General features: G+C 52.1%; 40 protein-coding genes, 2 pseudogenes and 1 riboswitch. Of the genes and pseudogenes, 6 read left to right on the forward strand and 36 right to left on the reverse strand.

The genetic code is table 11. The annotated features are described in order from the left end of the window. From TCARDRAFT_RS14690 to TCARDRAFT_RS10900, 4 genes are all read right to left on the reverse strand, one after another. A partial coding sequence (locus TCARDRAFT_RS14690; RefSeq protein WP_332248972.1) for an MASE3 domain-containing protein occupies positions 1-1,297 on the reverse strand: 1,297 nt, incomplete at its 3' end. A 152-nt stretch (positions 1,298-1,449) separates the two neighbouring features. Further along, complete coding sequence (locus tag TCARDRAFT_RS10895) at positions 1,450-2,523, reverse strand: threonine synthase (protein ID WP_456300348.1); 1,074 nt, start codon at positions 2,521-2,523, stop codon at positions 1,450-1,452. Next, entirely contained in the window at positions 2,502-2,657 is a 156-nt protein-coding gene (locus tag TCARDRAFT_RS15840; RefSeq protein WP_198003930.1) for a hypothetical protein, read from the reverse strand. Before TCARDRAFT_RS15840 ends, TCARDRAFT_RS10895 begins: the two co-directional genes overlap by 22 nt. Positions 2,658-2,730: 73 nt before the next feature. Then, a complete protein-coding gene (locus TCARDRAFT_RS10900) occupies positions 2,731-3,378 on the reverse strand; it encodes a helix-turn-helix transcriptional regulator (protein WP_007290043.1) in 648 nt (215 codons plus the stop codon). Between the two features lie 314 nt (positions 3,379-3,692). Between TCARDRAFT_RS10900 and TCARDRAFT_RS10905 the strand changes: the two genes are divergently transcribed. Continuing rightward, entirely contained in the window at positions 3,693-4,079 is a 387-nt protein-coding gene (locus TCARDRAFT_RS10905) for a RidA family protein (protein WP_040683354.1), read from the forward strand. A gap of 216 nt (positions 4,080-4,295) precedes the next feature. Then, positions 4,296-5,529: pseudogene (locus TCARDRAFT_RS10910) on the forward strand (LL-diaminopimelate aminotransferase). A gap of 253 nt (positions 5,530-5,782) precedes the next feature. Here TCARDRAFT_RS10910 and TCARDRAFT_RS10915 read toward each other — a convergent pair. From TCARDRAFT_RS10915 to dctP, 13 genes and pseudogenes are all read right to left on the reverse strand, one after another. Beyond that, complete coding sequence (locus tag TCARDRAFT_RS10915) at positions 5,783-7,069, reverse strand: diaminopimelate decarboxylase family protein (RefSeq protein WP_007290046.1); 1,287 nt, start codon at positions 7,067-7,069, stop codon at positions 5,783-5,785. Positions 7,070-7,191: 122 nt separating this feature from the next. Beyond that, positions 7,192-7,371, reverse strand: a riboswitch (Lysine riboswitch). Positions 7,372-7,474: 103 nt separating this feature from the next. Then, on the reverse strand, positions 7,475-8,788 hold the full coding sequence (locus TCARDRAFT_RS16035) for a ribonuclease R family protein (RefSeq protein ID WP_232199124.1): 1,314 nt from the start codon (positions 8,786-8,788) through the stop codon (positions 7,475-7,477). Continuing rightward, positions 8,754-9,749: an RNB domain-containing ribonuclease gene (locus TCARDRAFT_RS16040; RefSeq protein ID WP_007290048.1), complete on the reverse strand. Its 996-nt coding sequence runs from the start codon at positions 9,747-9,749 to the stop codon at positions 8,754-8,756. Before TCARDRAFT_RS16040 ends, TCARDRAFT_RS16035 begins: the two co-directional genes overlap by 35 nt. 17 nt (positions 9,750-9,766) lie before the next feature. Continuing rightward, positions 9,767-10,168 (reverse strand): PaaI family thioesterase, encoded by a 402-nt coding sequence (locus TCARDRAFT_RS10930; protein WP_007290049.1) that lies wholly within the window; start codon positions 10,166-10,168, stop codon positions 9,767-9,769. A 1-nt stretch (position 10,169) separates the two neighbouring features. Further along, positions 10,170-10,904, reverse strand: a complete 735-nt coding sequence (locus TCARDRAFT_RS10935; RefSeq protein ID WP_007290050.1) for an alpha/beta hydrolase — start codon at positions 10,902-10,904, stop codon at positions 10,170-10,172. 283 nt (positions 10,905-11,187) lie between these two features. Continuing rightward, a pseudogene (locus TCARDRAFT_RS10940) lies at positions 11,188-13,187 on the reverse strand (sodium-translocating pyrophosphatase). 87 nt (positions 13,188-13,274) lie between these two features. Further along, positions 13,275-13,505, reverse strand: coding sequence for a preprotein translocase subunit SecG (gene secG, locus TCARDRAFT_RS10945; RefSeq protein WP_007290052.1), 231 nt, complete (start codon positions 13,503-13,505; stop codon positions 13,275-13,277). Positions 13,506-13,982: 477 nt separating this feature from the next. Continuing rightward, on the reverse strand, positions 13,983-15,272 hold the full coding sequence (locus tag TCARDRAFT_RS10950; protein ID WP_007290053.1) for a TRAP transporter large permease: 1,290 nt from the start codon (positions 15,270-15,272) through the stop codon (positions 13,983-13,985). After that, positions 15,269-15,829, reverse strand: a complete 561-nt coding sequence (locus tag TCARDRAFT_RS10955; RefSeq protein ID WP_007290054.1) for a TRAP transporter small permease — start codon at positions 15,827-15,829, stop codon at positions 15,269-15,271. Before TCARDRAFT_RS10955 ends, TCARDRAFT_RS10950 begins: the two co-directional genes overlap by 4 nt. A 161-nt stretch (positions 15,830-15,990) precedes the next feature. Beyond that, positions 15,991-16,995: a TRAP transporter substrate-binding protein gene (locus tag TCARDRAFT_RS10960; protein WP_232199125.1), complete on the reverse strand. Its 1,005-nt coding sequence runs from the start codon at positions 16,993-16,995 to the stop codon at positions 15,991-15,993. Positions 16,996-17,270: 275 nt separating this feature from the next. Then, on the reverse strand, positions 17,271-18,560 hold the full coding sequence (locus tag TCARDRAFT_RS10965) for a TRAP transporter large permease (RefSeq protein ID WP_007290056.1): 1,290 nt from the start codon (positions 18,558-18,560) through the stop codon (positions 17,271-17,273). Further along, the gene (locus tag TCARDRAFT_RS10970) at positions 18,554-19,045 is read right to left on the reverse strand and encodes a TRAP transporter small permease (RefSeq protein WP_007290057.1); all 492 of its coding nucleotides are present in this window, start codon (positions 19,043-19,045) and stop codon (positions 18,554-18,556) included. Before TCARDRAFT_RS10970 ends, TCARDRAFT_RS10965 begins: the two co-directional genes overlap by 7 nt. Positions 19,046-19,168: 123 nt before the next feature. Beyond that, complete coding sequence (gene dctP / locus TCARDRAFT_RS10975) at positions 19,169-20,188, reverse strand: TRAP transporter substrate-binding protein (protein WP_007290058.1); 1,020 nt, start codon at positions 20,186-20,188, stop codon at positions 19,169-19,171. Positions 20,189-20,451: 263 nt separating this feature from the next. Between dctP and TCARDRAFT_RS10980 the strand changes: the two genes are divergently transcribed. Continuing rightward, positions 20,452-21,219: an SDR family NAD(P)-dependent oxidoreductase gene (locus TCARDRAFT_RS10980; protein ID WP_007290059.1), complete on the forward strand. Its 768-nt coding sequence runs from the start codon at positions 20,452-20,454 to the stop codon at positions 21,217-21,219. Between the two features lie 43 nt (positions 21,220-21,262). Here TCARDRAFT_RS10980 and TCARDRAFT_RS10985 read toward each other — a convergent pair whose 3' ends face one another. Further along, a complete protein-coding gene (locus TCARDRAFT_RS10985) occupies positions 21,263-22,126 on the reverse strand; it encodes a MurR/RpiR family transcriptional regulator (RefSeq protein WP_007290060.1) in 864 nt (287 codons plus the stop codon). Between the two features lie 242 nt (positions 22,127-22,368). On the opposite strand from TCARDRAFT_RS10985, the gene TCARDRAFT_RS10990 reads away from it, so the two are divergent. After that, complete coding sequence (locus TCARDRAFT_RS10990) at positions 22,369-23,322, forward strand: phosphoglycerate dehydrogenase (protein WP_007290061.1); 954 nt, start codon at positions 22,369-22,371, stop codon at positions 23,320-23,322. Between the two features lie 90 nt (positions 23,323-23,412). Here the strand turns inward: TCARDRAFT_RS10990 and TCARDRAFT_RS10995 are convergent, their stop codons facing one another. The 12 genes from TCARDRAFT_RS10995 to TCARDRAFT_RS11050 all read right to left on the reverse strand — a co-directional run bounded on the left by TCARDRAFT_RS10995 (position 23,413) and on the right by TCARDRAFT_RS11050 (position 39,631). Next, the gene (locus TCARDRAFT_RS10995; RefSeq protein ID WP_007290062.1) at positions 23,413-24,435 is read right to left on the reverse strand and encodes a zinc-binding alcohol dehydrogenase family protein; all 1,023 of its coding nucleotides are present in this window, start codon (positions 24,433-24,435) and stop codon (positions 23,413-23,415) included. Positions 24,436-24,714: 279 nt separating this feature from the next. Then, the gene (eno, locus tag TCARDRAFT_RS11000) at positions 24,715-26,007 is read right to left on the reverse strand and encodes a phosphopyruvate hydratase (RefSeq protein ID WP_007290063.1); all 1,293 of its coding nucleotides are present in this window, start codon (positions 26,005-26,007) and stop codon (positions 24,715-24,717) included. A 12-nt stretch (positions 26,008-26,019) separates the two neighbouring features. Next, the gene (gene gpmI, locus TCARDRAFT_RS11005) at positions 26,020-27,558 is read right to left on the reverse strand and encodes a 2,3-bisphosphoglycerate-independent phosphoglycerate mutase (protein ID WP_007290064.1); all 1,539 of its coding nucleotides are present in this window, start codon (positions 27,556-27,558) and stop codon (positions 26,020-26,022) included. Between the two features lie 14 nt (positions 27,559-27,572). Further along, the gene (gene tpiA / locus TCARDRAFT_RS11010) at positions 27,573-28,325 is read right to left on the reverse strand and encodes a triose-phosphate isomerase (RefSeq protein WP_007290065.1); all 753 of its coding nucleotides are present in this window, start codon (positions 28,323-28,325) and stop codon (positions 27,573-27,575) included. Positions 28,326-28,336: 11 nt separating this feature from the next. Further along, positions 28,337-29,521, reverse strand: a complete 1,185-nt coding sequence (locus tag TCARDRAFT_RS11015) for a phosphoglycerate kinase (protein WP_007290066.1) — start codon at positions 29,519-29,521, stop codon at positions 28,337-28,339. Positions 29,522-29,564: 43 nt separating this feature from the next. Then, positions 29,565-30,569 carry an ArsJ-associated glyceraldehyde-3-phosphate dehydrogenase gene (locus tag TCARDRAFT_RS11020; protein WP_007290067.1) on the reverse strand — a complete coding sequence of 335 codons (1,005 nt, stop codon included), beginning with the start codon at positions 30,567-30,569 and terminating at the stop codon, positions 29,565-29,567. Positions 30,570-30,623: 54 nt separating this feature from the next. After that, on the reverse strand, positions 30,624-31,649 hold the full coding sequence (locus TCARDRAFT_RS11025) for a sugar-binding transcriptional regulator (protein ID WP_007290068.1): 1,026 nt from the start codon (positions 31,647-31,649) through the stop codon (positions 30,624-30,626). Positions 31,650-31,930: 281 nt separating this feature from the next. Then, positions 31,931-32,596: an MgtC/SapB family protein gene (locus TCARDRAFT_RS11030; protein ID WP_007290069.1), complete on the reverse strand. Its 666-nt coding sequence runs from the start codon at positions 32,594-32,596 to the stop codon at positions 31,931-31,933. A gap of 331 nt (positions 32,597-32,927) precedes the next feature. Continuing rightward, positions 32,928-34,442, reverse strand: a complete 1,515-nt coding sequence (locus tag TCARDRAFT_RS11035; protein WP_040683352.1) for a glycosyltransferase — start codon at positions 34,440-34,442, stop codon at positions 32,928-32,930. Further along, positions 34,411-35,949, reverse strand: a complete 1,539-nt coding sequence (locus TCARDRAFT_RS14695; RefSeq protein ID WP_007290071.1) for a glycosyltransferase family 2 protein — start codon at positions 35,947-35,949, stop codon at positions 34,411-34,413. The genes TCARDRAFT_RS11035 and TCARDRAFT_RS14695 overlap by 32 nt, the downstream gene beginning before the upstream one ends. Further along, positions 35,946-37,664: a glycosyltransferase gene (locus TCARDRAFT_RS11045; RefSeq protein WP_007290072.1), complete on the reverse strand. Its 1,719-nt coding sequence runs from the start codon at positions 37,662-37,664 to the stop codon at positions 35,946-35,948. The genes TCARDRAFT_RS14695 and TCARDRAFT_RS11045 overlap by 4 nt, the downstream gene beginning before the upstream one ends. Continuing rightward, positions 37,661-39,631, reverse strand: coding sequence for a glycosyltransferase (locus TCARDRAFT_RS11050; protein ID WP_007290073.1), 1,971 nt, complete (start codon positions 39,629-39,631; stop codon positions 37,661-37,663). The genes TCARDRAFT_RS11045 and TCARDRAFT_RS11050 overlap by 4 nt, the downstream gene beginning before the upstream one ends. A 168-nt stretch (positions 39,632-39,799) precedes the next feature. On the opposite strand from TCARDRAFT_RS11050, the gene TCARDRAFT_RS11055 reads away from it, so the two are divergent. Then, complete coding sequence (locus TCARDRAFT_RS11055; RefSeq protein WP_007290074.1) at positions 39,800-40,486, forward strand: DUF6385 domain-containing protein; 687 nt, start codon at positions 39,800-39,802, stop codon at positions 40,484-40,486. A 149-nt stretch (positions 40,487-40,635) separates the two neighbouring features. Continuing rightward, positions 40,636-41,481 (forward strand): DUF6385 domain-containing protein, encoded by an 846-nt coding sequence (locus TCARDRAFT_RS11060; protein WP_007290082.1) that lies wholly within the window; start codon positions 40,636-40,638, stop codon positions 41,479-41,481. 72 nt (positions 41,482-41,553) lie between these two features. Here the strand turns inward: TCARDRAFT_RS11060 and lipA are convergent, their stop codons facing one another. From lipA to TCARDRAFT_RS11090, 6 genes are all read right to left on the reverse strand, one after another. After that, positions 41,554-42,438: a lipoyl synthase gene (gene lipA / locus TCARDRAFT_RS11065; protein ID WP_007290075.1), complete on the reverse strand. Its 885-nt coding sequence runs from the start codon at positions 42,436-42,438 to the stop codon at positions 41,554-41,556. 71 nt (positions 42,439-42,509) lie between these two features. Next, complete coding sequence (locus TCARDRAFT_RS11070) at positions 42,510-43,250, reverse strand: hypothetical protein (protein WP_007290076.1); 741 nt, start codon at positions 43,248-43,250, stop codon at positions 42,510-42,512. Positions 43,251-43,717: 467 nt separating this feature from the next. Then, positions 43,718-44,683, reverse strand: coding sequence for an NrfD/PsrC family molybdoenzyme membrane anchor subunit (gene nrfD / locus TCARDRAFT_RS11075; protein ID WP_007290077.1), 966 nt, complete (start codon positions 44,681-44,683; stop codon positions 43,718-43,720). Beyond that, positions 44,683-45,258, reverse strand: coding sequence for a 4Fe-4S dicluster domain-containing protein (locus TCARDRAFT_RS11080; RefSeq protein ID WP_007290078.1), 576 nt, complete (start codon positions 45,256-45,258; stop codon positions 44,683-44,685). The genes nrfD and TCARDRAFT_RS11080 overlap by 1 nt, the downstream gene beginning before the upstream one ends. Positions 45,259-45,276: 18 nt before the next feature. Continuing rightward, entirely contained in the window at positions 45,277-47,574 is a 2,298-nt protein-coding gene (phsA, locus tag TCARDRAFT_RS11085; protein ID WP_007290079.1) for a thiosulfate reductase PhsA, read from the reverse strand. A gap of 474 nt (positions 47,575-48,048) precedes the next feature. Next, on the reverse strand, positions 48,049-48,719 hold a 671-nt coding region (locus TCARDRAFT_RS11090; protein WP_007290080.1), incomplete at its 5' end, for an IS110 family transposase.

Raw genomic sequence — 48,719 nt, forward strand, 5'->3', positions numbered from 1 at the left:
TGCGTTTGGCAATATTTAATAACGCTTGCCGGATTTGATTTTTGTCCAGCATACATTTGGGTAACTTTTCCGGGCTGAAATATTCTACTACGATATTTTGCAAAAATGCCTGCCGCTCAATCACTTTTACAACTTCCTCAACGACAACACTCAACGACTGTATTTCCATCACCGGCGGCGCCGGGCGGGCGAGTTGCAAAAATTCGTCGATGACCCCGCTGGCCTGGTCGACTTCGGCGATAATGGAAGTCATGCAATCGACAAGCTTGCTGTCATGATTGCATCTTTTCTGCAAAAGCTGAGCATACCCACGAACCGTAGTTAACGGGTTTTTTATTTCATGGGCCATGCTGGCAACCATCTGACCGACAAGCGCCAATTTTTCTTTTTCCCGCAAGCCGCTTTTGGTCTGTTGCAACTCTTTAATATACGCTTGCAAATCCTGCTCGGCTCGCTTGCGTTCTTCAATTTCTTGCTTGGCAGCCCCTAACTTATAGTATAGAAGCTTATGAGGTACTTGCAAGTTGGTTTCAACCATGGCTTTATATGTAAAATAGAATGACGCAAACTTAAACAGATGGCCAAACATGTGTATTAGACCATAGACATCAGTGTAAATAATAAAACAAAATTCTGCCCCGAGTATAGCTATAAAAACCAACCATAAAAACGGCAATACCGTTGGCTGAAACTGCTGTTTGTGCGACCAGGTCACCGCAAGAGCCAATAAAACAATTGCCGAAATGATACATTCACTTAGTTTTTTAAAAACAGTAATTCCCAGCGAATCAATAAAACAATCAGGAAATATGCCCCAATAAAAAACAGATAATAAGAAAAAGGCCGAAACTGCCATATAGGCCGAGATAACTGCGGGCAGCCGCAGGCGCCGGTAAAAGTAAGCAGGGGCGATTAGCAAGGATAGGCTTTGCAAAAATCTTGCGATAATCCCGAGTTGCGTAAGAAGATTGTCCCCTCCCCGAGTAAAGACGCCCATTCCTTTGTCAGCCAAGGTATGAAGTAAGTCAAAACCGCCAACAAAACCATAGGCAATGCCTATAAACATAAAATAATTATTTTTAGCAAGGTCACGAGTATTTAGCGCAAGGATAAAAACACTGAAGGCAATGATGACCGTGGCTAACTCGATAAGACTGTGAAATAGCAAGTAGTTTTCTAAGCGGACATAAGCCGCTATTAAAATCAACGCAAGTAATATGGTTCCCGCTTTAACTAAATTTATCGGCCACTTTGGCGCCGTTGACATATTTTGTCCAATGGTAAAACTATCTTCCATATTAAGGTCGCTCCGATATCCACCATGCTAAATATTGGCAATTTTTTCGCGTATTACATATTATACTAAATACTACTGTCCGTCAATTTGAGAATTTAAAAATGCCCGCAGATTTGATAATTATCTACGGGCATTTTTTACAATCATCCCCGTTAAGCGACGGGAATATCTTCGTCCGGCTCTAGCGTGGGCACTTCCACCCGTACCGTGTCAGGATATTTAAGACCAGTACCGGTATTGAGCATAACCACTTTCTCATGCGGCTTGATCCAACCGTCGGCAAGCAGCTTTTTGGCCGCCGATAGCGTAGCTGCGCCCTCGGGACAAATGAAGAGACCTTCTTTGGCCGCAATTTCGGCCTGAGCTCTCAGGATTTCTTCGTCCGAAACAGCCACCGCGCAGCCGCCCGTATTATATACTGCTTCAAGGACAAGGAAGTCGCCCAGCGCTTTGGGCACCGTGATGCCGAAAGCCACGGTAGAAGCGTTGTTCCAGAACTCGGAGGCCGGCTTCTTCTCCGCGTAAGCCTTAACAATAGGCGCACAACCTGCCGCTTGCACAGCAACCAGCCGCGGCATTTTTTCGCCGATCCAGCCAATCGCCTGCAGTTCTTTCAGTGCTTTGTAGATGCCGATCAGGCCAACTCCGCCGCCAGTAGGATAGAGGATGACGTCCGGCACTTCCCAGTTCATCTGCTCGGCGATTTCCAGGCCCATGGTCTTTTTGCCTTCAATGCGGTACGGCTCTTTCAAAGTGGAGGCATCCATCCAGCCATGTTTAGCCACTGCCCGGCCGACAATCTTGCCGGCATCGCTGATTAAACCATTGACAAGGTAGAACTGGGCGCCGGCAATGGCGCACTCGTTGCGGGTAATAGCGGGGGCGTCAACAGGCATTACAATATAGGCTTTAATGCCCGCTTTGGCGCAGTAGATGGCCCAGGCGGCTCCGGCATTGCCATTGGTGGGCATCGCCAAGGCTTTAACGCCCAATTCTTTGGCGCGGGACACACCGACAGCAGCGCCCCGGGACTTAAAGGTGCCGCTGGGAATAATGCCCTCGTCTTTCAGGTACAGATTAGGAAGGCCAATTTCGCTCCCCAGCGTGTCACAGTGAATAAGCGGCGTCATGCCCTCGCCAAGCGACACTTTATTCTTTTCGTTCGACCAGCGGCAATAGTTCGCGGTACCGCCAGAGATCAGGTTTACGCCCCGATAAGGTCGGATTTTTTAAAGTTGGCTTTGACCTTATCCAGGTCATAGCGGACCAGGAGCGGTGAGCCGCAGGCGCAAAGCTGCGTCAGTTTGTGCGGATCATAGGTTGCTCCGCATTTGGGGCATTCTAAATGGCTCATGTACATGAAAATCACTCCTTGTCATCTAAATCATGCAGGTATCCGGGCCAACAGACCGGTAGAGGCCAGTAGCCGGGAATTAGTTCCGGCGAATTTTATGACTGCGAACCTCTTCCAGGTAGTTGTAAATCGAATACCTGGAAACACCAAGTGTCGCGGCAACCTGGTCAACTGCACCTTTCACCAAAAAAACACCTTTTTCGTCCAGCTGCTTGATAATATTGAGCTTTTCCTCACGGGGCAAACTGGCGACAGGAATATGGTAATTCTCCAGAATAGACTTTATAATGCCGTTAAGAGCCTCAGAAACGTCATTGCTAAAGGTTTCCTTTACGGCGCCGGTTTCTACGGCCAGGCTTTTTTCCAGAAAATACTTCCAGGACAACATGGGCGTCAAGTCTACATTGATACACAGGCACCCGATAATATGGCCGTCATCATCGCGGACAAAGGTGGTCGACGACCGCAGCGTCTTGCCATCCCGCGTCGTTGTGCCGTAATTTAAGATATCCTTGCAATCGTCGCCGTACTTGCGCAGATTTTCCAGAACCAGGTCGGTGAGCGGCGCGCCAACCTGGCGGTTAGTAACATTTCCTACGATGTACACTACTGACTGTTCCGGCCGAGTGACGTCGTGGATCACCACCTCGCTATAAACGCCGACGGTGGCATGAATAGCGTCAGCTACCGGTAGTAGAGCCTGTAATTTGGGATGCAGTGGTTGCAAGTTTCCACCCCTTATATAGGTTAATCCACTTTTTCTTAAGAAAAATTCCACAAAAAATTACCAATTCCTTTTCCCATTTCCTAATTTTAATAAAAAATTATTAAAAAAGTTGAGAACAAAAAATAATCTAATGGTTAAAATTTAACATAATCTGCGGAAAAACACCGGCTGCTCACGACAGTTCTGCGAAATAATTATAAAATCTATTAAAAGTTTTTAACCCGCTACGGTTGACAGATAATTTTTATCTGCCTAAACTTTATTTGGGGAGAAAAATGTTGGTTTTTGCCAACACAGACAAAGGAGAGGATAAAATGTTAACCGTTGTCAACACGGCCAATGCTCCAGCCGCGATTGGACCGTACTCGCAGGCAATTAAAGTCGGAAATCTCGTCTTTACATCCGGGCAAATCCCGATAAATCCGGCTACCGGGGAGCTTGTGACCGGTTCGGTGGAAGAGCAGGCCCACCAAGTTCTGAAAAACGTCAAAGCTGTCCTTGAGGCGGCCGGCGCAAGTCTCGCCAGCGTCGTAAAAACTACGGTCTTTATTAAGGACATGAACGATTTTGCGAAAATCAACGCCGTCTACGCCACTTACTTCACCGCCAACCCGCCGGCTCGTTCCTGCGTCGAAGTGGCCCGCCTGCCCAAAGACGTGTTGGTCGAAATTGAAGCAATCGCTTACGTCGCCGATAAATAAAACCCTTTTATGCTAAGCCTCCCTGGCTACTAGCCCGGGAGGTCTCGCATTTTCGAGGCTTTGCACCAACTCTGGGCGCAATCACACTAAATGAAATTCGGCAATATCTATGTTTCGCCAGGAATGACGCTAAAACTTTGGGGAAAAACTACCATTACTGGGAAAATCGGTGTATAATGTAGATTAACCATAGATTTCTGGTAAAGGAGAGCAAAGATGGCAAGGATTAATGAAAACTATCTGAAACTACCCGGCAGTTATCTCTTTGCCGAAATTGCCCGCCGGGTCAGCAAGTTTAAAACCGAAAACCCTGATGCCGACATTATTCGCCTGGGAATTGGCGATGTAACCCGCCCACTGGCGCCGGCTGTTATTGAAAGCCTGCATAAGGCGGTCGATGAAATGGGACAAGCCGCCACTTTCCGCGGCTATGGCCCTGAGCAATGCTACGAATTCCTGATTGAAAAAATTATCGAAGGCGACTATGCGTCGCGCGGCGTGAAGCTGGATGTGGACGAAGTCTTTGTCAGCGACGGCTCGAAAAGCGATGTCGGCAACATCCAGGAAATTTTCGGCATCGACAATGTCGTGGCCATCACCGACCCTGTTTATCCGGTCTATCTTGACAGCAATGTCATGGCCGGCCGGACCGGCGAGTATAAAGACGGCCGCTTTGAGAAAATCGTTTACCTCCCCTGCAATGCCGAAAACAATTTTGTCCCCGCCCTGCCTAAAGAAAAGGTGGACATGATTTATCTCTGCGTGCCCAATAACCCGACCGGTACTACCTTGTCCAAGGCCGAACTTAAGAAATGGGTAGATTATGCCCGGGAAAACGACGCGATTATTCTCTTTGACTCTGCTTATGAAGCCTATATCCAAGAGCCAGATATTCCTCACAGCATTTACGAAATCGAGGGCGCGAAAGAAGTGGCCATCGAGTTTCGCTCCTTCTCGAAAACAGCCGGCTTCACCGGCACGCGCTGCGCTTACACGGTAGTGCCCAAAACCGTCATGGCCTCCACCGCCGCCGGCGAAAAGTACCCACTCAACAAGCTGTGGAACCGCCGCCAGACGACCAAGTTCAACGGCGTGCCCTACATCGTCCAGCGGGGCGCCGAAGCTGTCTACAGTCCTGAGGGGCAAAAGCAAATCCGCGAAACCATCCAATACTATATGACCAATGCCAAAATCATCCGCGAAGGGCTTGAGAGCGTGGGCCTGCAGGTCTTCGGCGGCGTCAACGCCCCTTATATCTGGCTCAAAACGCCTAACAATCTTGACTCCTGGGCTTTCTTTGACAAACTGCTCAGCGAGGCCCATATCGTCGGCACGCCGGGCTCCGGCTTCGGTCCCTCCGGGTGAGGGCTACTTCCGCCTCACCGCGTTCGGCAGCCGTGAAAATACCGAGCGGGCCATCGAACGCATTAAAACCCGCCTCAAGCTGTAAAGAAAACCGAATATTGAACCACGGAGATAATCATGCCAATAAATTGGCACCACAAACCATGAACGCCCATTTTAACCACGGGAGGACGCAGAGAGCGCGATTTCATCGCGCTAAAAATTAAAATAAAAACTATTTCTCCGCGTCCTCTGCGGTTCCCTATATTCCCCATTTTGAAATTTATACATAGCTCCGTGTCCTCAGTGGTTCGTGCAAAGAAAAAAGTCCTGTCAGCGCATACGCTGACAGGACTTTTTTATTCGGTTGTCGACGCGGCCGCCAGGTTCAGTTCACACTGAGGAAAGTTAAGGGTAGCAAATAAGTCGGCCAGCGTCTCGGCACGGCGGATGAGTTTCACGCTGCCGTCAGGGCGCAGCAAGAGTTCGGCCGAACGCAGTTTGCCGTTGTAGTTGAAGCCCATCGCATGGCCGTGGGCACCGGTGTCATGGATAACGACAATATCGCCGATATCGATGCGGGGCAGCGGACGGTCGATAGCGAATTTATCGTTGTTTTCGCACAGCGAGCCGGTCACGTCGTAAATATGATCAAGCGGCCAATCTTCCTTGCCGGCCACAGTAATGTGGTGATAGGCGCCATACATGCCGGGCCGCATCAGATTGGCCATGCAGGCATCAAGCCCGACGTAATTCTTGTAAATTTCTTTTTTGTGCAGCACCCGCGCCACCAAATAACCATACGGACCGGTGATCATACGGCCGCATTCCATGGCCAGCTTGATCGGATGCAGGCCGTTAGCGACAATCTTAGCCTCATAGGCCTTGCGGATTTCTTCGCCCACATAGAAAAGGTCTACCGGTTGCTGCTCAGGGCGGTAGGGAATGCCAATGCCGCCGCCCAAGTCGATAAACTCAACTTTGATGCCGAGTTTTTGATAAATTTCAATGGCCAGGTCAAACATCATATTGGCCGTTTCGACAAAGCACTGCGGGTTGAGTTCGTTGGAAATGACCATGGTATGCAGGCCGAACCGCTTGACCCCTTTGGCCTGCACGATGCGGTAGGCGTCAAAAATCTGCTGGCGCGTCAAGCCGTATTTGGCCTCTTCCGGCTTGCCGATGATGGTATTGCCCTGCTTAAGGAGCGGTCCGGGATTATAGCGGAATGAGATAATTTCCGGCAGGCCGGCGTGTTTTTCTAAAAACTCGATATGACTGATATCATCCAGGTTGATAATCGCCCCAAGTTGTTTAGCTTTAACATACTCCTCAGCGGGCGTGTCGTTGGAGGAAAAGATAATTTCTTCGCCCGTAATGCCTACCATTTCGGCCAGAACCAGCTCGGCCATCGAACTGCAATCGGCGCCAAAGCCCTCTTCCCGCAGGATCTGCAGGATATACGGATTAGGCGTTGCTTTTACGGCGAAATATTCTTTGAACCCAGGCGCCCAGGCAAACGCGGCCGTCAACTTTCTGGCATTTTCCCTGATACCCTTCTCATCATAAATATGAAAAGGCGTCTTATGCTGGCGAATGATTTCTTCCAATTTTGCTTTAGTAAAGGGGAGCTTTTTCTCTGCCATGTCGAGATACCTCCTAATTAGAATAATGAATGCGGCCGGGAGCGCCTCAGCTAATATGAAAACGGCCTGCGAGTCCATCTCGCAAGCCGCTAAAAATGCTTATGCCAAGCCCTATACTAGCCGTGCAAGATAGCGCTCCACCCGAATTTGCTCGGATGACAGTCTTACCCTTATTTAGCGGCAAGACCAGCAGAAGGCCCTTGGCCATGACCTGCTGCTTCGGCGGATATTCCTTTCTGCACCCTTCATCGCCGGCCTGCTCATGAATGCATACTCTTAATAGCCGCACCTCTATCTCACCATATTTAATTATCGTTTCTAGTATACCGAAGCCAGGCAGGTGTGTCAACACTTTTCCTGCCCTTCCTCCTTCACGGCCGATCCTATTCCCCCAAGTTTGGAAGGCTATTTCAAGCGGCTTTTCGGTTTGGCGACCGCCTTGGCCTTGCCGCCGCTTTTCGCCTGGCGCTTAGTCCCCGTTTTACCCTTGGCCTTGTTTCCCTTCCGGCCGTTGCCGTTATCCGCCTTATCAGCTTCGCCGCGCCCCGGTTCGGCGACCCGGGCCTGGTCGATGGTGCGGTCGGCGGGATTAACGCGCACCACCCGCACGTTTACCGCATCGCCTAGGCGGTAGATGCGCTTACTGCGCTCGCCGATCAGGGCATACTGCTCTTCAATAAACTGGTAGTAGTCGTCATCCATGCTGGACACATGCACCAGACCTTCAACGCCGTTATCCAACTCAACAAACAGGCCAAAGGCGGTAACGCCGCTGATAATGGCGGGAAATTCGTCCCCGACGAACCGGGCCATGTATTCCACTTTCTTAAGGTCTACCGTCTCCCGCTCGGCCTCAGCCGCCGCCCGCTCCCGCTCTGACGAGTGCTGGGCCACGACGGGCAGCATCTTGGCCAGCTTTTCCCGCCGCTTGGCTGACAGTTCGCCGGTAGTGAATGTTTCGCGCAGAATGCGGTGGACGATCAGGTCCGGATAGCGGCGGATCGGCGAAGTAAAATGAGTATAATACCGGGCGGCCAAGCCGAAGTGGCCCAGGTTTTCCGCTTCATAGCGAGCCTGTTTGAGGGAGCGCAGCATAACCGTGCTGATAATCCGCTCTTCCGGCCGGCCGGCAATACGGGTAAGCACTTGCTGCAGGACAATCGGATGAATGTCATCGACCGTAGTTAACCGTTGGCCAAAATTATGGAGAAGAGCATTGAGCTTTTCCATCTTTTCCGTGTCCGGCTCCTCGTGCACGCGGTAGACGGCCGGCACGCCGAGCCGGTGCAGGTGTTCGGCCACCGTCTCGTTGGCCGCCAGCATGAACTCCTCAATGATGGACTCGGCGAGGCTGCGGACCCGCTTGACCAGCTCGACCGGCCGGCCCGCTTCGTCCAGCTTGACCTTTATTTCCGGGAAATCAAAATCGATGGCACCGCGGCGCATGCGCCGCTCCCGCAGGATATGGCACAGCCGCGCCATTTCCTCCAGGTGATCGACAAGGTCGGCATACTGCCGCCGCAAGTTTTCATCCCCGTCAACCAATATCCGCCGCACGATGTTATAGGACAGCCGCGTCTGGACGCGGATTACGCTGGGAAATATCTCGTAGTGGACAATGCGGCCGCCGGCGTCGATTTCCATATGGACCGACAAGGTCAGGCGGTCTTCGCCAGCATTGAGACTACAAATGCCGTTGGACAGCCGCGGCGGGAGCATCGGGCAGCACGCGGTCGACCAAATACACGCTGGTTCCCCGACGGCGGGCTTCAATGTCGAGCGGGGTGTTTTCCCGCACATAATAGCTCACATCGGCGATGTGGACGCCGAGCAGATAGCGCCCGGCGGGCAGCCGCTCAACATGGACGGCATCATCCAGATCTTTCGCGTCCTCTGCGTCAATCGTGACGATGGGCAAGTCGCGAAGGTCGCGCCGTCCCGCCAGTTCTGCCGCACTGATCTCTGCCGGCACGTCAGCCGCCGCCCGTTCTACCTCCGGCGGGAAGACCCGGGGCAGATTATGTTTGGTAATGATGGATAAAATTTCGATCCCGGGGTCGCCTTTTTGTCCCAGCACCTCCACAATCCGCCCTTCGGCACTTCGCTGCCGCTCCGGCCACTTGGTGATTTCCACCACTACTTTGGCATTGTCTTTGGCACCGTTTCTTTCGCCTTTCGGCACAAAGATGTCCCGCCCCAGGCGAGGGTCGTCGGGGACAACGAAACCATAGTGGCGACTGGCCGCAAAGGTGCCGACGATCCGGTGGTTGGCCCGCTCGACAATCCGGATAATTTCCCCTTCCCGTTTTTTGCCGTGGGCGGGAGTACGGCGATGGATACGGGCGACAACCCGGTCGTTGTGCATGGCCGTCATGGCAGCGTCGGCGGTAATATAAATATCCGGTTCTTCGGGGTTATCGGGGACAACGAAGCCGTAGCCTTTGCCGCTGGCATGAAAACGGCCCACGACGAGATTCATGCGCTCCGGCACGCCGTACTTGCCGTAACGGGTCTTGATAATCAAGGCTTCGGCTTCCAGTTCTTGTAATATCGACCAAAATTCGGTCAGTTCTTTGCCCTTAAGGCCCATTTCCTGCGCCAGATCTTCCGCGGTGAGCGGCCGGTAGGCGTCGTTGCGCATAAAATCGAGAATCTTATCTTTTAAGGCCGTTTTTGCCATGTTTTCCCATCCTTTATTTATACTTTCGCTTGGTCGACGACGGCGACGAGCGCCTTGCCTTCGGCCGTTACCGTGCCGTCCGGCAGGCGTACCTCGCCGGCCATTTCATAAAAGCGGCCCCGCTGAGCTACAATCCAGCCGGCAACCGTAAGGGCCTGTCCAATCGGGGTGGGCTGGCGGTACCGCACCTCCAGCCTGGCGGTCACGGCGTTTCCACCCTTGGCATATATGTAGCGGGCCATGATTTCATCAAGCAGGGTACTAACAATGCCGCCGTGCACGATGCCGTCATACCCCTGATGCTCCGGCCCGGCGGTAAAATTAGTGACATATGTGTTGTTTTCTTCCCGAAAAGTTAATTTCAGACCGATCGGATTTAGCCGCCCGCAGGCGAAGCACCACTGATTACGTTCCTCCATCTCACTCTCTCCTCAAAAATGCGTCAATCTGGGCAAAAACCTCGTCCCGTTCCACATCCAGCGTCACCACATGCCCTGACCGCCCGAGCCAGATGAGCCGTTTGTCGACGCTGCCCAGGCGGTTAATAATGTGGCGGGCGCTCTCGGGCCGCACGGTATGCTCGGCCTGGGACTGAATAACAAGCGCCGGCGCCGTGATCACCGGCAGCAGTTTATCAACATGCTTGATAAGCTCCAATAAACTGGTAAGACAATCAAGCGGCATGCGGTCATAGCCAACGGTGTAAATAGGGTCGACGTCATAGCGTTTGCGTTTCTTGGGAATATAGCGCCGAAAGAGCCGGTACGCCGGCAACAGGGGCAGCCGCCGGTCGGCTAAGTAGATCGGGGCGCTAAGGGAAACCACCTTGTCCACCGGATATTCGGCCGCCAATTTCAGCACCAGCAGGCCACCCATGGACAGGCCAACAGCCGCGACTTTGCGGCACAGCCCCCGCAGCAGATGATAGCCGTCCTCGACGGCGCTGTACCAATGCGGCCAAGCCGTCAAACGCATTTCCCGCTCATTTGTGCCATGGCCGCACAGACGGGGCGCCAGCACGGTATAGCCGCGGGCATGAAGGTACTGTCCGCCCAGGCGCATTTCGGCCGGCGAACCGGTAAAGCCGTGCACCAGCAAAACACCATAGTCGCCGCCCGGCAGCAAAAACGGCTCGGCGCCACGGATAATCGCCACCAGACCACCTCCCATATGTATTATCATTATACCATTATTAGGCAATTCTAAACACTGCCGCAAGAACAAAAGCGCTAACGCGCCTTTCTAATAAAACCGCAAAGATGATCATGTCAATAAATGGCGCCACAAGCAATAGAAAGCAACATCATTCCACCACTTACCTCATTCCTCATACTTCATACCTCATACTTCATACCTCATACTTCATACCACTTTCTACTTTCCGCTTACCATTTTCCATAGTTAAAAAGCGCCAGGGCTAGACCTGGCGCTTTCGTAATTAGAAGAACAGCATGGGAGCGATGATAAGGGAAATGGTGCCGGCAACTTTGATGAGCGGGTTCATTGCCGGACCGGAAGTATCCTTGAAGGGGTCGCCTACCGTATCGCCGATAACGGCGGCGGCGTGCGTCGGCGTACTTTGCCGCCATATTTGCCGGCTTCAATGTACTTCTTCGCATTATCCCAGGCGCCGCCGGCATTGGACATGAAGATGGCAAGCAGCACGCCGGTGGCGGTAGTACCGGCCAGGAAACCGGCCAGCGCTTTGGCGCCAAGCGCGAAACCAACGAGCAGCGGGGCGCCGACCGCGAACAGACCAGGGGCAATCATTTCGCGGATCGCCGCCTTGGTGCTAATGTCAACACACCTCGCATAGTCAGGACGGCCGGTACCTTCCATAATCCCGGGAATTTCGCGGAACTGACGGCGTACTTCGCCAATCATTTCAAAGGCCGCTTTACCGACAGCCTCCATGGTCAGGGCGCACACGATGAACGGCAGGGTAGCGCCAAGGAAGATGCCGATAATGACTCCCGGCTCGGTAAGGTTGACAACCAGCTTGCCGTCAACCAAGAGGCCAGTCAGTTTCGGGTTCTTGGCCACTTCTTCGCCGAACGCGGTAAACAACGCCAGCGCGGTGAGAGCGGCCGACCCGATAGCGAAGCCTTTGGCAATGGCCGCCGTGGTATTGCCGACCGAGTCCAGCTTGTCCGTTGTTTTACGGATTTCGGGGCCCAACTCGGCCATTTCGGCAATGCCGCCGGCGTTGTCGGCGACAGGACCGAACGAGTCAACGGCCACGACCATGCCGGCGGTGCACAGCATGCCCATGGCTGCCATGGCGATGCCGTAGATGCCGGCTTGGCTGTACGCCAGCCAGGTAGCGATGGCAAAGACAACCATCGGAATACCAGTGCTGCGCAGACCTGTAGCCACACCGGTAATAATATTGGTAGCCGGACCGGTCTGGGAAGCGTCGGCAATATGCTGGGTGGGCTTATGGGCATTCGAAGTATAGTATTCGGTAATTATGCCGACAAGGACATTGACAGCCAGGCCGGCCACAATAGCGATGAAAATACCAAATCCTTTGGCGCCGAAAATTTGCGTCGCCAAGCCATACGCGATAACGGCGGTGATGATATTGGTGCCCCACAAACCGCGGTTAAGGGCGGCTTGGGGATCGCCATCCTCACCAGTGCGGACGAAAAAGGTACTGATAATAGCAGCCGCGATGCCGGCCGCGCCGATGAGCAGCGGGAACAGAACGCCGTTTACACCGTAGATGCTGTTGCCAATCAGCATGGCGGCGATAGTCGTAGCAGCATAGGATTCAAACAGGTCAGCGCCCATGCCGGCCGTGTCGCCGACATTGTCGCCTACGTTGTCAGCGATAACAGCCGGGTTGCGCGGATCGTCCTCAGGGATTCCTGCTTCCACTTTGCCGACCAGGTCGGCGCCTACGTCCGCGGCTTTGGTATAGATACCCCCGCCGATCCGGGCAAAAAAGGCGATGGCGCTGGCGCCAAAGGCAAAACTGTTAATAACGACAGGATCGCCGAAAATTATGTACAGCATCGATACGCCTAAGAGACCAAGACCGGCCACCGACATGCCCATGACCGCGCCAGCGCGGAACGACACGCTTAGGGCTTTGTTAAGGCTGTGGCGGGCCGCTTCGGTCGTGCGGGCGTTGGACTTCGTGGTGGAACTCATGCCCACATAGCCGGCAATAGCCGAGCACACGGCGCCAACCAGGAACGATACGGCCAATTTATACCCGTCAACAAAGTATAAAATGAGAAAGATAGCAACGGTGAAAGGAATGAGTGTCTTGTACTGACGGTTAAGGAAGGCCATGGCTCCTTCAAAGATAGCCTGGGAAATTTCCTGCATCTTTTTGTTGCCGGGGCTTTCTTTCAGCACACTGCCTGCCAGGTAAGCGGCGAACAGCAGGGCCAGCAAGCCAGCGCCCGGCGCAATAAATAGCAAATCCATGTAGCTCTTGTTCCTCCTTATTTACCGCGGGTTGTCCCGTAAAAATGCTTAAAAAGACCCCAATGTAGGCCATTGAGGTGCAGAGAACTACTGCATAACTTTGACCAAGATCATCGTGACGATGCCGAACAGCCCAGCAAGAAACATAGTCGCCTTTGCCAATAGTTCGTCAAGGCCTTTCTTTTTACCGCCAAACAGCGTCTCAGCGCCACCGGCGATTGCTCCGCCCATGCCGGCGCTTCGCCCCGACTGCAGCACCACCGACGCAATCAAGAGAATCGACAGGATGGCTTCCAATATCATCAATGCCGTTACCACTTACCTCACACCCCCTACCCACCTTTGTACCATTTTATTTTATCACACCCCTTTTTACATTGACAATGTCTTACAAATATTTTTGTCCGCTCGTTATTCACCTACATTATTGCCAAATATTAGGCAAAGTAGTCTAGCCTACTAAAAAATAACCTAATCAATTGCCGTCTGTACCGTACCGCGACAGATGCACCACGCCCGCAAAGCGCGCTAGATATAGCAATTCAGAATAAACCCGCCTTACACACTATTGTTTTCGCCAAAACGCATCGTCATATTCGCCTGTAAACTTCATAAAATTGCCCTAGTACATTGATTGTGGCTCACCTGATGATTGCCTGCGCTACTGGTCGTAGCTATGATTATTGATAAATTAACAGCAAGTAAAAAAACTAACGGATGCGTAATCACCACATCCGTTCCACGTTTATTCGCATTAATTTTATAAGGACTAAGCTTAAGCAACAAAAACGCAAATTACGAACCAATAAACCAGCTTAGAGGAACCAGGACAAGCTGCGGGAAGAAAGTAAGCAGAAGCAACAAAAGAATTTCGACCCACATGTATGGCATAACACCTTTGATGATGGCATCCATTGAGACTTTCCCTACCCCGGCCGCTACGTTAAGTACTGTTCCGACCGGCGGAGTCAATAGACCGATCATATTGTTGAATACAAACATGAAACCGAAATAAATGGGGTCAATGCCTGCTTTTTGAATAATTGGCATTAGAACCGGTGTGAGAATAAGGATGGTGGGCGTTGCATCCATGGCCGTGCCGACAAGTAAAACGACGACGTTGATAGCAAACATCAACATGATTTTGTTTTCCATAACTGGGGCAAGTATTTGCGCAATTTGCGCAGGTATGTTTGCAACCGCGATCAGCCAGGACGATACCATAGCTGCTGCCGCCAAAAACATAATTATACTCGTTGTTTTTGCTGCCATAACCAAGGCCTCGATAATTTTATGTAAAGTCAGTTCACGATACACGACTACCCCGACGAACAATGCGTAAAAGGCGGCGATTGATGCAGCTTCCGTGGGAGTAAATACACCGCCGCGCAGACCTACAATAATGATAGCTGGGAGAATAAAAGCCCATAACGCTCCCCGGGCTGCCTTCAGTAGCTCTGCGAATGATTTGCGCGGCTGCACTTGGAACCGTTCTTTGCGTACAATCCAGGCCCAAGTAGCGGCCAAAAAGAAACAAAGTAACAGTCCAGGCACAATGCCCGACATAAACAGCTTGGGAATAGACACGTTACCCGTAACACCGAATATAATCATCGGGACGCTAAGTGGCATAATTGGAGCAATGATACCTGCAGAAGCGATTAAAGCGGCTGATTTGGCGCGGTCATAACCGGCTTCCGCCATAATAGGGATAAGAACAGCCCCCAGAGCGGCCGTGTCGGCGACCGCTGAACCCGATAATCCGGAGAAGATTAAACTGGCGATAATAGCGACATATCCCAATCCGCCGCGCACATGCCCAACAAGAGCTACAGCAAAGGCAATAATACGCTTGGAAATCCCTCCTGCATTCATCAGCTCTCCGGCCAGGATGAAGAAGGCAATAGCCATGAGCGGGAAATTGTCAGCACCGTCTATCAGATTGGCAGCCAATATTTGCGTATCATACATACCCATATGAATGAGTAGGGCTATACCACTCATGATTAGCGCGAAAGCAATAGGAATTCCCAGCGCCATGACTGCCAAAAGTGATACCAAAAATACCGTCAATGTCATAGTCATAGTTTTCTATCTCCTTGCGTAGACCCGCCAACAGTCTGTTCTATTTTTTCTTTGTCTTCCGTATCAGTTATCATGACCAGGTCGTTCTCATCTATCTTGCCGGTGATTAGCCGGTATAGATTGTTCAGGGAAATGGCTACCATACTGACACTCGCAATCAGCCCGGAAACATAAACAAAGGCAAGAGGCAACCCCATCGATGGCGAGTTTTGGTTCATCGTAATGAGCGTCAATTTCCAGGTGCCTTCAGCGACCAGACACATGGTTATTAAAATCAGCAGATTGTTGACTACAAAAAGTACTTTCCTGCCTTTTACAGATAACTTTTGCACCAACGTATCAACGCCTAAATGAGCGTTTTCCTTATAAGCGATGATGGCCCCCAGAAAAATTAGCCAAATAAATAGATATCGGGAGGCTTCCTCGGCCCAAGTAAGCCCTGAGTTAAAAAAGTAACGAAGGATAACATTGGCAAATACAAATACGGCCATTAATGACAAACAAGCAGCTATGAGTCCATGAAGGAGGCGATTGAATGCTTTAGACAGACTTTCCATATATATGCTTCCTTTCAAGACGCGTTTCGTCCATTTTTCTTTCACAGAATTCATATTGCGCACATGGCTTGACAGTAAGCGAAAACTGTTTAATACGAGCGAGACTGTTGAAAACGCCCGTATTAAACAGTTTTCAACAGCCCCGCGACAACTACCTGACTTTATTTAGCATACTTTGCGATTTCTGCCTTTACTTCCTGGATAAGTTCTTTTCCTATCTCAGCCTCGAATTTAGTGGCAACATCCTTAGTTGCGTCCATAAAGGCTTTTTGCTGTTCCGGAGTCAGCTTAGTCACTACCATGCCGGTTTTCTCCAGGTTGGCCAAGGATTCCTTCATCATTTCCCGGTTGATCTTTCTCTGATACAGGCCTGCTTCTTTACCAGCCTTCAGTATTATATCCTGGTCTTCTTTAGGTAGAGTATCCCAGATCTTTTTACTAAACATTAAGACGAAAGGCGAATAGAAATGGTTAGTTAACGTAGCGTATTTTTGCACTTCATAGAATTTCTGGAGATAAATGGTAGTTACCGGGTTTTCCTGGCCGTCGATAATGCGCTGCTGCAAGCTAGTAAACAGCTCCCCGAAAGGCATCGGGGTCGGATTGGCGCCTAGCGCTCTAAACGCAGCCAAATGTACTGGGTTTTCCATCGTTCTGATCTTCAGACCTTTTACATCGTCTGGAGTTTTAACTTCTTTTACGCTGTTGGTAAGCTGCCGGTATCCGTTTTCCCAAAAGGCAATACCTTTAATTCCATTCTGCGAAAGTGAATCCAGAAACTTTTGACCAATAGGCCCATCAAGAACCTTATCGGCAATTTCTTCATTGGGGAACAGGAAGGGCAGGTCAAATACCATCCATTTCTTGTCGAGCCCAGAAATAGGAGCAGTAGAGGGACATGTCATTTCCAGCGTGCCTGCCCGCAGCGCCGTCATCATCTTAGTGTCATCACCCAACTGGCTGTTGGCAAAAAGTTGCACCTCAATCCGGCCCTTTGATTCGCGCTCAACGATTTCCTTAAATTTTTGCAACCCCTTATATTGCGGGCTCTGCTCGTTGAGACCGATTCCCACTTTGATAACCCGTTTTTCGGCCTTTTTTTCCGGCGTACTGGTGCTGCTGCTGCATCCTGTGAACAGAGCAACAGCGAGAGCGACAATAAGCAATACGCTGACCAACCTGAAAGCCTTTTTCATCGTCTCTCCTCCTAAATTAAAAATTTATACAAAATACCAGGTCGCGAAGACTTGCCTGGTATCTAGTAACTTGTCGCGACTCAACCCGAATTAAATGCAACGGCAAATGAAAAAAAATTCCTATTCCAGTATAGCATGTTCCATTTTATTTTCAATATAAATTTTATTTGCAATAAAATAAATAATACAAAAACAGCCTGTAATCCGGCATGCAGATGCCAGATATCGCTAATTCGCTGGCTCCCTTAAGTAGTACGCAGACCCTGGTACCACTTCGGAATAGTCATAATGGTTTCTGGGACATAAGTGATGAGAAACAGCACGGCGATGAGCACAAGCACCAGCGGCAATACCCTGCGGGACAGTTCGGTAATGGAATGACCGCTGAGGCCGCAGCCGACAAACAATACTGTACCGACCGGCGGAGTAAGAAGACCGATGCACAAGTTGAAGACCATGACCACCCCGAAATACAAGGGATCGATGCCCAGATTCTTGGTGAGCGAAATCAGAATAGGCGCCAAAATCAGCAGGGCCGGGGTCAGATCCATTACCGTACCTACAAGAAGAAGGAAAAAGTTGATAATCAGCATGACAATTGCCGGATCGCTGGAAATAGACAGAATAGTTTCCGCAATAGACTGCGGTATGCGGCCGACGGTAATCATAAAACCGGTAGAAGTAGCGGCGGCGGCGACAAACATAACAACCGCCGAGTTAATGGCCGCATCAAGCAATATTTTGGGCAGCTTACTCAATTCCAGCTCACGGTAAATAACAAACGACACGAAAAAAGCATAAAAAACAGCAATAACCGCCGCCTCGGTGGGTGTAAACACGCCGAAAACAATACCGCCGAGAATGATGAAGGGCAAAACCAGCGCCCAGGCGGCGTCTATGGTGCTCCTAAGCAGTGTAGCGAAAGACACGCGCGGCTTTATCGGGTAATTGGTCTTACGGGTGTGGAGATACCAGTAAATCATGAGAGCTATGCCCATAATCAGGCCGGGGACAATGCCGCCCAGAAACAGTCCGACGATGGAGACGCCGCCGATGACGCCATACAGTATCATTGGTACGCTTGGCGGAATAATCGGGCCGGTACAGCCAGCAGCACAGATAAGGGCGGCGCTGCGCTTAGAATCATAGCCTTCCCGCTTCATAACCGGATGGAGAATAGAACCTACGGCTGCAGTATCAGCCACGGCCGTGCCGGACACACCGGCAAAAATCATGCAGGCAATAACCGTAACATATCCCAAACCGCCCTTAACATGCCCAACCAGGTCGCTGGCAAATTTTATAATGCGGGTAGAAATGCCGCCGTGGTTCATAATTTCTCCGGCCAGCATGAAAAACGGTATTGCCATGAGCGTATAGTTTTCCGCGCCAGCCATCATATGTTGAACAACTATCTGCGTATCAAAGCTGTTATTAAAAACCATAAGCGCAATCGTGCTGAGAATCAGGGCAAATGCCACCGGAGCACCGAGCAGCAATGCGCCAAACAATGTAACCAGAAAAATCGTCAGCATTGCTTTTCCCCCTTAGGCTTATCATTCTCCCCGCGCAACAGGCTGATAATATCCTTAAGCAGCAGTAGCAGCATAAAAAACGCCGCGAAAGGAATTATGGCATTAATAACGCCATAGGGGATTTGCGTTGCCGGCGCCGGCCAAACGATTGTCTGAAAATAGTACTTGACCCCGCCGTCAATAAGCACCAGTAAAGCGCCGCCAACCAGAATGTTACCAAGCAAGGCAACAATTTTCCTTGGCAACGGCGGCAAGACATTAAGCAGCAAATCAACTCCTAAATGCCGATGCCGCTTAAAGGCCAGCAGCGCCCCGAGAAAGATAATCCAGGTAAACATGAATATGGCTATTTCTTCTGTCCAGGGAAATGCTTTAGCAAACAGGTAGCGCGCAATTACATTTATAAAGACAACTATTGCCATTAAGGCCAAGAGCAGTTCGACTACCCATTCTAAAGCGCGTTCGGCATATTCAAGCAACTTCATAGCAACCTCCATCATAGCAAGAGCTACCAGTAGCTAAAATTACGGGAAGAGAGCCGGCCAAAACCGGCTCTCTATCGCTATGCCACTAATCACGCCGGGATTGTTTCGCGTGTATGATGATCTCTACTTGGTTTCCTTAATTCTCGTCACAATATCTTTAAATTCAGGATACTGTTTATACCACTTTTCATAAACGGGTTGGACAGCTTTTTCCCATTCGGCACGGTCAGCTAATTCATCCACTTGGATGCCTTTTTGCTTCAGGGTAGCTACCGCCTCAGGCTCAAACTTTTTCATCAACTCAACTTCGTACTTAGCCGTTTCCACGGCCACTTCCTTGAAAATCTTCTGCTGCTCGGGCGTCAGGGTCTGCCAGAACTTTTCGCTGATCATGATAACGTTCGGGCCCATAATATGATTGGTCAACGTCAAATACTTCTGTACCTCATACCATCCGCTTGTCAGCAATGTGGCCGGCGGGTTTTCCTGGCCGTCGACGATTTTTTGCTGCAGGGCCGAGAAGAGTTCAGTCATCGGCATGGAAACAGTATTGAAGCCAAGCGCCTGCAAGCCGTCAATAAAGATGCTGTTGGTGGGGACGCGCAGTTTGATGTCGCGGGTGTCAGCAAGCGTCTTGATGGGGTGTTTCGAGTTGGAGACGGCGCGAAAACCGTTCACGTTCCAGGCCAGCGGACGAGTACCCTTTTCAATCATGCCTTTGGTGATCTCCTCACCGATCGGCCCATTCAGAACTTTCATCGCATGGTCATAATCCCGGAAGAGGTAAGGCATCTCTGGAATTTTGAGGCGGGGAAGCATTTCCGCCTGCAGCAGGCCGGCTACCGCCATCTCAATGGTACCCATGCTGACACCATTAATAAAGTCTTTTTCCGAACCCAGCTGGTTGTTGTCGTAAATTTCCACCTTGAAGGCGCCATTAGTACGCTGCTCAAGCAGAGGCTTGAACTTTTCCCGCAACGCCACGTTCTGCGGATGGGTAGGCGGGAAGTAGTTAGCTATTTTCACTATCCTTGGCTGAGCCGCCTGCCCGCCCTGTGTCGCCTGTTTGCCGCTGCCGCCGCAGCCGGCCAGACTGACGACCAGTGCCGCAGCCATCACTAAGGCTGAAACTTTTTTCCACATAACAAACCTCCTTGTCGTTTTTTGAATTTTGCGAAACAATCACGGCTGGTGCCCCTACGGGCAAATGGATTTTATTACATCTGTGTGAATTGGACGCCGCGGCAACAAAATCCTTTAAGTTCAAAAAATAATTTTCTCAGTTTCCATTCTATTGAAAATTTTCTTTATAACTAGACTAAAATTTCAACATCCGGCAGGATTCAAATTAATTTCGGACGAATGACTTTGAAAACTGAACGCTAATGTTAAGGAGTGATTTAGCCATGGCAAACCTGTTCGACATAACGGACAAAGTCATCGTCGCGGTAGGTGGCAGTGGCGGCCTGGGGACGGCTATTTGTCTGGGCTTGGCCGAAGCGGGCGCCCATGTCATTCCCGTAAGCCGCAATAAAGAGAAGAATGCGGCCCTTGTTGCAAAAATTGAGGCCTTGGGCCGCCGGTCAATGACAGTGTCCATTGACGCCACTAACCGGGCCGAAATGGAGCAGCTCAAAGACGAAATCGTAGCCAAGTTCGGCCGCGTGGATGTGCTCATCAACGCCGCCGGGGCGCTGGTAAAAAAGCCCTTCCTGGAAGTTGGCGAAGATGAGTGGGACCATGTTATCAATGTGAACTTAAAATCCATCTACACTGCCTGCCAAGTATTCGGCCCCATCATGCTAGAACAGGGCTACGGCAAAATCATCAATTTCTCATCCATGGGGGCTTTTTTGGGCATTACCCGTTCCAGCGCTTATTGCACCACTAAGGGCGGCGTAAACCAGCTCACCAAGGTACTGGCCTGCGAGTGGGGCCCCAAAGGCGTTAACGTCAACGCCATCGCTCCCGGCTTTTTCAAAACGCCGCTAAATGAGATGTTCCTTGGCCTGCCGGAAGTAGAAGCTAAGATCACCGGCGACACCCCCATGCGGCGGTACGGGAAGGCGCCTGATCTACTAGGTACTATTATTTTCCTGTCTTCCGCAGCCTCCGATTTTGTCACCGGTGCGGTTATCCCCGTTGACGGCGGCTACTTGGCATTAGCCTTATAAAGCAAAAAATCTGCAGCCCTGCGCTGCAGATTTTTTGCTTATACTACACCCGCCGAATGGCAATCGCCTTACGAATTTTTTCCATGTTTTCCACGATGCAATCCTGCCGGTCAAGCATAACTCCGACATAGAGGGCGTCAACAATGGCCAGGTGGACCAGTCTGGCGGCCATAGCCTCGGAACGGTATTCTGTCTCTTTCGCCGAACCGCACAAAGTAATATCGGCCAGCTTGCTTAACGGCGACTTCATGTAGCTGGTGATGGCAATCACCGTAGCGCCGTTCTGCTTAGCCATCGCGACAGAATCCAGGAGGTCGCGGTTAGCGCCAGTATGAGACACTGCAATGGCCAGGTCCCCTGGCTGCATCAGTGCAGCCGAGATAATCTGCATATGTGGATCGGCGTAGGCGCGCACGGGAATTCCAAACCGCATAAACCGGTATTCAATATCGGCGGCAATTACCGCTGACCCGGCGGAGCCATAGGCGTCGATGCGCCGCGCCTTGGTTATGGCGGCAACAGCTTTATCGAGAGCGGCTTCATCAATAATCTTGAGCGTATCCTGAAGCCCTTCGTTAATATCGTGAAACACTTTCCGCGCAATAACGCCCATGGAATCTCCGGCGTTAACATCCTTATACACCAGTTCGGCCGGCGTGTACAAATCGCCGGCTAACGCTATCTTGAAATGCTGATAGCCCCTATATCCCACTTTTTGGCAGAGACGGAAAATAGTAGCTTCGGCGCTGCCCGAAACCTCGGCCAGCTCAGTAATGGAAAGGTGGACCACCTTTGCGGCATTTTCCAGAATATAATCGGCCACCTTCTGTTCCGCCTTGGTTAGCGCCTTATAAATGCTGCGAATGCGCGGCAAACAGCCGCCAATATGGGTTTCTTGATTTTCCATCAGTAAACCTCCGGGTCTTTTCAACTAGAATTATTTATACGTATTGTATACTTATGGTGCTTCCGTTGCAACAAGCCTAATAAAAATAAAAACATCTTCGGCAAAGGGCAACCAATGTTCTTATTGCGGTAAAATTTAAACTGGAATATAATTATATTTGAAAAATTTTTTCAAAACAGTACCTACTATTTTCCACCGCAAGCACTGAATGTCAACACCAAAACCAAGTAGAGGTGACAACCATGACTAAAGTATTGGTAACTGCCCGCTCGTTCGCCAAATCGCCCGAAGCCAGAGCGGTACTCGAACAGGCGGGCTGCGAAGTGATCTTCAACCCATATGACCGGCCGCTGACAGAAGATGAGCTGGTCGAATTAATCAAAGGAATGGACGCTTTAGTAGCCGGTATGGATGCGGTAACAGCCAAGGTCATTGCTGCCGGGCTGCCCACATTAAAAATTATCGCCAAACACGGCGTCGGCTACAACACTATCGACGTTGCCGCGGCAGCCGCCTACGGTATTCCCGTCACCATCACGCCGGGCGCCAATAACATCTCCGTGGCGGAACTGGCCATCGGACTGATGCTGGCCGTTGCCCGGCATATCCCGCAGATGGACGGTATTGTCCGCCGCGGCGGCTGGAGCCGCATGACAGGAAGCGAACTGTACGGCAAAGTACTGGGCATTATCGGCATGGGCAGCATCGGCTGCGAGGTAGCCAAACGCGCCCACGCTTTCGGCATGAAAATTATTGCTTATGATATCCGTCCCCGCCAGGACATGATAGAAAACTACGGTGTAACATACCTCCCCATGGCGGATTGTTTGGCCCAGGCTGACTTCCTCTCCCTCCATGCTCCTGCCCTGCCCGAAACAATCGGCATGATTAACAAAGACACGCTGAAAACCATGAAGCGGACGGCTTTCCTTATCAATACCGCCCGGGGCGACCTCATTGTCGAGGAAGACCTGTATGACGCTCTCAAAAACGGCGTTATCGCCGGCGCGGGCCTCGACACCTTTGTCCATGAACCAATCAGGGATGCCCGCCTGTTCACACTTGACAATGTGGTGCTTACCCCTCACGCCGGCGCTACTACCCACGAGGCGGTAACCCGCATGGGCGTAATGGCCGCGGAAGAAGTGGTGCGGGTACTATCCGGCCAGCCGCCCCAAAACCCGGTAAAAATATAAGGGCATTAACGGTTGCCTGCAAAGACCTGGGGTCTTTCCGGCTTACATCGCCGCCAGGGGGCCGGAGTTTACCGCCATTATCGGTACCCTTTAGTCAAAGCGCAGAATAATTTTGCATACTTCTTCGGGGTTGTTTGCAAACAATTCCATAGCCTTTGCCGCATCAGTAAATGGCAGCACGTGCGTCACCAAGCCTGTCGGATCAACCTCCTTACCCGCTAGCCAGCGGATAACTTCCGGAAACTTTTTGTTGTTCAGCCGCGATCCTTTGATATCAAGTTCCCGCCGCATAATATCGGCTGGAACGATTTTGGCCGGCTCGACTGGAAAGCCCAGCACAATTACCTTACCTGCTTGGGAGACCAGCTTGGCCACGGCCAGCTCCAGCACGCCAATATTCCCGGTAGCCTCCATGACGATGTTGACGCCTTCCCCGCCGGCAAACTCCCGCACCGCTTCCAACAGATCAGTTTCCCTGGTGTTAATGGTCAGGTCGGCACCCATCGCCTTGGCCCGTTCAAGGCGAGAAGCAACAATATCCATGACAGCGACGCGTGCCCCCAGCCGTTTGGACGCTTGGAGAATAACAAGACCGATCGGTCCGGCACCGCACACCAAAACAGTGTCATCTTTTGTTACACCGGCACGGTCAACAGCCTCGGCGGCAATGCTGTAAGGCTCGACGGTAGCCGCCATTTCCCAGGGCAGGTCGGCAGGCAGTTTGTAAAGTTTATCGGCAGTAATTTTGATATATTCCTGGAACACGCCATCAATATGAACACCCAACACCTTAACCTCCCGGCAGACGTTGTGCCGATTAGACCGACAGGCATAGCACCGGCCGCAGGAAAATACATTGTCAATCGCTACCCTGTCGCCCGGTTTTAAATCTTTCACTTCCGCCCCTGCCTGGTATACCTCGCCTACCGCTTCATGACCGAGAATGCGCGGATAAGTAGCAAACGGGTTTTGGCCATGGAAAATGTGGACATCCGATCCACAAATACCTGCAGCCTTGATCTTTACTACAACCTCACCGCCTACCGGCGCCGCCGGCATGGGGCGCTCACCAACCGTCAGCTGTCCCGGCTTTAGCACTTCGATTACTTTCATTAGCAACACCTCGCAAATTATTTAAAGTTTTTTAAAAAAACTAACAACTATTTGTTCGCACATTATCAACCGGAATCCTTTATCGGCCGGTCAATTCCAGTAAATTACAAATACCTATCAACCTCTGTGCGATGAAATCGCGCCTCCGTCTCCTCCGTAGTTAACCAGTAACCCTGTACACTGCGATTAAAAATTTATTCTTTCCGGTATACAAAAAAAATAGCCGGGTCAGGGCTCGTTGCCCCAACCCGGCTATTTCCACTTATTACTTTCCACTTATTACTTTCTAATATTATAAAACACGTCGCCACCTTTATACTGGGCCACGTCACCCAGCTCTTCCTCGATACGCAGCAACTGGTTGTACTTCGCCACCCGGTCGGTGCGGGCCGGGGCGCCGGTCTTGATCTGCCCGGCATTGACGGCCACGGCAATATCGGCAATGGTGGCATCTTCCGTTTCGCCCGAGCGGTGGGAAATAATGCAGGTGTACCCAGCCCGCTTGGCCATCTCGATCGCATCAAAGGTTTCGGTAAGGGTACCGATCTGGTTGACCTTAATGAGAATGGCATTGGCCACCTTCTCGCCGATACCGCGGCGGAGACGTTCGGTATTGGTAACAAACACGTCGTCGCCGACGAGCTGGATTTTGCCGCCCAGCCGCTCGGTCAAAAGCCGCCAGCCTTCCCAGTCGTCTTCCGCCATGCCGTCCTCGATCGACACGATGGGATATTTCGCCACCAAATCTTCATAGTAAGCTACCATTTCCGCCGCAGTGCGGACGACGCCCTCGCCGGCCAGGTGGTACTTGCCGTCTTTATACAGTTCGGTTGCAGCTACATCGAGGGCCAGGGCAATCTGGGTGCCCGGCTGGTAACCGGCGCGCTTGATGGCCTCCATAATAACGCTCAGCGCTTCCTCGTTGGACGCCAAATTTGGCGCAAACCCGCCTTCGTCGCCGATGGCCGTGCTCAGTCCCCGCTCCTGGAGGACTTTTTTCAGGTTGTGATAAACCTCGGCGCACATACGTAGGGCATAGCTGAAGTTAACGGCCCCGACCGGCATAATCATGAATTCCTGAATATCCACATTGTTGTCGGCATGTTTGCCGCCGTTCAGGATATTCATCATCGGCACCGGCAGTTCTTTGGCATTAAACCCTCCCAAGTACTGGTACAGCGGCAGGCCAAGCGAAGCGGCGGCTGCTTTGGCCACGGCCATCGAAACGCCGAGAATGGCGTTGGCGCCCAGTTTGCCTTTGTTCAACGTACCGTCCAGGGCAATCAGCGCCTGGTCGATGGCTACCTGGTCGCAGGCATCCATCCCGACAATTTCCGGGCCGATGACCTCGTTGACATTGGCCACCGCCTGCCGCACCCCTTTGCCGAGGTAGCGGTCCTTTTCCCCATCCCGCAGTTCTACCGCCTCATACGCACCGGTCGAGGCGCCGGATGGCACGGCCGCCCGGCCAAGAGTGCCGTCTTCGAGCACCACATCCACTTCTACGGTGGGATTGCCGCGGGAATCTAAGATTTCCCGGGCCATTACATCGGTAATGATTGTTGTTGACATGCCAAAACCCTCCTATTTCTCCAGTAAGCTCCGGCCGGTCATTTCCGGCGGTATCGCAAGCCCGGCCAGTTCCAAAATGGTGGGAGCGATGTCAGCCAGGATGCCGCGCCGCAGCCTGCGCCCACGGTAGGCATCGGCGACAAGGATAAAGGGAACCTCATTGGTCGTGTGGGCGGTAAACGGTTCGCCCGTTTCATCCCGCATGCACTCGGCATTGCCGTGGTCGGCGGTTATGCAGACAATGCCGCCCCGTTCGCGCATGGTCGCTACCACCCGGCCCACACATTCATCCACCGTGGCCACCGCTTGGACGGCAGCTTCAAACTTGCCCGAGTGGCCTACCATGTCGCCGTTGGCGTAGTTGATGACAATAAAGTCATATTTGCCGGACCGGATTTCCGCCACCGCCCGATCAGTGACGGCCGGTGCGCTCATTTCCGGCTGAAGGTCGTAAGTTGCCACTTTCGGCGAGGGAATGAGCACCCGGTCTTCGTTGGCAAAGGGCCGTTCCTCGCCGCCGTTGAAAAAGTAGGTGACATGGGCGTATTTTTCCGTCTCGGCGATGCGCAGCTGGGTCAGCCCCGCTTTGCTGATCACCTCGCCCAGCGTGTTGGTCAAAAACTGCGGCGCGTAGGCGACCGGCACGGCCAGCGTTTCGTCATACTGGGTCATGGTCGCAAAGTGGAGCGGGAAATAGCCGTAGCGGCGGTCAAAGCCGCTGAACTGGCTGTCCACGAAAGCACGGGTAAGCTGACGGGCCCGGTCGGGACGGAAATTGAAGAAGATGACGCCGTCACCGGCTTTAACGGCGCAGTCGCCGCAGCCGTCCACCACCGTTGGCATCACAAACTCGTCGGTTTCGCCCCGCGCGTACGCCGCTTCTACCGCCGCCCGGGCACTGGGCGCATGCAGGCCGTCCCGGTACACCAGGGCGGCGTACGCCTTTTCCGTGCGCTCCCAGCGCTTATCGCGGTCCATCGCCCAATACCGGCCGGCAATGGTGGCAATGCGTCCGATGCCCAAGTCCGCCATTTTCGTTTCAAGAGCATCGACATATTCCAGCGCATTGGCCGGTGGTACGTCGCGTCCGTCGAGGAAGGCGTGGACGTAAACGCGCTCCAGCCCCTGCCGTTTTGCCAGTTCCAATAGGGCGTAAAGGTGGTCGATGTGGCTGTGGACGCCACCGTCAGACAAGAGGCCCATCAGATGGAGCGCTCCCCCGCCGGCTTTCGTGCGGGTAGCTACATCAACCAGCACGGGGTTGACAAAAAAGCCTCCCTCACGGATATCCTTGCTGATGCGGGTCAGCTCCTGGTAAACAATCCGTCCGGCGCCGATATTCAGGTGGCCTACTTCCGAATTGCCCATCTGTCCCGCCGGCAGGCCAACGGCCTCCCCGGAGCTTATCAAAGTCGTACTGGGATAAAGCTCGGCCAAGAGGGCAATATGCCGCGTCCCGGCCTGGGCGATGGCGTTGAATGGGTCTTCGGCCCGGCCGATGCCCCAGCCGTCCAGGATGATGAGGGCGATTGGTTGCTGCAGTTTAGTCACGCCATCCTCTCCTTCTAGGTGCGAAACTTGACAATGCCGCTAAAGCTCACGGCGTCCAAGCTGGCGCCGCCTACCAGGGCGCCGTCGATGTCGCTCTGGGCCATCAGCTCGGCAATATTTTCCGGTTTGACACTGCCGCCGTACTGAATGCGGACGCGGTCGGCCGCATCACCGAACATTTCCCGCACAATGGCCCGGATAAAAGCGCACACGGCGTTAGCATCCCGGGGTGAGGCCGTGCGGCCAGTACCGATGGCCCACACCGGCTCATAGGCAATAACCATGGCGGCTACCTGGTCGGCCGTCAGGCCGGCTAACCCTCCCCGGACCTGCTCGCCCACCACCGCTGCGGTGGCACCGGCTTCCCGCTCGGCCAGGGTCTCGCCTACGCACATAATGGGAATAAGATCATGGGCCAGGGCGGCTTTGACCTTTTTGTTAACCGTTTCATTGGTCTCTGCAAAATACTGGCGGCGCTCCGAATGGCCGATGATGCAATAATCGCAGCCCACATCGCGCAGCATGGCCGGCGATATTTCGCCCGTAAAGGCGCCCTGCTGCTCCCAGTGCACGTTCTGGGCGGCCAGCCGGACATGGGTGCCGCCCACGACGGTCCGCACCGAGTATAAAGCAGTAAAGGGCGGGCAGACAACAACCTCAACCTCGCCGGCATCGGCCGTAAGCCGGACAATGTCTTGCACCAGCGCCTGCGCTTCGGCAACCGTTTTATGCATTTTCCAGTTACCGGCAATAATGGGTTTACGCACTTTTCCCCCTCCTATTTGTCCGCCAGGGCGGCAATGCCCGGAAGCACCTTGCCTTCGAGAAATTCAAGCGACGCGCCGCCGCCAGTGGAAATATGGGTAATACGCGCGGCCAAGCCTACCTTTTCCAGGGCGGCAATGGAATCGCCGCCGCCGACAATGCTGGTGGCGCCGGAGCCGGCAACCGCTTTGGCCACCGCCTCGGTCCCTTTGGCAAAAGCGTCGAATTCGAAGACGCCCATGGGCCCGTTCCACACAACCGTTTTGGCTCCTTGCACCGCCTCGCCAAACGCCTTGGCCGTTTCCGGCCCGATGTCCAGCACCATCCACTCGGGGTCGATTTCGGCCACGCCGGCAACGCGCCAGGCGGCATCGGCGGCAAAGCGGTCAGCAATAACTACGTCGGTAGGCAGCAGCAATTTTAAGCCCTTGGCTTTGGCTTGGTCAATCAGCGTGGCGGCCAGTTCGACTTTATCCTCCTCCACCAGTGACTTGCCGGTGGCAAAGCCTTGGGCCCGCAGGAAAGTGTTGGCCATACCGCCGCCGATAATCAGGGTATCAACTTTGCCAAGTAGATTTTCAATAACACCGATTTTATCCGATACCTTCGCCCCACCGATTATGGCGACAAAGGGCCGGGTCGGATTGGTAACCGCCTGCCCGAGAAACGCGATTTCTTTTTCCATGAGAAAACCGGCTACCATCGGCACAAATTTAGTAATCCCTTCCACCGAGGCATGAGCGCGGTGCGACACCCCGAAGGCGTCGTTAACGGCCACGTCGGCCAGACGGGCCAGGCTTTGGGCAAAGCGCTCATCATTTTTTTCTTCTTCTTTATGAAAACGCAGGTTTTCGAGCAGCAGCACCTGGCCGGGCTTAAGCTGGGCGGCTTTGGCCTCGGCCTCGGCGCCCACGCAGTCGGCGGCAAACAACACTTCCTGACCAAGGAGCTCACTGAGCCGCTTAGCTACCGGCGCCAGCGAATACTCAGGCGCCGGCGCGCCTTTGGGCCGGCCCAGATGGCTGGCGAGAATGACCGCCGCCCCCTGGTCGAGCAGGTAGCGGATAGTGGGCAATGTGGCCCGGATGCGGGTGTCGTCGGTAATGTGGCCGCTTTTGTCCATCGGCACATTATAGTCTACCCGGACAAAGACTTTTTTGCCGGTTACGGCGATATCCTTTACCGTCTTTTTATTCATCTCCCATACCTCCAAAAAGGGGCACGCGCTGTGCCCCTTGGCATTACAGTCCTTTTTGGGCTATGTACCGGATCAGGTCGACGACGCGGTTGGAGTAGCCCCATTCGTTGTCGTACCAGGCAACCACTTTGGCCATCGTCCCGTCGACCACCATGGTGGACAGGCCGTCAACAATGGACGAATGCGGGTTGCCGTTATAGTCGCGGGAAACGAGCGGTTCTTCGGAGAAAGCCATGATGCCTTTAAGCTCGCCTTCGGCGGCCTTCAGGGCGGCGTTGATTTCTTCCGCCGTGGCTGGTTTCTCCAGTTCCACCACCAGGTCGGTAATCGAAACATTGGGCGTCGGCACCCGCATCGCAAAGCCGTTGAGCTTGCCTTTCAGCTCAGGAATAACCAGGCCGATGGCTTTGGCGGCGCCGGTAGTGGTCGGAATAATCGACATTGCGGCAGCGCGGGCCCGGCGCAAATCCTTATGGGGCAAGTCGAGAATCTGCTGGTCATTGGTATACGAGTGGACGGTGGTCATGAGTCCGTGTTTAATGCCGAACTTTTCGTGCACTACCTTGGTAAAGGGCGCCAAGCAGTTCGTGGTGCAGGATGCGTTGGAAATGATGTGGTGTTTGGCCGGGTCGTATTTTTCATGGTTGACGCCCATGACGATGGTAATATCCTCATTTTTCGCCGGTGCGGAGATAATAACCTTCTTGGCCCCGGCCTTAATGTGGGCGGCCGCTTTTTCGGCATCGGTAAACCGGCCGGTCGACTCAACGACCACACTAGCGCCCAGGTCCTTCCAGGGAAGGCTGCCAGGGTCCCGTTCGGCCAGCACCTTGATGGTTTTGCCGTTAACGATGATGCTATTTTCCCCGGCTTTCACCTCGGCATCGAGGATGCCGTGCACCGAGTCGTACTTGAGCAGGTGGGCGAGTGTTGCGGCGTCAGTCAAGTCGTTGACGGCTACGATGTCGATGTCCGGGTTGTTCAGGGCAGCCCGGAAGACGTTGCGGCCAATGCGGCCAAATCCGTTAATACCTACTTTTGTTGCCATACTGATAATTCCTCCCTAAAAGAATAATTTTTTTATTATTAAGATTTTTTATTATTAAGAGTTTATAATACCCTGGATGGCGCGGGCGGCGGCCTCGTCGGTAATCAGAATGTCCTGCCCGCCGGCCCCGGTGACAGCGACAATAGCGGCTGCCTTAGAGCTTCCGCCCGCTACGGCAATAACCCGGCCAATACCGGTTAAATCAGCCAGGCGCAACCCTACGCTGTTAGTAACATACACGACATCGCCCGTAATGGTGCAGTACTGGCCCAAGGCTTCGCCTACCGCGCCGCGGGCCGTAATTTCCCTGATCGTCTCTGCCGGCAAGCCGCGGCGGGCAGCCATTTGAGCCGCCTGTCCGATGCCATGAACCAAAATATGGGCGCGTTTAATCATGTCGGCTACTGCCCGTACGTTGCCGTCACTGGCAAGAATGGCCTCCAGCGCTTCCTCGCTTAAACCGTCAGGAATGTGCAGCAGGCGGTACCGCCCCCCCAGCTTGCCCGCAATCCGGGCAGCGATAGTATTGGCCTGGTATTCCACCTGTTCGCCCAACCCACCGCGGGCCGGCACCACCGTGGTGCCCGGCGCGCTAAACTGGACGGCGTCGGCGAGAGTAGCCATGGTAGAGCCGCCACTTACCGCAATGGTCATATTATCTCCCAGATATTGGCTTAATACTCCCGCGGCCGCTCGGCCGAGCTCGCGCTGCACCGCCGCGTCCGCCTGGCTATCGCCAGGAATGATAACTACCCGCTCAAGACGCAGTTTGACGGCAAGCTCTTCTTCCAGGTCAGTAAGCCCGCGCACCAGGCGGATATAAGCCGCCAGTTCGCTCAGCAGGGCGCCGCCTTCGTCGGTTACCGTCATGCCCAGCGGCGAAAAGTCGACCAAGCCGGCATTTTTTAAAAAATCTACCTGGGCACGAACAATGCGCTCACCCACGCCCAGCATGGCGGCCAGCGCGCGCCAGCCTACCGGCTGGGCATACTGAATATGCCGGAGTATATTATAACGATCTTCCATAACACTTATAAGTTCGGGAGCAATTTTTCGGTGCAGCCGGGCGATGTCTTTCACAAAGTTCTCCCCTCCGGGTCTATATATGTCCCACCGGTACCTGTTATGTCCCATTCCGGCCAAAAAAATTCGCCACTATGACCTTAATTTAATAAATATTATTCGGCAAATAGTGGCAATTTCCTGCTAAGTTTTAAAAAACTTTAAACACTTAACCCCGCCCCCAACCTCACACCTCACACCTCACACCTCATACCTCACACCTCATACCTCATACCTCACACCTCACACCTCATACCTCATACCTCATACCTCATTCCTCATACCTCATTCCTCATTCCTCATTCCCTTTTCACCGCCATCACACCGTCAATAGCCATAAGATTAGCGATTACCTCATTGACATTGACCCGGTCAGGAAAGTGCAGCATCAGCGTAACCAACAGCGAATGACCATGATCATCATGTTCTTCAATACGGATGTCGCGGATACTGACGCAGTGTTGTCCCAGATAAGACCCGATTTTGCCAATCTGCCCAGGCTTATCGACAATCGACAGGAGCAACGTGGCAGTATAACCTTGACTGTAGCTTTTTTCTAACCGGGAAAGCGTGGTAAGAGTCAGTAAAACCAGACAAGTAGTAAACAAGGCGCCCCAAAAATAGCCGGCCCCTACCGCCAGGCCTACACCTGATACCACCCAGATGCTGGCCGCTGTGGTCAGTCCCTTGACCGTCGCCCCTTCCTTCATGATGGTACCGGCGCCGAGGAAGCCGATGCCGCTCACCACTTGGGCCGCCAGCCGCGCCGGGTCGGCGTTGGTCTGGCCCTGTACCGAATAATAAATATTGATGGACAAAATCATGATGAGGCAAGACCCCAGACACACAAGCACATGGGTGCGAAGACCGGCCCATTTATTGCGCGACTGCCGTTCATAGCCGATAATACCGCCCAGCACGAAGGCCACGGCGACGCGGATGCAGATGTCAAGGTCACTGATCATCCCGCCAACCTCCAGTGTAATGTGTAATATAAAAATAATATGCTAGATATGCTAGCGCCGCAATGCTTAAAGGAAAACCGGCGATGCAAATCAACTGTCGCGCGCAACCCGTTTATTTGCCTCAAGCTTTAAGATATTGTTGTGCTTAAGGTATTCTATATTTACTCGAATATTCCTTTTATTTCAATTTTCTCGTTAAACGCAATGAAGCTTTCAGCTTGGAATAACGGGACTAACATATCCATCCACTCTTCACCAACAGTTCAAGAAGTTTCAACTCGCGTTCCGTTGCCATTCACAGCGACGTTTTGAGCCGAGCCAAGCGTCTTTTTTACTCCTCTTCTTGCCAGAAAAGCAACCGGGGCTTAGGGTCCAAGATAGATAAATATTGTTCTCTCACCCCATAATGCGCTTGGGGATCAAGCTTTTGATAGCGATAGTATTTTTCCAGCCGGTCGGCCGGCCGGACCCACCCCCAGTGCTGCAAGCGCACCTGGCAAGTTGCTCCCCGCAGGCTGGCGATACTAATCGGAAAACGTCCGCAATGCTGGGCTGTTTCTTGCCAAACGTAATTATAACCGGGCTTGTAACGAACTAAAAACGGCCGGTAATATTTGTGCGCTTGCCAATATTCATCCTCGCGGTACTGTTTTTCGGTCCACATATCGTAAAGGCGGAAGTAATATGCGTCAAAATGAGGGCTGCGCAACAGATGAGGCATGACGTCAACAATTTTGTCCTCAAACACCTCGTCAGCATCCAAAATTAGTATCCAATCAGGTTTAGTTTCCACCGCCAGATCCCACAGCTGCTTACGCAACGCCACTTCATTATGAAATCCCGGCTCGTCATTGACAACTATTTTATGCGGCAGGCTAGCAAGGCAACGGCGGCACACAGCAATGGTATGGTCTGTGCTGGCATCGTCCAGGATGACAGCTTCATGCACATAACGGGTCGCATGGGTGAGTACTTTCTCCAAGTAACGGTCTGCCTCGTTGCGCACCAACATTGCCAGCATCAGGCGGGGTGAAGGCCTTTGCTGAGCATAGTCATATAGTTCTTTATGCTGGCTAAGGCCAGACAATTCAGACTCCCGGTACATATGGTAAGGCGGGTAACAGGTATCGGCATAAAGTTCGAACCCCAGTGCAGCTGCCCGCACGCAAAAATGGCGGTCTTCACCAATCAAGTCAAGATTATAAATTTTTCGAAAAGAAACACCCGCTCGCAAAGCCGCGGCGCTAATCAGCGTACACGCTCCAAGTCCTCCTACCTTGTATATTCCTGGACATTGTAGCATGCGCAAAAAATTATTTTGCCGTTGGGCAGTTTCTTCAGGACTTAACTCTTCCCCTGTCTGCAGAGCATGCAGCCGGTACTGCCCCCCCAGCCACACCTGCGGCAAAGGAATTAAGTCCTTTTCCCACCTGGTCCAATAGACCTCGGCAACAATATCTTTGCCCAAACTCACAAGGTGGGTAATGGTCTTAGGATGGAGCGCCAAATCGGAATCGACCAGGAAGAGATAATCAAACTCTCTGTCACGCGCCATTTGAATAAATATATCTTTATAGCGGGCCACTTTCCAAATGATGTCGTCCTGCCAAAAATGAGTTTGTTCGTTGCACTGGTAATAATGGGAATTTTCCATACCGCGCAAAATGGTAGTCTGGGGCTTAGCCGCGGCAAAGGCTTGCAGCTGATCACTTAAGACGTCATTGTCGTCAATGAACGCGTACTCTACTGCAAGCCCTGCTGTTTCCAGCTGCGCCAGGCAAGTAAGAAACTCAGCCAAGATGTTTGGTTTCTGCCTAACTGGGCTGGCGATTAACACCCGTTTCACCTAATAACACCCCCTGCCAGAACGATAATGGTAGATCATGGGGCGCAGTCGCTTGCACAAGGACTGCGATCAGCCTGAGCTGTTCCCGCACGGCTAAGTCTGTCGCTTGTTTAATCCTCGCGATATTACCGCCGCCCATTTGCATAAGCGTACATTGCAGCAGCAATATTTCCGCCCCGTTAGTTAAAATGCCATAGACGTGTGCGGGCAGCGGTCCTGCCGTTGGCGCTGCAACAAGCAATTGGCGATATATATTGCAATAAGCTGTCATCGCCGCAATGTCATTGGCCTTGCCCCGCTCGCGAGCAGCGTACAGGCTGGCGGCAAGAGCCAATTCAAACCGACCGGCCTCATATGTCAACCTGAACAAATTTGCCGTTTTTTCTGATGAAAGCACGTTCACTAAAGCTTTCTCGCCTATCTCAGGGTTGTGCAACCACACTCTGAGCAGCCGCTGCCAACAATGCAACACGATTTTGCCCGAACTACTATTAATAGCTTCTATATAACACTCGACCGCCTGATCATATTTCCCAGCCAGCGAATACGCATCACCCAACAAGGCGGTGAGTCGACCACGCTCTGCCAAGTATCCTTTATTTGCCACCTCCTCTAAAGCTGCGACGGCGTCCTGATAGTTATGTCGCTGCATAAGCCACAAGCCATACAGGCAACGTATATCGGCGTTTTCTGGTAGCGCCAGTACAGCCTTGCGAAACCATGTTTCCGCACCAGGGTCGTCAGGCAGTGCCAACTTAACCAGTAAAATCGCCGTAATTAGTTGCGGAATATAGCCTTCATCCCCTTTTAACAAAACAACGGCTTTTTGCAGCCACTCATCTGCCTGTTGATAGTCTTTATTATGAAGGTACTCAATTCCAAGACTGTAATGCAGAAACGGGTCTTGCACATTTTTTCTAAGCGCTTTGCGAATAATGGCGGTGTTACGGTTAAACTTCCGCTTATGTTCAATTTCCTGCCGGCAATACCCATAGTGGCGAATGGTAAAAGGGACGAAAGCAAGCCCGCCGCCTTCATTGCAGCTGAGAATAGTTCCGGCAATCTGCTCGTGAATCGTTCCCACGAATCTGTACTCAGGTAAATTTTTAAATAAACGGACAACATAATCATCAACCATGCTGCCGCTTTCATCTAAATAGCTGCAAATCCGGAAATAATACCCTTCCGCCGGGGTTTGCCGCATAAAGGCGAGTAATTCCTGCCTAGTTACCGAGCTCAGTTCTTCATCGGCATCCAATACTAGCAGCCAATCTCCCTGCGCTTTGCTGATGGCATAGTTGCGAGCCGCCGCAAAATCATCTTCCCACTCGTAAAAAAACACCCGTGCCCCATGCTCTCGCGCAACATTCACTGTATTATCGGTTGACCCTGTATCGACAACGACTATCTCATCCGCAATATTTGCAACGCTCTTTAGACACCGCGCGAGACAATGCTCTTCATTTTTGACGATGATACATAGCGAAAGAAAAACGGCTGTGTTCATCGGTATAACCCCCGCATCCTCGCAGTGTGTTTCAGTTCCTGCTCCGCTTGTTCAAGCTCAGCCAGCAGTTCAGTAGTTGCTACGGGTTCGCTGGCTAGGACTGCATGGACCGCCTTGATGACTTCGGCAAAGCGTTGCTGCTTGCGCACATCACAAGGTTGGGCGACCAAACAGCGGCGCCTAAGGTCAAGTAGCGCTGCCACTGCCTTACGATTGACTAAAGGCTGCGAGACAGCGCAGCACATTTTTTTATAAAGGCAAAATGCCGCCCAAAAGATATCCCGGTATTCCCGCTCGCGCCAAAGCTCCCACAGTTTTTCGCGTGCTTCAGCGCAGCGCTCCAGCATGAGCAAAGCGACAATTTCATCTCCTAAAACTTCGCCACTAAGCCTTTTGCCTTGGCGCCGCATCTGCCGCAAGCACTGTAAAGCGCTATAGATATCGCCCCCATAAATCTGGCATTTAGCTAGCAATTCCCAGCCCGTGTCATGCTCAGGATTTGAGTGAGTCAAACAACGCAAGGCAATAGCCGGCATGCCCAGCGTCCAAAACAATTCGGCCATTTTTTCCGCTACTTCAGGGACTTTAAGATAGTTACGCTCAGCCAGGAAATCCACCACGTCTTGCACACTATGCCGGGTCAATTTTAACAAAACAAGCTGATACAGGGGGTAATAATAGTTTTGAGTATTGTTTAAGGCTGCTACATAGTATTGCATGGCCTCATTATACAAGCCGAGTTTTTCCGCGCAATAGCCCAAATGATAATGGGCCAAGTAGCCATTCGTTCCGTCAGTATGAAAATAAGCCAGCGCCGGCGGCCCTAATTTCACCGCTTCTTGGAACCACTTGCGGGCAACTTCGTATTCGCCTTTCAATTCGAACAGCACGCCGCCGTCGAAAAAAAGATCACAGTAATCGGGATAGCGTTCACTTTCTTCCAGGCATAGACAAATTGCTTTGTCAATTTCTCCCAAATGTTTGTAGCACTGCATAAGGTAGCGAACAGCCGCGCTACGAAAAGTTACTTGCTGCAGTGAAAAATTACTCAACGCTTGACGCAAAGCTACGGCAGCCAGCTCGATTCGCCCCAAGCCAAGCCACTCCGCGCCTAAATAATACTGCCAAAAGGGGTCGTCAGGCTCTTTAGCAAGCGCTTTTTTCAAGAGCGCAATATTTCTGCCCCTCCGCCTGCGCCGCTCCGCTGGCGCAACGGCATCGTGATATATCGCCGGACTCAAGGCAACGCCGATTGTCGCTGGATCACTGACGTGCACATATTCATGAACAAACCCTTTGTAACGGTGCTCCCGCCGAAACAAGCGCAGTACCATAATCCTTTCCTGTTCCCGGCCGTCATTTGCTACTTTCAGGGCATATAAAGGCAAACAATAGGCGCTATAGCGGGGCTGATTAATCAAGGCATGAAGCTCACCCGGCTTGGCGTCCAGGCGCTCATCAGCGTCCAGCGAAAGTATCCATTCATGCGTCGTTTGATCGATAGCAAAGTTACGCGCCGCAGCAAAATCATTCTGCCAAGGCAAACAGTAAACCTTATCTGTAAAAGTTCTGGCAATTTGTACGGTATCGTCGCACGAACCTGTGTCAACGACGACAATCTCGTCCACTACGTCCTTAACACTTGCCAAGCATTTGGCAATACGGCTGCCCTCATTACGCACGATCATTGCTAAGGAAACGCGTTGAAATATCATTCTTGCGGCGCCTCCTCTAAGAGCTGCTTGAAGATTGGCATTTGCGGAAATTGCTGCGCCGCATCCCCCAGCAACTTCCGACGCATCGCTTGATATAACTTTATTAGCTTTACATAGTATTGCGGGCGCCGGGTATCGATGGTTATAGCCCGATGATAACACAGGCTTCCGCGTTCAAACTGGTTTGTCTGAACAAGAATTTCCGCTAAATGGAACCAGGCCTCCGCACTATCGTCATGTTCCTGTAAATATAACTCCGCATATTCAAGCGCGATGTCCCAATATTCATATTTGCTAAAAACATGGGACAGCTCCAAGGCATATTCTTTTTGCACCGTTTTATCTAGCCGCGCTAACAATCCTTGGGCGAGTGCTAATTCTCGCCTGTCCAGCGCACGCAAAACAATATCTTTGACTAGATCTATTCCTTCTTTCCCCAAAACTTGCAGCGGAACAGAACGCCGCGTATATAACGAATCCTTGAGCATGGCAACCACTTTACTTGCATCGGCTGACAAGCCAGCTGCCAAGAATTCATCGCATAAGCTGCGTACTTTTTTACGGTTTTTCAACAACCAAAATCCCACGATTTTATTAAATTGCGCCAACGGAAATTGCGGATGGCCTGGCGGCATTTTGTCCAAAATGCGTATTGCTTCCATCAATCTTTGCTGTTGTATCAAACAAATGGCTTTCAAGACTTCGGTATAAGCTTCAATACTTGAACTATCAATTTTTTCAAAATAATTTAGGGCTAGCTCATACGCCCCTTCTGCAAAGCAAATCATCCCAATCAGGCGGTACGCGTCGGCAGTGCAAAATTCGCAGATTTTCTCGATTGCCCGCATGGCATATTCCGGGTATTTGCGAGGATTTAAAATACGCACAATGGCCTTAAGCGACAGGGCAAACTCCGCATTATCCCTCAGGCTGAGAATATAATAGCGCAGGGCTTCTTCCTCGTCGCCAAACATTTCTGCCAAAGCGCCCAATTGGTAATAGGCGCGAAAGCCGCGGCAGCCGGCAAAAGACGCATAATAGGCCGGCTGTTCTGGTGTAGCAATGGCTCGCTGGAACCATTCCCAAGCACCGGCATATGCTTGCTGCTCGAGCTGGATTATTCCCCCGTAGTAATATAAGTCAGCATAATCGGGAAATAACTGCAGCCCTTTTGTTATAGCCGCCAATGCCAGTTCGTACTCGCGCGCTCCATAGTAAGCCAAGGCGATATACCTAAGCAGTTTGGGGTAGTAAACAACGCCGCTATCAACAGCCGCCGCTACTTTTGCCAATTCATCCGCCGCTTCCAGGTAACGCTCGGCCCGGTATAACTCTACCCCGTAATGGTAGCGTAGCGTTTTATTATCGGGGTCATTAGCACATTCTCTGGTAATAATGCTTAAATTTCTGTTTATTTTGTCCTTAGCGATAATATGTTGCTGTAAGTAGCCATAGTGCCTAATAACAATCCCTTCGGCAACCTTAAATATTGCTTGCTTGTTCTTTTCGAGAATAACGTCAACAATCTGCTCATGAATCGCTCCCCGAAAGCGGTATTCGGGCTTATTGCGAAACATCCTGAATACCAGGTCAGGTACAGTTTCGATGTTGTCGGCCGCGCCGATAAAATTTACGACTTTCATAAAATATCCTTCGCATTCGTCAGTGATCACACGCCGCAGTACATCAGCACTGCCCGGCGCAAGCTCCTCGTCGGCATCAAGAAACAAAATCCAGTCGCCTGTAGCCAGTTCCAAGGAAGCGTTACGAGCAGCGCTAAAATCGTCTTGCCACTTGCGCGAAATTACTTTGGCGCCTGCCAACTCTGCGACTGCTCTTGTCCGGTCTGTCGAGCCCGTATCAACTACGACAATTTCGTCGACCGCCCCGCGCACACTATTTAAACACCGTGCCAAGTTTGCTTCTTCGTCTTTTACAATCATGCACAAACTGATGGTTCTTACCATAAATATTACTCCTTTTGCCTTTTGTATCAGTATATGCTACAGGCATTTGCGCGGTCCAACAAGATAACCATAATCGGCTCAGCCGTGTCACCTCTTTGTTTTTAGTAACATAAAATACACTAACAGCATTGTTTTGCTGAAATGATTACGCAAAGGAGTGTTTACAAAATGCCAAACTTCAAGATCATCCAAGATATAGCCGACCAGGCGCGCGTAAAGGTATACGGTTCGCAAAACCTACCTTTGAAAACCGACGTTGAAGGCAGTTTAGCAATTACCGGCCCTGCAAGCGGCCTTTTGGTCACCGCTCCGGCGCAAGGCCTACTGGTCACTGCTCCGGCCGAAGGGCTGAACGTCACCGGGCCGGTAGGCGGCCTGCTCGTTACTGCGCCGTCCAAAGGCTTAATGGTAACCGCTCCGGCTGAAGGCCTTAGCATTACCGGCCCTGCAGGCGGCCTTTTGGTCACCGCTCCAGCCAATGGCTTGTTGGTTACAAGTACCGGCCTTTCGGTTGTTCCTACCGTAGCGACTACGGATGTGAGCGTGGAGATAACTGGTCTAACCGATACAGCCGGCTGGCCTACCGACACGTACAATGTTATCGGTCTGAGACAGTTTTCGTTTGGCATAGTCAACCGTGCTACTTCGGCCGAAAACGCGCAAGCTACGGTTAAACTACAAATCAGTCCTGACGGTTCCACATGGGTTGACAACAGCAGCGTGGTTACTTTGAACCAGAACTCCGCAACTGCGCTAGTTGCGTCTATCTTCCTCAAATATGCTCGCGTATATTATGCAGCGGTCAACGCGGCCAGTACCGTAGACCTCTCCATCTTCCTGCAAGGGCAAGCTTAATGCCGTGCCAGTTATAAATAAAGAAGTTTGTCTCTGGCGCTATCGTTAGAGGCAAACTTCTTTACATAACGGTCTTGGTATTCCAACCTGTCGTTTTTTTTTTTTTGACGCACAATGCAGCAAAAATTGTTGTTTAAAGGAGGTAAACCATGGGTGAGAAAACATTTAAAAACCCCATAAAAAATGCCACTGCGGTTAATGGCAGAGTCCTACGCCATGAACCATTTAAAGGCGTTACGCTACTTGGTCATGCAATACGCGAGTACAATACGCTTGTCCAGTTTGACATCGCATCTCTACCGCCGTTAATAACCATCGTGCGCAGTTTGTTCAACGTTTATTTGCTCAGGAAAAAATGCGCAAATGCGAACATAAAAAAAACTATTTCAGTTTATCAAATAATATCTCCATGGCGACGAGGCAGTCCGGTGCTGACAAACAACTCGCCGATCGATAGCGTTACCGTTTATGATACTGACAATGTTTTGTTGAGTTTTAACGTAACGCCTCTTGTTGTCGACTGGTATATGGGCAAAACTGCTAACTGTGGCTTGCTGTTAAAACTGGAAAATGATGTTTCTTCCTGCCTTTTAAGTTTAAATAGTAAAAAGACGCACAACCCGCAACTTCGGCCAAACTTGCAAATATCATTTTTAGATCCTTTGCCACCTGAAAACTTCAGCCATTTGCTAGATTTCGACGCTAACGTCATAACCAGCGATACGATCCAAACGACAGTCGCACTAAGTATTCAACGCTTCAATTACTCTTGTTTTATCATTAACACCGGCGCCAGCAGCGCAACTGTGTCTTTGCAAATTAGCCCTGACGGCGTCTACTGGCTTACCGACGGAGCTGATCGCAACGTCCTCCCTGGCGAAATAATTACCATTGTGCCATCTTTTATCACCAGGTTTGCCCGCCTTGCATACCATTCGGCCACTCCGGGAAAAAGTACTAGCTTAGCCATACGTGTAAGAGGTTGCGCTAATTAGCAAATAGCGCCCCCCAAAAGACAAAATTACAAACCGCAACCATCGTTGAAAAACGACGGTTGCGGTTTGCTTTTAAACATGTATTTCCCGGTAGAACTCACCGGCATGATAGGAGCTGCGCACAAGCGGCCCGGCCGCCACGCTTTTGAAGCCCATCTGCCGGCCGACTTCGGCCCATTTGGCAAACTCCGCGGGCGGGACATAGCGCTGCACGGGATAATGCCGCCCGGTCGGCGCCAAGTATTGACCCAGGGTAATCATCGTGACACCGGCCGCCCGCACATCCTCGAGAACGGCCATCACTTCGGCCTCTTCCTCACCCAACCCAAGCATGATCCCGGTTTTGATTTCGGTGCCCGGCTTAGCCGTCCTGGCTGCCTGCGCCAAAAGGTTTACCGACCGACGGTACTCCGCCCCCGGCCGCACGGCTAAATACAGGCGCGGCACCGTCTCCACGTTATGGGCAAAGACCTCGGGACCGGCGGCCAGCACGGTCGCCAGCGCCGCCGGCGCGCCGCGAAAATCGGGCGTAAGTACTTCTACCCGCGGCCGCCCCGGCAACTTGCGCAATTCGTTAATGACAGCGGCAAACTGCCCGGCTCCACCGTCGGGCAAATCGTCGCGGGTAACCGAAGTCACCACCACATGGGTAAGGCCCATTTCGGCCACGGCGGCAGCCAACCGGCGCGGTTCTTCGGGATCGACGGCCGGCGGACGGCCATGGTCTACGGCGCAAAAGGCGCAACTACGGGTGCAGGTATTGCCGAGAATAAGAAAGGTCGCTGTACCGTGGGAATAACAGCTCCCCTTATTGGGGCAGCGCGCCCCGTCGCATACGGTATGTAAGCGGTATCCGGCCAGCCGGCCAGCGGTCAGGGCATGGAGCGCCGGATTATCGGCCCGTTTGGCATCGCGCACCATGGCGCGCAGCCAGGCAGGCACGGTCGTGCGTGTCATCTGTTACCAACGCCTTTCCGGTCAGTATTGTCTCCCTCCATTATACCGCACCCGCCCCGAAATTAACAGCGCTAAACACCGGCCGGCACGACGGCGCAGGCCGGCGCCACCCGCACCGGCTCGCCGCTCTCTTTCTCACTGCCATTACGGCCGCAGATTTCCTGCCGCCGCTGCATGAAGCGCAAAGCCTCATCCCGTGAGGCAAACAAAGGAATGAGCGCATCGCCGCTAAACCAGGCACCCCACCGGCCGTCTGGCAGACGGGTAATGTTGCCGGTATCGATCTCGATCATCCCCCGCCAGGGCAGCGGTCCGGGCAGGGACTCCGTTGCGGCGTTAAGCTGCCACAGACTGCCACCAAACAGTGCCAGTAGCTCGCTATAGGTCAGCGTCGGCGTCCGGCCGGATAAAACTTCCAGATAACTCTGCAGGCATGCCAGGTGGCCGGAAGCGTACAGCAAAATTGGGACGTTAGCGGCCGCCGTCTCAATAGCTTTAAGAACCTGGTCAAAAACTGCCAACGGATCGTCGTCCAGGCGGAACGGGACATTGGTCTCTTTGTACCAGCGCGACGCAGAGCCAGGCTCATAAGTAAAGCCGGCCGGCTCCAGGATGGAACGAAACACGTCGCTATTGTCGTAAATGGCCGTCACTACCGCCAGCCGGTCTTCAAAGTCATATAGGGCAATATGGTCTGGCCACGAACGGCGATGAGTTTTCAGCTTAGGAAAACGGGAATAGTAAATCTTGCCCCCGGCAAACCGTTCAAGCATTTCCGGCAGAGTGTACCGCAGCAAACGCATGCAGTTCACAGTCTCACCTCCTCAGCATAGTCAGGCAAAAAACCGCTCTGGCACGGTTTTGGTTGCAAATCAGGCTAACCCGCTCCCGGCGGAAGGGAGGGGGTGCAAGGCAAATATTATTTTATATTATATCAAATTTTCTTTTGATGTTGTTAATTTTTTCTTAAGTTATCATCTTTTTTGTCTAATTCCTCGCCCAGCACAAAAATATTCGCGCGCCTTTTTAACAAAACCGCGAAGAAAATCATGCCAATAAATTGGCACCACAAGCGATGAAAATAGTTATTCAACCGCGGAGAACGCAGAGAGCGCGATATGCATCGCGCTAAAGTTAAAAAATATCCCCTCCGTGTCCTCTGTAGTTCCATTATATAAATTCAAGCGCGACAACTGTCGCGCGTGTGAAGTTGCCGGTTTTCAGTATAGAACGCTAAAAAAAAAGCTGCCCTTTCTTGGGCAGCAGCTGAAGAGCAGTGCTACGAGCCGGTGAAGATTTGCCCCGCATAAAGGAAATAAAAACGCAGCAGCACAACGCCCACCAAGGCAATAGACGAGTTAAACAGAACGGTGCGCAGCCGGTATACATGGCCATGCAGGGCGGTTACGGCAATGGCGACAGGCAGGATCAGGCCAATGCCGACCACGCCAATCCAGAACACCTTAGCCCATACGCCAACGGTCAGGGCTTCCTTGGCAATGAGGTAATACTGGCCGCCCTGAAAGTACATGCCGGTAAACAACAAAAACAGCATGAAGAGTTCAAAGGGAATTACCCTGAGGTCAAGCGCCAACAAGTATTTGAGGTTTTGTTCGTCGACCGTGCTGCGAAAGCAGGTCAGACCGACGAGAATATTGGCGGCGATGCCGGCGGATATGCCGGAGACTAAGAAAAGCAGCGGCAAAATGGGCGTGTTGAAGAGCGGTTTGGCTACCAGCGCCGACAAGAGAAAACCGGTATAGGTCGCGACCCCGACGGCCAAGACGCACATAATCCCTTCGAGGGAGCGAGTCTGCTCAAGCCGCTCCACCAGCGGCAGGAGCGGTTTAAACCAGGGCGCCGACCACCCCTGTTCGCTGAGGGGCTTTTTAAAGATGATGGCGCTAAAGAGCAGCGCGAGCGGCGTGTAGATGCTCAGCAAAATAACGCCGATAGACATGACGGAAGTGATTTGGTAGTGCAGCATCAGCAGGTAGAACGACAAGGGCTTGCCCAAATCGACAATGAGCAGGGCCAGACCGATAATAATGGTCGGCGGTGCGATCAGCGCTCCCGCTTTAATCAGCCCGTCCCACGGCGGTGTTTCGTTGCCCTCAATCCACTTGACCAGTAAGGCGGTAATAAGCGCCCCGCCGCTCAGGCCGGCCAGAAACAGATAGATCGCAATCGGCCAGCCCCAGGCTATTTCGGTGTATTGCGTAATATCGCCCCAGATGATATCCATTATACCTCACCTCCGCGCCAGTTCGGGATGGTAGTGACTTTCGGCTTGGTTCCCAAGTGCTGTTTGGGTTTGACGATGTAGTTTTTGCTTAGCACCGCCCGTACCTCGCTCTGCGGGTCATTGAGATCACCAAAGGTGAGCGCCCCAGTCGGACAAGCAGCGACACAGGCCGGTTTTTGCCCTTTGGCCGTGCGGTTGGTATAGCAGAAGGTGCACTTATCGGCCGCCCCGGTCTTAGGATTGATGAACCGGGCCTGATAGGGACAGGCAGTAACGCAATACTTGCAGCCGACACATTTTTTCTCGTCGATCAGATTGACGCCGTCCTTATTCGTATACGACGCGCCGGTCGGACAAACGCTGACGCACGGCGAATTATCGCACATCACACATGACTGACGGTGAAAATCCATGACCAGGTTAGGAAACCGACCCTTCGGCCCTTCGATCCAGACCTGTAGCCTTGCTACGCCGTCGGGAACTTTGTTTTCGGCCCGGCAGGCTATGCTGCAGGACTGGCAGCCTATGCATTTGTTGCTGTCATAGACCATGCCGTAGCGTTTTTGTTCAGCCATCCTCCACCCCTCCTTGTATTATACCTTGCTTATAGTGACGCCGGTCGTTTGTATGGTCGAACCGCACACATCGGCCGTTACAAGCGGCAGGGCCAGGTTGGAATTTATGCCTTTTTTGTACGCCCTGCCGAGTCCCGGCGACAGTCGCCCAAACCCGAAATAGCCAAACACCGTGTCCGGCCGTACACCCTCGGTAACCAGCACTTTTACCTGCTGCTGTCCGGTGCGGGTCTTAAGAATTGCCTTGTCACCGTCCTTAAGCCCCAGCTTGGCGGCAGTAGCCGGGTTTAACCACAGGCGGTTCTCCGACATCAGGTTATACAGCCACGGCACGTTGTGAGTATGGCCGTTGGTATGAACGGCCACCTTGCCCTGTACAAAATACGCCTCGCCGGCTTCGGCCAGTTTAACCGGCCGGTAAACAGGTACGCCGCGGCCAAACAATTCTTCTGCCTCTGTTGACAATAGCTCGATCTTTTTGCTCTTGGTCTTCAGGTTTAACAGCGGCTTGTCGATAATCCCCTGCGTATTGACCAGCTCTTTGGCTTCCGGAAACTTGGCCACAAACTCGGCTACCGACGCCCTGTCCCGCAAAAACAGCGGCTTGAGGCCAAAGTTGACAAATCCTTTTTCCTTACCCATCCTGACCAGGTCAGCCTTGCCGCCCATTTGGATAAGGCGCAGCTCCTCAACATCCTTCCAGGGGAAATAAGCTCCCAACCCCAACTTCTCGGCCAGCTCCTTAAATATCTGCCAGTGCGGTCTGGTATCATACAGTGGTTCGACGACCTTTTGGCGCAGGGTATAGACCGGCACAGCACCGGAGTAGTCGTTGAACCCCTCGTCCCGCTCCAGATACGTGCTCTCTGGCAAAACGACGTCGGCATACCAGGCAGTGTCCGACATATTTATGTCACACACTACTACCAGGTCCATTTTTTTCAGCCCCTCAATGACCCGGTTAGTGTCCGGAATAGTAAGCACCGGATTATAGCGGTAAATAAACCAGCCTCTTATCGGATAAGGCTTCCCGGTCAGAGCCGCTTCCGGGATAGTCTGCACAACCCCGTCAATCGGCGGCACCAGGCTATACGGCTGCCCCTTGCTGCCGGCGCCATCGATGCGCGGCCTGCCCGGCTGGGGAAAGGGAGGCAGCTTGGGCCCGGCAATCGGCTGGATGACCGGCTTTCCTACCAGGCTGTTGATGAAGTTGGCGCTTTTGACAAAAAACGTACCGCCCGGTACTTCCAGATTGCCGAGAAGCAGGTTGGTGATGATAATCGCCCGCCGGAGCTCAAATTCTTCGGGCGTAGAAGTCGTCCGCCAGCCAAACTCCACCACTGCCCGCGGCCGGGCAGCGGCCAGTTCCCGGGCGATGCGCTCAATATCGGCAGCCCTGACGCCGCTCTCCTGTTCCGCCCAGGCCGGTGTGCAGGCGGTAAGACTAGCCTTTACAGCCTCAAACCCTTCCGTGTATTTGTCAATAAAGTCGCGGTCATACAGTCCGTCACGGATAAGCACATGATTAATGGCCAGGACGACGGCCAGATCGGTCCCCGGCCTGATGGCGAACCACTCGTGCGCTTTCGCACTAGTGAGGGAAAACCGCGGGTCAAAAGACACCAGTTTGGCCCCCTTGCTGACAGCCGTCATCACGCCGCGCGTCTGGGCCACATGGATGCCTTCAAAAAAATTCCGGCCAAAAGTAACCAGATATTTTACATTGGCATAGTCAATGCCAAGCGCGGCTGTGCCGAAAGTAGCCTCCAGGGCCACCGTTTTCGCCATCGGGCAGGTAGACTCATGATTGAAGGTATTCGGCGAGCCATAGGCTTTAGCCAGAGTATACAGATAGCCCATATGTGGGCCCTTGCGGCAGGCAAAAGCCATGGCCTCCGGGCCGTAGCGGGCCTTAATGTCCTGCATTTTTTCGGCTATGTACGCATACGCTTCTTCATAGCTTACTTCTTTCCACTTGCCCTCGCCCCGCTCGCCGGTACGGATGAGCGGTTTCTTTAAACGCTGCGGGTCGTACAGCTGGGAAAAACCGGAGCCGCCACGAGCGCAGACCGTACCGCCGGTGGCCGCCCATTCGGGATTGCCGTTAATCAGCACCGTCTTGCCATCAACGACTTTCGCCTGAATCGGACAGCGGGAAGTGCACATCTCACAATAGCTGGCCTTGAATTCGGCAGAACCCTCCAATTGGATGTTAGCAGCCAAGGACGCCATGCGCGGCAGTGTCGGTGCCGCCGCCAGCGCTGCTGTAGCCGCGCCGGACAGCTTTAAGAATGTCCTGCGGGAAAACTTTTTCACACCCAACCCCCCTTGTATGGATGTAGTAAACAATTATTGTATTGATTTATTAATACAATAATTAAATATCCTTCCTAAAAATTCCTGCCCCATTTTCAAATTTTTTTCCGAAAATTGTCCACCCTGAAAAACGGCGAGTTCAAGATGGAAAATATTAGGAAACCACAGAGATAATCATGCCAATAAATTGGCACCACAAAGCATGAAAACCGTTATTCAACCGCGGAGAACGCAGAGAGCGCGATATTCATCGCGCTAAAGTTAAAAAATACCCCCTCCGTGTCCTCTGTGGTTCCATTATATAAATTCAAGCGCGACAACTGTCGCGCACGTAGCCCTTTGCGTCCTACTCCGAAAACTCACTTCAAAAATTTATGTCAACTACTTCGAATAGAGACAAAGAGATCCCAAGGCCTACTCTATAGGTTTTTTATAGTAGGCATTTGTAAAGAAGGATTTACTTTTAAACTGATCTTAAGCAACTATATTTTCAAGGTTTATTTCAATTCCTGCGTTTTGTAAAAGTTGAAGTGCTCTTTTTATTGCAGCATCTTTACTTCGCTGTTCAAAGTAGTTGGCACCTAATTCAATGTACGGCTGTTTTTTCTTGAGAATATGATAGGCAATTATTAAAATGCTATGTCCTACAGCTACTGCAGCACGGTTAGAACCACGACGGGAACAGATTCTACGGTATTGAGACGCAAGATAAGTATCTTTTTGGCGGGCGGCAGAGCGAGCTGATTGTACAAGTGTTGTTCGCAGATGTTGGTTTCCTTTACGGGTTTTTCCTGATTTTCGCTTATCAGCGCTTTCGTTATGCCCTGGAGCCATTCCTGACCAAGATGAAAGATGCTCCGCGGATGGGAAGCGACTCATATCTACTCCAATCTCAGCAATGATTTCTTCTGCATTGCGCCGATTAACACCGGGTATGGTGTCTAATAGCTCCAAGGCTTCTTCAAAAGGGCGCATACGGTCTGCTATTTCTTTATCCAATTCTTTAATACTTTCATCTAGCGTTTCAATATGTTTTAGTTGCATGGATAGCATCATTTTTTGATGGTAACCAAGAGAGCCCTTTAACGCCTTTTCTAAATCGGCAAGTTTATTACGCAAAGCTCCTTTTGCCATTTGCGCTAACT

The organism is Thermosinus carboxydivorans Nor1, from assembly GCF_000169155.1.
In the GTDB taxonomy this organism is placed as follows: Bacteria; Bacillota; Negativicutes; order Sporomusales; family Thermosinaceae; genus Thermosinus; species Thermosinus carboxydivorans.

What these genes read in the sequence shown, in the direction of transcription:
- TCARDRAFT_RS15840 (WP_198003930.1), bottom strand. Translation starts at nt 2,657, where the DNA reads ATGTACATGAGCCATTTAGAATGCCCCAAATGCGGAGCAACCTATGAT.
- TCARDRAFT_RS10905 (WP_040683354.1), top strand. Translation starts at nt 3,693, where the DNA reads ATGTTAACCGTTGTCAACACGGCCAATGCTCCAGCCGCGATTGGACCG.
- TCARDRAFT_RS10915 (WP_007290046.1), bottom strand. Translation starts at nt 7,069, where the DNA reads ATGGCAGAGAAAAAGCTCCCCTTTACTAAAGCAAAATTGGAAGAAATC.
- TCARDRAFT_RS16035 (WP_232199124.1), bottom strand. Translation starts at nt 8,788, where the DNA reads ATGCTCCCGCCGCGGCTGTCCAACGGCATTTGTAGTCTCAATGCTGGC.
- TCARDRAFT_RS16040 (WP_007290048.1), bottom strand. Translation starts at nt 9,749, where the DNA reads ATGGCAAAAACGGCCTTAAAAGATAAGATTCTCGATTTTATGCGCAAC.
- TCARDRAFT_RS10930 (WP_007290049.1), bottom strand. Translation starts at nt 10,168, where the DNA reads ATGGAGGAACGTAATCAGTGGTGCTTCGCCTGCGGGCGGCTAAATCCG.
- TCARDRAFT_RS10950 (WP_007290053.1), bottom strand. Translation starts at nt 15,272, where the DNA reads ATGACTATGACATTGACGGTATTTTTGGTATCACTTTTGGCAGTCATG.
- TCARDRAFT_RS10955 (WP_007290054.1), bottom strand. Translation starts at nt 15,829, where the DNA reads ATGGAAAGTCTGTCTAAAGCATTCAATCGCCTCCTTCATGGACTCATA.
- TCARDRAFT_RS10965 (WP_007290056.1), bottom strand. Translation starts at nt 18,560, where the DNA reads ATGCTGACGATTTTTCTGGTTACATTGTTTGGCGCATTGCTGCTCGGT.
- TCARDRAFT_RS10970 (WP_007290057.1), bottom strand. Translation starts at nt 19,045, where the DNA reads ATGAAGTTGCTTGAATATGCCGAACGCGCTTTAGAATGGGTAGTCGAA.
- dctP (WP_007290058.1), bottom strand. Translation starts at nt 20,188, where the DNA reads ATGTGGAAAAAAGTTTCAGCCTTAGTGATGGCTGCGGCACTGGTCGTC.
- TCARDRAFT_RS10980 (WP_007290059.1), top strand. Translation starts at nt 20,452, where the DNA reads ATGGCAAACCTGTTCGACATAACGGACAAAGTCATCGTCGCGGTAGGT.
- TCARDRAFT_RS10985 (WP_007290060.1), bottom strand. Translation starts at nt 22,126, where the DNA reads ATGGAAAATCAAGAAACCCATATTGGCGGCTGTTTGCCGCGCATTCGC.
- TCARDRAFT_RS10990 (WP_007290061.1), top strand. Translation starts at nt 22,369, where the DNA reads ATGACTAAAGTATTGGTAACTGCCCGCTCGTTCGCCAAATCGCCCGAA.
- TCARDRAFT_RS10995 (WP_007290062.1), bottom strand. Translation starts at nt 24,435, where the DNA reads ATGAAAGTAATCGAAGTGCTAAAGCCGGGACAGCTGACGGTTGGTGAG.
- eno (WP_007290063.1), bottom strand. Translation starts at nt 26,007, where the DNA reads ATGTCAACAACAATCATTACCGATGTAATGGCCCGGGAAATCTTAGAT.
- TCARDRAFT_RS11015 (WP_007290066.1), bottom strand. Translation starts at nt 29,521, where the DNA reads ATGAATAAAAAGACGGTAAAGGATATCGCCGTAACCGGCAAAAAAGTC.
- TCARDRAFT_RS11020 (WP_007290067.1), bottom strand. Translation starts at nt 30,569, where the DNA reads ATGGCAACAAAAGTAGGTATTAACGGATTTGGCCGCATTGGCCGCAAC.
- TCARDRAFT_RS11030 (WP_007290069.1), bottom strand. Translation starts at nt 32,596, where the DNA reads ATGATCAGTGACCTTGACATCTGCATCCGCGTCGCCGTGGCCTTCGTG.
- TCARDRAFT_RS14695 (WP_007290071.1), bottom strand. Translation starts at nt 35,949, where the DNA reads ATGAACACAGCCGTTTTTCTTTCGCTATGTATCATCGTCAAAAATGAA.
- TCARDRAFT_RS11045 (WP_007290072.1), bottom strand. Translation starts at nt 37,664, where the DNA reads ATGATATTTCAACGCGTTTCCTTAGCAATGATCGTGCGTAATGAGGGC.
- TCARDRAFT_RS11050 (WP_007290073.1), bottom strand. Translation starts at nt 39,631, where the DNA reads ATGGTAAGAACCATCAGTTTGTGCATGATTGTAAAAGACGAAGAAGCA.
- TCARDRAFT_RS11055 (WP_007290074.1), top strand. Translation starts at nt 39,800, where the DNA reads ATGCCAAACTTCAAGATCATCCAAGATATAGCCGACCAGGCGCGCGTA.
- TCARDRAFT_RS11060 (WP_007290082.1), top strand. Translation starts at nt 40,636, where the DNA reads ATGGGTGAGAAAACATTTAAAAACCCCATAAAAAATGCCACTGCGGTT.
- lipA (WP_007290075.1), bottom strand. Translation starts at nt 42,438, where the DNA reads ATGACACGCACGACCGTGCCTGCCTGGCTGCGCGCCATGGTGCGCGAT.
- nrfD (WP_007290077.1), bottom strand. Translation starts at nt 44,683, where the DNA reads ATGGATATCATCTGGGGCGATATTACGCAATACACCGAAATAGCCTGG.
- TCARDRAFT_RS11080 (WP_007290078.1), bottom strand. Translation starts at nt 45,258, where the DNA reads ATGGCTGAACAAAAACGCTACGGCATGGTCTATGACAGCAACAAATGC.